At 38.8% G+C, this 57,671-nt stretch carries 51 protein-coding genes and 2 other annotated features (2 of these 53 cut by a window edge); of the genes, 33 read left to right on the plus strand and 18 right to left on the minus strand.

Annotated features, from left to right (window positions below; translation table 11 throughout):
- From ACW0TQ_RS15240 to ccpA, 6 genes are all read left to right on the plus strand, one after another.
- Positions 1-1,942, plus strand: the 3' portion of a protein-coding gene (locus ACW0TQ_RS15240) for a DNA translocase FtsK (protein WP_244882409.1). It extends 650 nt beyond the left edge of the window; 1,942 of the gene's 2,592 nt are visible here — the last part of the coding sequence; its start codon lies beyond the left edge, outside the window; its stop codon occupies positions 1,940-1,942.
- Between the two features lie 589 nt (positions 1,943-2,531).
- Positions 2,532-3,827, plus strand: coding sequence for a UDP-N-acetylmuramate--L-alanine ligase (gene murC / locus ACW0TQ_RS15245; protein WP_042535506.1), 1,296 nt, complete (start codon positions 2,532-2,534; stop codon positions 3,825-3,827).
- A gap of 647 nt (positions 3,828-4,474) precedes the next feature.
- Entirely contained in the window at positions 4,475-4,888 is a 414-nt protein-coding gene (locus ACW0TQ_RS15250; protein ID WP_042535504.1) for a DUF948 domain-containing protein, read from the plus strand.
- Between the two features lie 19 nt (positions 4,889-4,907).
- Positions 4,908-5,504, plus strand: coding sequence for a YtxH domain-containing protein (locus ACW0TQ_RS15255; RefSeq protein ID WP_042535502.1), 597 nt, complete (start codon positions 4,908-4,910; stop codon positions 5,502-5,504).
- A 357-nt stretch (positions 5,505-5,861) separates the two neighbouring features.
- Positions 5,862-6,938 (plus strand): bifunctional 3-deoxy-7-phosphoheptulonate synthase/chorismate mutase, encoded by a 1,077-nt coding sequence (locus tag ACW0TQ_RS15260; RefSeq protein ID WP_212929569.1) that lies wholly within the window; start codon positions 5,862-5,864, stop codon positions 6,936-6,938.
- A gap of 547 nt (positions 6,939-7,485) precedes the next feature.
- The gene (ccpA, locus tag ACW0TQ_RS15265; protein WP_042535498.1) at positions 7,486-8,481 is read left to right on the plus strand and encodes a catabolite control protein A; all 996 of its coding nucleotides are present in this window, start codon (positions 7,486-7,488) and stop codon (positions 8,479-8,481) included.
- A gap of 112 nt (positions 8,482-8,593) precedes the next feature.
- Here the strand turns inward: ccpA and ACW0TQ_RS15270 are convergent, their stop codons facing one another.
- The 4 genes from ACW0TQ_RS15270 to ACW0TQ_RS15285 form a co-directional block, all read right to left on the minus strand.
- Entirely contained in the window at positions 8,594-9,748 is a 1,155-nt protein-coding gene (locus ACW0TQ_RS15270; RefSeq protein ID WP_042535496.1) for an acetoin utilization protein AcuC, read from the minus strand.
- Complete coding sequence (locus ACW0TQ_RS15275; protein WP_212929567.1) at positions 9,745-10,392, minus strand: acetoin utilization AcuB family protein; 648 nt, start codon at positions 10,390-10,392, stop codon at positions 9,745-9,747. The genes ACW0TQ_RS15270 and ACW0TQ_RS15275 overlap by 4 nt, the downstream gene beginning before the upstream one ends.
- Before the next feature lie 29 nt (positions 10,393-10,421).
- The gene (locus tag ACW0TQ_RS15280; protein ID WP_042535494.1) at positions 10,422-11,054 is read right to left on the minus strand and encodes a GNAT family N-acetyltransferase; all 633 of its coding nucleotides are present in this window, start codon (positions 11,052-11,054) and stop codon (positions 10,422-10,424) included.
- Positions 11,055-11,238: 184 nt separating this feature from the next.
- Entirely contained in the window at positions 11,239-13,755 is a 2,517-nt protein-coding gene (locus ACW0TQ_RS15285; RefSeq protein WP_226895001.1) for a transglycosylase domain-containing protein, read from the minus strand.
- A 126-nt stretch (positions 13,756-13,881) separates the two neighbouring features.
- Positions 13,882-14,115 (plus strand) — a binding site (T-box leader).
- A 112-nt stretch (positions 14,116-14,227) separates the two neighbouring features.
- On the opposite strand from ACW0TQ_RS15285, the gene tyrS reads away from it, so the two are divergent.
- Complete coding sequence (tyrS, locus tag ACW0TQ_RS15290) at positions 14,228-15,505, plus strand: tyrosine--tRNA ligase (RefSeq protein ID WP_042535493.1); 1,278 nt, start codon at positions 14,228-14,230, stop codon at positions 15,503-15,505.
- A gap of 85 nt (positions 15,506-15,590) precedes the next feature.
- On the opposite strand, the gene ACW0TQ_RS15295 is transcribed toward tyrS, so the two are convergent.
- Positions 15,591-16,448 carry a DegV family protein gene (locus tag ACW0TQ_RS15295; protein ID WP_042535492.1) on the minus strand — a complete coding sequence of 286 codons (858 nt, stop codon included), beginning with the start codon at positions 16,446-16,448 and terminating at the stop codon, positions 15,591-15,593.
- Positions 16,449-16,542: 94 nt separating this feature from the next.
- Here ACW0TQ_RS15295 and ACW0TQ_RS15300 point away from each other — a divergent pair, with 94 nt between their 5' ends.
- Positions 16,543-17,385 (plus strand): YitT family protein, encoded by an 843-nt coding sequence (locus ACW0TQ_RS15300; RefSeq protein ID WP_332093798.1) that lies wholly within the window; start codon positions 16,543-16,545, stop codon positions 17,383-17,385.
- A 16-nt stretch (positions 17,386-17,401) separates the two neighbouring features.
- Positions 17,402-17,821, plus strand: coding sequence for a hypothetical protein (locus ACW0TQ_RS15305; protein WP_368901666.1), 420 nt, complete (start codon positions 17,402-17,404; stop codon positions 17,819-17,821).
- Between the two features lie 109 nt (positions 17,822-17,930).
- Here ACW0TQ_RS15305 and ACW0TQ_RS15310 read toward each other — a convergent pair whose 3' ends face one another.
- Together ACW0TQ_RS15310 and ACW0TQ_RS15315 are read right to left on the minus strand one after the other, a co-directional pair.
- Entirely contained in the window at positions 17,931-18,194 is a 264-nt protein-coding gene (locus ACW0TQ_RS15310) for a NifU N-terminal domain-containing protein (protein WP_042535487.1), read from the minus strand.
- Between the two features lie 114 nt (positions 18,195-18,308).
- Positions 18,309-19,151 (minus strand): Cof-type HAD-IIB family hydrolase, encoded by an 843-nt coding sequence (locus ACW0TQ_RS15315; protein WP_368901667.1) that lies wholly within the window; start codon positions 19,149-19,151, stop codon positions 18,309-18,311.
- Between the two features lie 153 nt (positions 19,152-19,304).
- Between ACW0TQ_RS15315 and yjfP the strand changes: the two genes are divergently transcribed.
- Positions 19,305-20,069, plus strand: a complete 765-nt coding sequence (yjfP, locus tag ACW0TQ_RS15320; protein WP_042535483.1) for an esterase — start codon at positions 19,305-19,307, stop codon at positions 20,067-20,069.
- A 62-nt stretch (positions 20,070-20,131) separates the two neighbouring features.
- Positions 20,132-20,443, plus strand: coding sequence for a metal-sulfur cluster assembly factor (locus ACW0TQ_RS15325; RefSeq protein WP_040979684.1), 312 nt, complete (start codon positions 20,132-20,134; stop codon positions 20,441-20,443).
- A 73-nt stretch (positions 20,444-20,516) separates the two neighbouring features.
- Here the strand turns inward: ACW0TQ_RS15325 and ACW0TQ_RS15330 are convergent, their stop codons facing one another.
- A complete protein-coding gene (locus tag ACW0TQ_RS15330) occupies positions 20,517-21,338 on the minus strand; it encodes an undecaprenyl-diphosphate phosphatase (protein WP_042535481.1) in 822 nt (273 codons plus the stop codon).
- 218 nt (positions 21,339-21,556) lie between these two features.
- A complete protein-coding gene (locus ACW0TQ_RS15335; RefSeq protein ID WP_084613006.1) occupies positions 21,557-21,733 on the minus strand; it encodes a DUF2929 family protein in 177 nt (58 codons plus the stop codon).
- Between the two features lie 145 nt (positions 21,734-21,878).
- Here ACW0TQ_RS15335 and ACW0TQ_RS15340 point away from each other — a divergent pair, with 145 nt between their 5' ends.
- The 6 genes from ACW0TQ_RS15340 (at position 21,879) to ACW0TQ_RS15360 (ending at position 27,612) form a co-directional block, all read left to right on the plus strand.
- Positions 21,879-22,484 carry a hypothetical protein gene (locus ACW0TQ_RS15340; protein ID WP_042535479.1) on the plus strand — a complete coding sequence of 202 codons (606 nt, stop codon included), beginning with the start codon at positions 21,879-21,881 and terminating at the stop codon, positions 22,482-22,484.
- An 18-nt stretch (positions 22,485-22,502) separates the two neighbouring features.
- Entirely contained in the window at positions 22,503-23,459 is a 957-nt protein-coding gene (locus ACW0TQ_RS15345) for a BMP family ABC transporter substrate-binding protein (RefSeq protein ID WP_256704913.1), read from the plus strand.
- A 169-nt stretch (positions 23,460-23,628) separates the two neighbouring features.
- Complete coding sequence (locus ACW0TQ_RS15350; RefSeq protein ID WP_042535475.1) at positions 23,629-24,567, plus strand: beta-ketoacyl-ACP synthase III; 939 nt, start codon at positions 23,629-23,631, stop codon at positions 24,565-24,567.
- Between the two features lie 27 nt (positions 24,568-24,594).
- Positions 24,595-25,836 (plus strand): beta-ketoacyl-ACP synthase II, encoded by a 1,242-nt coding sequence (fabF, locus tag ACW0TQ_RS15355; RefSeq protein WP_042535473.1) that lies wholly within the window; start codon positions 24,595-24,597, stop codon positions 25,834-25,836.
- 661 nt (positions 25,837-26,497) lie between these two features.
- Positions 26,498-26,704 carry a YuzI family membrane protein gene (locus ACW0TQ_RS22080; RefSeq protein ID WP_042535471.1) on the plus strand — a complete coding sequence of 69 codons (207 nt, stop codon included), beginning with the start codon at positions 26,498-26,500 and terminating at the stop codon, positions 26,702-26,704.
- Positions 26,705-26,850: 146 nt separating this feature from the next.
- Positions 26,851-27,612: a YjbA family protein gene (locus tag ACW0TQ_RS15360; protein ID WP_332093795.1), complete on the plus strand. Its 762-nt coding sequence runs from the start codon at positions 26,851-26,853 to the stop codon at positions 27,610-27,612.
- Between the two features lie 45 nt (positions 27,613-27,657).
- Here ACW0TQ_RS15360 and trpS read toward each other — a convergent pair whose 3' ends face one another.
- The gene (gene trpS / locus ACW0TQ_RS15365; protein WP_341173123.1) at positions 27,658-28,647 is read right to left on the minus strand and encodes a tryptophan--tRNA ligase; all 990 of its coding nucleotides are present in this window, start codon (positions 28,645-28,647) and stop codon (positions 27,658-27,660) included.
- A gap of 119 nt (positions 28,648-28,766) precedes the next feature.
- Positions 28,767-28,940 (minus strand) — a binding site (T-box leader).
- A gap of 211 nt (positions 28,941-29,151) precedes the next feature.
- Here trpS and ACW0TQ_RS15370 point away from each other — a divergent pair.
- Both ACW0TQ_RS15370 and ACW0TQ_RS15375 read left to right on the plus strand, forming a co-directional pair.
- Positions 29,152-30,378: a putative glycoside hydrolase gene (locus tag ACW0TQ_RS15370; protein WP_042535463.1), complete on the plus strand. Its 1,227-nt coding sequence runs from the start codon at positions 29,152-29,154 to the stop codon at positions 30,376-30,378.
- Positions 30,379-31,115: 737 nt separating this feature from the next.
- Positions 31,116-32,462 (plus strand): gluconate:H+ symporter, encoded by a 1,347-nt coding sequence (locus ACW0TQ_RS15375; RefSeq protein ID WP_042535461.1) that lies wholly within the window; start codon positions 31,116-31,118, stop codon positions 32,460-32,462.
- 254 nt (positions 32,463-32,716) lie between these two features.
- Here ACW0TQ_RS15375 and ACW0TQ_RS15380 read toward each other — a convergent pair whose 3' ends face one another.
- The gene (locus ACW0TQ_RS15380; protein ID WP_042535459.1) at positions 32,717-34,090 is read right to left on the minus strand and encodes a GntP family permease; all 1,374 of its coding nucleotides are present in this window, start codon (positions 34,088-34,090) and stop codon (positions 32,717-32,719) included.
- Positions 34,091-35,042: 952 nt separating this feature from the next.
- Between ACW0TQ_RS15380 and ACW0TQ_RS15385 the strand changes: the two genes are divergently transcribed.
- From ACW0TQ_RS15385 to ACW0TQ_RS15410, 6 genes are all read left to right on the plus strand, one after another.
- On the plus strand, positions 35,043-36,812 hold the full coding sequence (locus tag ACW0TQ_RS15385; RefSeq protein WP_455725807.1) for a sigma-54-dependent Fis family transcriptional regulator: 1,770 nt from the start codon (positions 35,043-35,045) through the stop codon (positions 36,810-36,812).
- A 241-nt stretch (positions 36,813-37,053) separates the two neighbouring features.
- Positions 37,054-38,376: a four-carbon acid sugar kinase family protein gene (locus ACW0TQ_RS15390; protein ID WP_042535455.1), complete on the plus strand. Its 1,323-nt coding sequence runs from the start codon at positions 37,054-37,056 to the stop codon at positions 38,374-38,376.
- 78 nt (positions 38,377-38,454) lie between these two features.
- Positions 38,455-39,459 (plus strand): 4-hydroxythreonine-4-phosphate dehydrogenase PdxA, encoded by a 1,005-nt coding sequence (pdxA, locus tag ACW0TQ_RS15395; protein ID WP_042535453.1) that lies wholly within the window; start codon positions 38,455-38,457, stop codon positions 39,457-39,459.
- A gap of 154 nt (positions 39,460-39,613) precedes the next feature.
- A complete protein-coding gene (locus ACW0TQ_RS15400; protein ID WP_042535451.1) occupies positions 39,614-40,864 on the plus strand; it encodes a nickel pincer cofactor-dependent isomerase, group 22 in 1,251 nt (416 codons plus the stop codon).
- A 205-nt stretch (positions 40,865-41,069) separates the two neighbouring features.
- Positions 41,070-41,909: an ATP-dependent sacrificial sulfur transferase LarE gene (larE, locus tag ACW0TQ_RS15405; RefSeq protein WP_042535449.1), complete on the plus strand. Its 840-nt coding sequence runs from the start codon at positions 41,070-41,072 to the stop codon at positions 41,907-41,909.
- Between the two features lie 391 nt (positions 41,910-42,300).
- Positions 42,301-42,897, plus strand: a complete 597-nt coding sequence (locus ACW0TQ_RS15410) for a GNAT family N-acetyltransferase (RefSeq protein ID WP_042535447.1) — start codon at positions 42,301-42,303, stop codon at positions 42,895-42,897.
- A gap of 83 nt (positions 42,898-42,980) precedes the next feature.
- Here ACW0TQ_RS15410 and ACW0TQ_RS15415 read toward each other — a convergent pair whose 3' ends face one another.
- Both ACW0TQ_RS15415 and ACW0TQ_RS15420 read right to left on the minus strand, forming a co-directional pair.
- On the minus strand, positions 42,981-44,348 hold the full coding sequence (locus ACW0TQ_RS15415) for an ammonium transporter (protein WP_042535445.1): 1,368 nt from the start codon (positions 44,346-44,348) through the stop codon (positions 42,981-42,983).
- 18 nt (positions 44,349-44,366) lie between these two features.
- The gene (locus ACW0TQ_RS15420) at positions 44,367-44,708 is read right to left on the minus strand and encodes a P-II family nitrogen regulator (RefSeq protein ID WP_042535443.1); all 342 of its coding nucleotides are present in this window, start codon (positions 44,706-44,708) and stop codon (positions 44,367-44,369) included.
- 426 nt (positions 44,709-45,134) lie between these two features.
- Between ACW0TQ_RS15420 and spxA the strand changes: the two genes are divergently transcribed.
- The 4 genes from spxA to pepF all read left to right on the plus strand — a co-directional run bounded on the left by spxA (position 45,135) and on the right by pepF (position 49,889).
- Entirely contained in the window at positions 45,135-45,530 is a 396-nt protein-coding gene (gene spxA, locus ACW0TQ_RS15425) for a transcriptional regulator SpxA (protein ID WP_040979700.1), read from the plus strand.
- Positions 45,531-45,910: 380 nt separating this feature from the next.
- Positions 45,911-46,603, plus strand: a complete 693-nt coding sequence (mecA, locus tag ACW0TQ_RS15430; RefSeq protein ID WP_042535441.1) for an adaptor protein MecA — start codon at positions 45,911-45,913, stop codon at positions 46,601-46,603.
- Positions 46,604-46,783: 180 nt separating this feature from the next.
- On the plus strand, positions 46,784-47,980 hold the full coding sequence (locus ACW0TQ_RS15435) for a competence protein CoiA family protein (RefSeq protein WP_455725808.1): 1,197 nt from the start codon (positions 46,784-46,786) through the stop codon (positions 47,978-47,980).
- A 97-nt stretch (positions 47,981-48,077) separates the two neighbouring features.
- A complete protein-coding gene (pepF, locus tag ACW0TQ_RS15440) occupies positions 48,078-49,889 on the plus strand; it encodes an oligoendopeptidase F (protein WP_042535439.1) in 1,812 nt (603 codons plus the stop codon).
- A gap of 66 nt (positions 49,890-49,955) precedes the next feature.
- Here pepF and ACW0TQ_RS15445 read toward each other — a convergent pair whose 3' ends face one another.
- From ACW0TQ_RS15445 to ACW0TQ_RS15460, 4 genes are all read right to left on the minus strand, one after another.
- The gene (locus tag ACW0TQ_RS15445) at positions 49,956-50,135 is read right to left on the minus strand and encodes a hypothetical protein (RefSeq protein WP_139089162.1); all 180 of its coding nucleotides are present in this window, start codon (positions 50,133-50,135) and stop codon (positions 49,956-49,958) included.
- Positions 50,136-50,781: 646 nt separating this feature from the next.
- Positions 50,782-51,645 carry a ClpXP adapter SpxH family protein gene (locus tag ACW0TQ_RS15450; RefSeq protein ID WP_042535437.1) on the minus strand — a complete coding sequence of 288 codons (864 nt, stop codon included), beginning with the start codon at positions 51,643-51,645 and terminating at the stop codon, positions 50,782-50,784.
- A gap of 15 nt (positions 51,646-51,660) precedes the next feature.
- A complete protein-coding gene (locus tag ACW0TQ_RS15455; RefSeq protein ID WP_042535435.1) occupies positions 51,661-52,050 on the minus strand; it encodes a globin domain-containing protein in 390 nt (129 codons plus the stop codon).
- Positions 52,051-52,193: 143 nt separating this feature from the next.
- Positions 52,194-52,763, minus strand: a complete 570-nt coding sequence (locus tag ACW0TQ_RS15460) for a CYTH domain-containing protein (protein ID WP_042535433.1) — start codon at positions 52,761-52,763, stop codon at positions 52,194-52,196.
- 265 nt (positions 52,764-53,028) lie between these two features.
- On the opposite strand from ACW0TQ_RS15460, the gene yjbM reads away from it, so the two are divergent.
- Genes yjbM through ACW0TQ_RS15475 form a run of 3 tightly spaced genes read left to right on the plus strand, consistent with a single transcriptional unit; the run spans position 53,029 to position 55,385 of the window.
- Positions 53,029-53,637, plus strand: a complete 609-nt coding sequence (gene yjbM / locus ACW0TQ_RS15465) for a GTP diphosphokinase (RefSeq protein WP_042535431.1) — start codon at positions 53,029-53,031, stop codon at positions 53,635-53,637.
- A gap of 20 nt (positions 53,638-53,657) precedes the next feature.
- Positions 53,658-54,461 carry an NAD kinase gene (locus ACW0TQ_RS15470; RefSeq protein WP_042535429.1) on the plus strand — a complete coding sequence of 268 codons (804 nt, stop codon included), beginning with the start codon at positions 53,658-53,660 and terminating at the stop codon, positions 54,459-54,461.
- Positions 54,462-55,385 (plus strand): RluA family pseudouridine synthase, encoded by a 924-nt coding sequence (locus tag ACW0TQ_RS15475; RefSeq protein ID WP_289585383.1) that lies wholly within the window; start codon positions 54,462-54,464, stop codon positions 55,383-55,385.
- On the opposite strand, the gene prpE is transcribed toward ACW0TQ_RS15475, so the two are convergent.
- Positions 55,360-56,109 (minus strand): bis(5'-nucleosyl)-tetraphosphatase PrpE, encoded by a 750-nt coding sequence (gene prpE / locus ACW0TQ_RS15480; RefSeq protein WP_193064328.1) that lies wholly within the window; start codon positions 56,107-56,109, stop codon positions 55,360-55,362. The two genes, ACW0TQ_RS15475 and prpE, sit on opposite strands and share 26 nt — an antisense overlap.
- Before the next feature lie 979 nt (positions 56,110-57,088).
- Between prpE and mgtE the strand changes: the two genes are divergently transcribed.
- On the plus strand, positions 57,089-57,671 hold the beginning of the coding sequence (gene mgtE, locus ACW0TQ_RS15485; RefSeq protein ID WP_341173114.1) for a magnesium transporter. It continues 797 nt past the right edge of the window; 583 of the gene's 1,380 nt are visible here — the first part of the coding sequence; its start codon is at positions 57,089-57,091; its stop codon lies beyond the right edge, outside the window.

Below are 57,671 nucleotides of genomic sequence, written 5' to 3' on the forward strand. Positions count from 1 at the left end.
AGATACAGGACACCACTCGGATAGAAAAGAAGCTGATATCTTTGAAACAGCGGATCCGTCAGATAAGCAGCAAGATACTTTTTCAGAAGATATGATATTAGAACAAACGCATGAAGTTCAGCAGGAAGTCAGCAGTACGGCGGAGATGCTGGAGACGGAGGAAGATGAGGTTCAAGAAACACCTCCGGAGCCGGAAGAGCCTAAAACCGAAACTGAAAATGATGTTACTTCCCAAAAAAGAAACCCGATTCATACAACAAACCAGATGCCAAGCCAGAATAAGGAAAGGTCAAGTCAGGCTTCAACTGCTTTTAATGTAATGATGACTCCGCGGGATAAGAAAAATTTGCAGGAGCAGCGAAAACGGGAGGAAACTTTTCAGCGATTGCAGCAGGCACATGAAAGACGCGAGGACGAGCTGCGCAAGGCAGAGGAAAAATTAGCCGAAACCCATGCAACGAATCAAGATTCCGAAAGCATGGCTTCGACTGTGAATATAGTACCTGCACCTGTACCTTCACGGAGCGAACCTGAACCGAGAGAGGTTCCTTTGCACTTGTTAAACGATCCAGCAGCCAAATCAACCGAAGAGGATGAAGAATGGCTGATAGAACAGCAAGATTTACTGGAAGAGACATTGAAGCATTTTCAAGTCAAAGCAAAAGTTGTAAAGGCAACACAGGGGCCGTCTGTAACACGTTTTGAGGTGCATCCTGAGATGGGCGTCAAGGTAAGCAAGATTAAAAACTTAGCTGACGATTTAAAACTAAATATGTCAGCGAAGGATATTCGTATTGAGGCACCTATTCCAGGTAAAAATACAGTAGGCATCGAGGTTCCTAATCTTCACCCGGAAATGGTGGGGATCCAGCGGATAATTGAATCGGATGATTTTAAAGATAATAAGTCTCCTTTAAGTGTGGCGCTGGGACTGACTATTGAAGGAATGCCCAAAGTAATTGATATTAATAAAATGCCGCATGGTTTGATTGCAGGAGCTACCGGTTCGGGGAAAAGTGTCTGTATCAACACCATTCTTGTCAGCTTAATTTATAATGCCAGTCATGAGGATGTGCGGATTCTGTTAATCGATCCTAAAATGGTTGAACTTGCTCCATATAATGGTATCCCGCACCTTGTTTCTCCTGTCATCACAGATGTTAAAGCTGCTACACAGAGTCTGAAATGGGCTGTGGCAGAGATGGAGGATCGCTATGATCGTTTTGTAAATGAAGGGGTCCGGGATATAAGCAGGTATAATCAAAAAATGCTGCGAGAAGGAAAAGCAGATCAAAAGATGCCGTTTATCGTGATTGTTATTGATGAATTAGCTGATTTAATGATGATGTCTCCGCAGGATGTGGAGGATGCCATCAGCAGAATTGCGCAAAAAGCAAGAGCATGCGGTATTCATCTTCTGCTTGCAACGCAGCGTCCATCTGTGGATGTTATTACAGGTCTGATCAAAGCAAATATTCCTACAAGAATTGCTTTTAGTGTATCTTCCCAAGTGGATTCACGGACAATTATTGATTCCAGCGGTGCGGAAAAGTTACTTGGAAAAGGGGATATGCTCCTGATTGAGAACGGCGCCGGGAAAAGTGTTCGTTTACAAGGACCATTTGTGTCTGATGAGGAAATTGAACGAGTAGCAAATTATGCAAAATCAATGGCTGAACCGAAATATCTGTTTGAACAGGAAGATTTATTAGAACAAGTACAGATAGATGAAGAGGAAGATGATCTCTTGGAAGATGCGATTGAATTTGTATTAAATCAAAATAGTGCAAGCACATCTTCCCTGCAAAGGCATTTTAAAATAGGATATAACCGTGCTGCGAGATTAATTGATTCTCTGGAACAGCGGGGAATTATCTCAGGGCAAAATGGCAGCCGTGCGCGAGAGGTCTTGATTACAAAAGCGCAGAGAGACAGTATGTAAACTGTCTCTCATTTTTTGGCGGTGAAAATACGGTTACTTTATAATAAACTAGCTCACACTTTGTTTGTTAAGAAAGGCTTGCCGGATGCTGTTTCTCCGCATATCAAAAATAAGGACAACTAAAAAAGTTGCTATAATTCCGGAAAGTTACTAAAATATAAAGGAAGCTTTTCAAGAGAGAAAGAAAATATAAGGCAAAAGCACATATTATTCATTATCTGTATAGAATGAGATATAGGCTCTCTATCTGTACAGAAAATGGTGCTTCTTTTTTACGTGTTAAGAAAGGATAATAGGGACTTGAGATGATTCGTCCCCACCGGCCAGCATTTGCAAAAATGCAAAAGGAAGTACATTTTTATGTAAATAAATGGGCGGACAAACGCTTTCGTTTAAAAAAATATGTTTAAAATGCTTGAATTTACTTTTAAAAGCTTTGAAATAATAAATTTTGCTTTAAAATAACTTATTTATTTGTTATAATCCATTGAATGGGATTGCGGTTATATAATATCTTGACACAGAGCCGCTGATAACAAATAAAATGACATGAAAATGAATGGATGAAAAAACGTTGGAGGTTCGTTTTATGACAACTTACCATTTTATAGGTATTAAAGGAACAGGGATGAGTGCATTAGCACAAATTCTTCATGACTCAGGTGAGAAAGTACAGGGTTCAGATATTGACAGCCGTATTTTCACACAGCTGGCATTAGAAGAAAAACATATTCCTATTCTGTCTTTTTCAAAAGATAATATTCAATCAGATTATACGATTATAGCAGGAAATGCTTTTCCTGAAGACCATGTTGAAATAAAACAAGCGAGAGAGCTTGGTTGTAAATTTTATTGGTATCATGAGTTTTTAGGCGAATGGTTGAAGCAGTATACAAGTATTGCTGTTACAGGTGCACACGGGAAAACGACAACGACAGGATTATTATCACATGTTTTGGAAAGTGCTTATCCAATCTCTTATTTAATTGGAGACGGGACAGGGCGTGGGCATGTTGACAGTAAATATTTTGCTTTTGAAGCTTGTGAATATCGCAGACACTTTTTAAGCTATGAGCCGGACTATGCGATTATGACAAATATTGATTTTGATCATCCGGATTATTTTACAAGCTTAGATGATGTAGTGGATGCTTTTCAATCTATGTCTGATCGCGTGAAAAAAGGTATTGTTGCATGCGGTGATGATGAAGAACTTCAAGGCATTCATACGAAAGTGCCGATTATTTATTATGGTTTTAATGAGACAAATGATTTCCAAGCGAAAAATGTGGTAGAGACAGAGCAGGGAACAGAATTCGATGTATATGTTCGAAGCACCTATTATGAGCATTTCTTCATTCCTACATTTGGAAATCATACGATTTTAAATTCACTAGCAGTGATAGCGATTTGTCACTACGAAGGAATTCCAGTTGAATTTATGAAGGAATTAAGCTCTTTTAAAGGGGTTAAAAGACGCTTTACAGAAAAGACAATTGATTCTCAGGTAATTGTAGATGATTATGCACATCATCCTAAGGAGATTGCAGTAACAATTGAATCAGCTCGTAAAAAGTATCCAAATAAAGAAGTGGTTGCTATTTTTCAGCCGCATACCTTTACACGTACAAAAACATTTTTACAAGAATTTGCAGATAGTTTAAACCAAGCAGATAAAGTCTATTTATGTGATATTTTTGGGTCGGCTCGAGAGCAGTCAGGTCAATTAACTATTGAGGATCTGCAAAATTTGATTCCTGAAAGTGATATTTTAGATTTAGAGCATACCAATGTGCTACAAGAATATAAAGATAGCGTGTTGATTTTCATGGGTGCAGGAGATATTCAAAAATTCCAGAAATCCTATGAAGAGACACTAGCCTAAATGAAAAAGCAGTGAAGCGGTTCACTGCTTTTTTCTATTTGCCGTGGGTGTGCAGGCAATCTCGTTTATCCTGAGAGGCTAAAGAGCTGTCTATGGAGTGCTTAGAGAATTTCCGGGGCTCCACTGGCTCTCGTTGCTAAACAGCGACACAGGGGCAGATATAAGCCATTCTTGCAGTACTATTGATGAAAGCAATGTATCTTAAATACAGTAAAGACAGCTGTTCGAAAATACCTGCTGAATGAAATTTCATTCGATGTAAGGGCGGTTAGCTGCAGCATTCTATACTGGATATAGATTGATGTTGTATTTTAACGGAAAAATAAGATACAATAAGTATATGGATTAAATCTTTTAAGGGAAAATGTAGTTTATTCTTTATCTATGCAGGGTAAGAATAAATTATGGTGCCAGCTCTCCCGGTATGGAATGGGCTAAAAGTGATACGGATAAGTATGCCGTTTACTTCACCGCAGATGTTAAAGAGCCAAATAATCGTGTTTTCCTGCAGACTGGATAAAGCAATGTTTTATCCAATACATTTTTACCGGGTTATTTGGACAACCTCTTTATGAAGTACATACTATCCCTTAAAACGTATTTAATCAATATGGATGAATCAAGAAATAAAGGAGTGATATAAGTTTATGGGAGTTATCCTCTATAGTGCACTGGCAATTGCCATAATAGCCTTGCTCATATTAATGATTTATGCGGTTATTTTAGTGTTCAACACAAAGAAAACAATGGAAGAAGTTCGGGAAACATTAGGGAAAATCAATCACCAGGTAAACGGAGTTACAGAAGATGCAAGAGAGGTTGTTCAGGATTCTAAAGGGCTGGTAGCTGATTTAACTCAAAAATCAACTCAGCTTGATGGTTTAATCCAGGGAGCAAAGGGAATAGGTGATACAGTAGAAGACTTTAATAAGTCATTACAGCAATTATCTAATATTATTTCAAAGCACTCAAAAGAGGACCAGGAAAAAGCTGCTCAAGCAGTAAAATGGGGTGCTTCCATTTTTGAGTATTGGAATAATCGGAAACACAAGTCTAATTAAATCTTAGGAGGTTATACGGATGGCAGACAATCAGATTAACACGAAGGATTTTATTATCGGAACACTTGTAGGAAGTTTTGTAGGAGCTGCGACAGCATTGTTGCTTGCACCAAAATCAGGTAAAGAACTGCGCAGTGATTTAAACGATAGTGCGGTTCAAGTGAAAAATCGTGCAACAGAATTAGCAGGAACAGCTCAGGAAAAAGGTGTGGAATGGAAAGATAAAGCTTATTCTACAACTTCCGATTTAACGAAGAAAGCAGTGGATGTAACTTCTGATTTATCCAAGACAGTTGCAGATAAATCTCAGGAGCTTACAGAAAGCGTAAAACAAAAAACGGCTGATTTGAAGGATGTCGTAGAAGATAAACTGAATGATGCTCAGGATAAAGCAGAAGATGTAAAAGATTCTGCTGGTGAGAAGCTGGATGATGCAAAAGATAAGGCTTCGGATTTAAAAGATGAGGTATCAGATAAAATAGAAGATGTAAAAAAAGAAGCTGCTGATAAAAAAGCAGAGGCAGAAGAAACTGCTTCTAAAAAAACAGCAGAAGTAAAAAAAGAAACAAAACAAGCAGTTAATGAAGTAAAAAAAGAAGCAAATAAAAAATCATAATACTTAAAAACATTGATGAGCATTTTTACTCATCAATGTTTTTTTATAATTATATCTTGTCTGTCCCGGAGAACCGCCCGTAAAAATCCCGCTGAATGAAGTTTCGTTCTATATGATTGTAGAACTCCGCTGATTTTTAAAGTGAAAATATATTGGATTTATAAAGGAGGAGGGGAGGGCTTTTGGCCCTTCTTCCAAGATATATAATATAATTAATGGTTCCATTTTTCCGTATTTTCTCTAAGAATTAAAATTTTACATTAATTAGATGGTGACAAATAGAAGAATCTTAGCTATAATGGTCTCTAATTATTCTAAATGATTAAACAGATTAAGTGACTTGAGGAGTGTGTATTAATGAGTAATGAAATGGAACAGCTAAGAGAACAAATGGACAAGGTCAATCTGGAAATACTAGAATTGATTAACAAGAGAGCAGGCATTAATCAAGAGATTGGTGAATTAAAAACCAAGCAGAGCATTAAGCGATTTGATCCAGTGCGTGAGCGTGAGATGCTGGATAAAATTAAAAGTAACAATGATGGTCCATTTCAGGATTCAACACTTGAACATATTTTTAAAGAAATTTTCAAAGCAAGTCTTGAGCTTCAAGAAGAAGATAACAGCAAGGCACTTTTAGTATCGAGAAAGAAACAGCCTGAAAATACAGTCGTTGAGCTTAAAGGGGAAAAAGTCGGCGATGGCGGAATCAGCTATGTATTTGGTCCATGTGCAGTAGAAGGATATGAGCAGGTTGCTGCAGTAGCTGCGTCTGTAAAAGAAAAAGGATTGAAATTACTTCGCGGCGGGGCATTTAAGCCGAGAACATCTCCATATGATTTCCAAGGACTTGGAATCGAAGGATTAGAAATCCTGAAAAAAGTAGCGGATGAGTATGATTTAGCTGTTATCAGTGAAATTGTAAATCCTGCAGATTTAGAACAGGCAGTTGATTATATTGATGTCGTTCAAATCGGTGCAAGAAACATGCAGAACTTTGAACTGTTAAAGGCTGCTGGAGATGCTGGAAAGCCTGTCCTGTTAAAACGCGGACTATCTGCAACCATTCAGGAATTCATAAATGCAGCAGAGTACATCATGTCCAGAGGCAACAAAAATATTATGCTGTGTGAACGTGGAATTCGTACATACGAAAAAGCAACACGTAATACACTGGATATTTCTGCAGTACCTATTTTAAAACAAGAAACTCATTTACCTGTTTTTGTAGACGTAACACATTCTACAGGCAGAAGAGATTTACTGTTGCCTACAGCTAAAGCTGCTATCGCAGTCGGAGCAGACGGCGTAATGGCAGAGGTTCATCCGGATCCGGCAGTTGCTCTTTCTGACTCTGCTCAGCAAATGGATATCCCGACATTCGATCAGTTCTTTAAAGAAATCAAAGATGTTGAAAATCGTTTAGGAAAATAATAAAGACTGTCTCAAAAATTAGTGGTATAATTTTTGGGGCAGTTTTTTTGATAGAAAAAATGCTATACAGGATCTGCGCTAAAATAAAACGTTGAAAATGTTTTCAAAGTTTCAAGTTTGGATATAATAAGATAAAGGTATATTATATTTATAGTGTGTTTATGAAAATTTTCATTTTGTTTTCATGAAAGTTTTGTAATTTTTTTCATGGTAGCGTATGATATATAAATAGATGCAGCATTAGTTCTTGTTTAAAGTGAAACATTATTCAGCAGGGCTGTATTTCCCGATTTTGACTATGCTTGAAACGGGAGTCTTGCAAAAGCTCTTTGATGGGACGAGTAATCCCGGCAATATTGACAGGTTAATGATTTTGATGAATTTTGATACAGATAGTAATAAAACTGTCTAGCGAAGGAAAAACACGAAGACTCCTATGGGAAAGCGTTGTGTTTTTCTTCAGCGGTCGCACTAACCTGACAACATTGGCAGTCCCGGTTTCAGCCAGATGCACTGCGATAAAATGAATTTTAGGAGGTAGATAAACATGACTGTTACAATTTATGATGTAGCAAGAGAAGCAAATGTTTCCATGGCGACCGTATCTCGTGTTGTCAATGGAAATCCAAATGTAAAACCAACCACACGAAAGAAAGTATTAGCAACGATTGAACAATTAGGATATCGTCCTAACGCAGTTGCACGCGGACTGGCAAGTAAGAAAACAACAACCATCGGTGCGATTATTCCGGATATATCGAATATCTTCTTTTCAGAGCTTGCCCGGGGAATTGAGGATATTGCGACAATGTACAAGTACAATATTATTTTAAGCAGCTCGGATCAAAACAAGGACAAGGAATTGGAATTGATCAATACAATGCTGGAAAAACAAGTAGACGGTATCCTGTTTATGGGCGGAAATATCACGGAGGACCATGTTCATCAGTTTCAGACAAGCTCTGTTCCAGTTGTACTGGCTTCTACGTATGATTCGACAGACACCATTCCTTCCGTCAATATTGACTATGAACTGGCTGCATATGAAGCAACAAAATCATTGATTGAGAAGACAAACAAACAGCCTGCTTTAGTAGGCAGTGAATCAGATACAAGCGTGAACATTTTAAAAACGAATGGCTATCTGCGTGCATTGAAAGAGGCTGATATAGAGCCTAAAGAAGATTATATATATAAGAGTTCTTATGCGTATTCAACAGGTATAGAAGCAATGGAGCACTTTTTAAAATTAGAGGAACGCCCAGCTTCTGTATTTGTGATGTATGATGAAATTGCTCTAGGTGTTATTCATGGCGCGCAGGATAATGGACTGCAAGTCCCTGAGGATATCGAGGTATTTGGTTTTGATAATATCCGGCTGGCAAGCATGGTACGTCCTAAACTGACTACCGTTGTCCAGCCTACCTACGATATTGGTGCAGTAGGTATGCGTCTTCTGACGAAATATATGAACGATGAGGAAGTAGACGAGAAAAATGTGGTATTGCCGCATCGTATGGAATTCAGAGATTCTACAAAATAACACACAACAAAAAAGACAAGGCAGTTTTGAATCATAAACTGCTTTGTCTTTTTCTATGGCTGATAAGAGACAGTACTGGTTTGAAAAAGAAGAAATCTAACCTCCATTACAATCAAATAATCGCAGTATACTTAAGCATATCTTCTAACAGTAATTTGTTTTTCTCTGTGATTTCAGCCCTTCTAGGAATTACCGGATAAGAATCGGCTGCGTCCTGCCAATTTGCCGGAAGGGCTACGGGAGCTTCCTTTTGCCATTTTTTCAGCCACTTTTCAGGAAGGGGACCTTTACAGCAGCTTCCTGTTTTCATCACATTCCACACCTGTCCCCACGCACGTGGCACAACACGCCACATGTCGTATCCGCCGCCGCTGACAGCAAGCCATCTTCCATCACAATACGTATCTGCAATTTCAGCGGCAAGCAAAGGGATTCTCTCATATATCTTCATGGTGCCGCACAAATGTGTTAAAGGATCAAGAAAATGGCTGTCCGCTCCATTTTGTGTCACAATAATATCTGGTTTGAAGAACGCAGCAATTTTCCGTAAAGCTGTTTCATATAATTCTAAGAAAGAATCATCCTCTGTAAAAGCATCAATAGGTAAATTAAAACTATAGCCGTGTCCGCCTTTGATTCCTCTTTCATTTACGTTTCCCGTACCTGGAAAAAGGTAACGGCCTGTTTCATGTATAGAAAAGGTGCATACATTCGGATCATCATAAAAACCAGCCTGCACGCCGTCCCCGTGATGTGCGTCTGTATCTACATAAAGCACTTTCAAATCCTCCTGTTCCCGCAAGTATTTAATAGCAATCGCGCAATCATTATAAATACAGAACCCGGAGGCTTTACGTGGAAATCCATGATGAAGTCCGCCGCCAATATTGGTTATTTTTTTATAATCTCCGTTTAATATTTTATCAATAGCAGTGAGACTGCCTCCAACTAATGCAGAAGAAGCTTGATGCATATTTGGAAAAATAGGTGTATCTTCTGTTCCTATGCCATACTCCTGTGCCCGATCTGCTATTAAATCTCCGCTGCCGGCTCTTTTAACCGCTTCAATATAGGTTGTATCATGAAAAAGAGCAATCTCTTCATCTGATGCAACCCGAGGTACAATGAAATCCTCTGCTGTTAAGGTAGCCTGCTCTTCCAGCAGTTCCTTCGTCAGTAAGGTCCTCTTGTGATTAAAAGGGTGATCTTCTGAGAATTGATAGTTTAAAAAATTAGAAGTATAAATAAAACCTGCCTGCTTCGTCATTTCTTTGGCTCCATAATATTATTTGGCCAGAGCAGGGTATAGCCGGCATCTCGAAGGTCATTGATAATAGGCATCGGATTTAACGTTTTAACACGGAAGACAAGTATTTTATAGTCAGGATCCTTATAAGGATAAAGCAATACGGAAACAATATTTACATTATGGTTGCCGAATACACTTGCCACCTTTGGCAGCTGTCCAGGCAGATCAGGTACTTTTACTTCAATAAGGGAGCTTTGTTCATGTGTTCCGGTCAATTGAATCAATTTATAGAGCATATCTTTTTCGGTTACGACACCAACCAGTTTGTTTTGGCTGACAACCGGTAAACAGGCAATCTCTTTGTCATAAAAAATATAAGCAATTTCTTCGACAAAATCCATGGGATGAATCGTTATCACCGGACTCGTCATAATGGTCTGAATCTCTTTGTTAAGAATATGAAAATCACTTGTATCCAAAAAAGTGGATGGGCTTGCATCTCTTACGTCGCGGTCAGAAACAATACCGAGCACCTGCATCGCTTCATCTACAATCGTGATATGTCTGATTTTATGCTTTTCTAACAGCTGCAATGCTTCATTGATTGTTGCATTCGGTGGAAGCGTTATCATATTCCTGTTCATTAATTCTTCAACTAGCATAGTAGAATCCCCCTTCAGTTATATCTCTGTTAATAATGATTCGGACCTAAAAAACGCAATTTATCAAATCGTTCAATGGATTTTTGCGGCACATTACTTCCTATACGGACCATCAAACAGTTAGCCGGATGAGAGTTTATCTCCGGTTCATCTGTAGGAGCTGGAAGAAGCCCTCCCGCTGCCATCATCTTTTCCATCACTTTCCGATAATCCCAGATACTTAATTGACTGTAATCAAGATCCCAATGCCAATAATATTCTGTAGAAATGACAATATAATTTTCCATGTAAGGGTCCTTCATGGATTGCCGGAGCAGTGTAGACCCGACGCCTCCGCCCCGATATTTCCGGATAATCTCAATTGCGCCTAATTCAATTAAATCCTCCATATTGAACTTGGACCATCTTTCCAATGGATCAGGATGCAGGTAAGTCACATAGCCGATAATGGTATCTGTTGTACGTGCAATGATAATTCTGGACTCTTCCAGCTCTGCGATGTCTAAAAGTGCTTCAAATTGTTTGTCAGCAGGCCGGAATGCAGTTAATTCTTCATGAAAATGATATTGTTCTAACTGGGAGCGTGAAACAGGACCTTCGATTGTCAGCAGACCTGCCTCTGTTTCTAAAAGGATTGAATCAAATTCCTTTATGTGTTTCATCCATCCACCACCTTTATGAGATACAAAATGCTCTTACCATCCATTATACAGAAAATCGCAGCATTTTTTTAGTATTTTTTGATAATTGTTAGGAAGCTTATGGTATGTAATAAAAAACTTCACTCTATAAGCGGATATCCCTTGCTTGATAGAGTGAAGTTTTATTAAAAATATATATCATTTGTTAATCGTCATCATCACCGTCATCGTCTGAGCTGGATGAGGACATACTGACTGGTATGCCAATTCTCAGCCATTTATCTGTTTCTGTTCGAGGATAGAGCATGGAAAAGTCATCCATATCATCATAACCATTTTCTCTCAGCCAGTCAGGGTTGAACATAATCCCGTTGCTTCTGCTGAATGACCTGCCGTCGTCATCTGATTCTAAAACGCGTCTGCTGCCTCTGGTTAAGCTATTGTCCTCTTCTGTCGGCACATGACGGGAATCAAATAAGTCTGTTTTAACCAGACCTACATCTTCACATAAATCGGATGGAAGCATTCCTGAAACGGCGCAGTAGCTTCTTTCTACAATGCCGTCCGGACGTTCAAACGTTGATTCCGGTGTTACCAGGACAGGGTCTACCTGCGCGGCGGCATTAATAACCTCCGCCCACAACTTCATATTCCGCTGACTGTATGTCAGATGATACTCATGATTGATGGGAGCAGGCGTTTCATAGCCAATCCAAGTTCCAAAGGTAATATTTGGATTAGTTGCTACAAACCAGGCGTCATGATAATCCTGAGATGTTCCTGTTTTTCCAGCCCAGTCGACATTTGTGTTTTGAAGCTGGGAATTCACGAAATTACCTGTCCCGTTATCAATCACATCCCGCATCATATCGACTGTCAGGTAAGCTGTTTCAGGTGAAAATACTTCTACTGGATCCGTTTCATGCTCATAAATCACATCGCCTTCAGCGTTTGTGATTCTATCAATCATATAAGCATCTGCAAACTTCCCGTTATTGCCAAAGGTGGAGAAAGCATTGACGTTTTCTTCTACTGATATACCATGGTCCATTCCGCCAATAGAAAGAGATGGCTGAACATGATCACCAGGCGTTAATGAAGTGATGCCCATCTTTTCCAAATATTCAGCAGCAGGGTCATTATTGATTATTTCCATATACACGGCGGCAGCAGGAATATTATAGGAATTGGCCAGCGCTGTACGGGCAGAGACAAGGCCATAATTTCCTCCTCCATAGTTACGCGGAGGCCATCCACCAGCAAATGTCCTAGGATAGTCTGCAATCGGTGTTCCCGGCTGAATAACGCCTTCTTCCATCGCCGGCGCATAATCAAGCAAAGGCTTGATGGTACTGCCGATAGAGCGTCTTGTATCCGTAGCGAAATTTACCTGGTGATCTTCATCAAAACCGCGTCCGCCGATAAATGAAATTATTTTGCCGGTGTTATTTTCAACCATTATCGCACCAGTCTGGATTTCCTGTGTTACTTCATATTCTTCCCCATCACTGTTTGTAGCGGTAAACGTTCTGGCATATCCATAGTCTGAATAATTGTCTGCTGCTTCTTCCATGGCGTCGTACATTTCTTTATTAATCGTCGTATGGATTTGATAGCCGCCGTCACGTAATTCTCTTTCTGTACGCTCCGCATATTCAGCTCGTAAATCGTCATCTTCTGCCAAATCTTTCTCAGTCACGCCGTCTTCTTCCATTAATAAACCTTGAATAATATCCTTGGTTCTTTTCTCTACTTCATAAGTGACATATGGATATTCGTCTGTAGAAGAAGGGATCGCATCAATAAAATCGCTGGCAATATCATAATTGGCAGCTTCTTCGAGTTCTTCATCTGAAATAAAATTCATATCATGCATGCGATTTAAAACTGTTCTCATCCGGCTGATTCCAGCTTGCAATTCTTCTTCAGACTTTCGCGCACCTTCCGCTGTAAATGGTGTGTAGGAAGAAGGACCTTGCGGAAGGCCGGCCAGATATGCAGCCTGCGGAAGTGTTAATTCAGATGCCTCTACACCGAAAATACCTTTAGATGCTGTCTGTATACCTGCAATATTACGGCCGGATGAATTTCTGCCATAAGGAATAATATTTAAATAAGCTTCGATGATTTCATCTTTTGTAAAATAATTTTCCAGCCGCATTGCTAATAATATTTCTTTGGCTTTCCGGTCAAAGGACACTTCGTCTGTTAGAATTTGATTCTTAATCAGCTGCTGTGTCAGTGTGCTTCCTCCTGTTTGGACAGAGGAATTTAGAAATTCCTGTGCCGTCGCTCTTAAGATCGCTTTTGGCACCACACCGTTATGCTCGTGAAAATACTCGTCCTCTGTTGCGATAACCGCATCAATCAATGTAGGTGAGATATCGTCAAGTGCTACTTCTTCCCGATATAAATCACTTCGGATATCTCCCAGGTAGACATCGTTAGCGAAATAAATACTGGATGTCTCAGAATAATTGTAAATATCATCTGCCATAGATGCTTCACTTCGTAATGGTTCGTCATAAACCAGGGAGGCAAAGTACCCAAGTCCGATTCCGCCGGCAAAAATCCCGCCGATGCCGATAATCACAATGACAAATAATACAATATTCCAAACAACGTCGTATGTAACTCGTGATGTCTGCTGGAGAATACCTTTTTTCCACCAGTCTTTAACAGTATTAAAAAAACGTTGCAGTTTTTCTTTCATAATAGACATTAGACCTCCTATTTCAACATTTATTATAACATAGTGAAAATACAGTTTGGTAGTAAGACGGAAAAAGGCTTGCATAGAAGAACTATTTATGCTATGAATAGTATCATGTGAATTTAATTTTTTATGAAAGAAACATGGAAGGATCGAAGTAGCAACGTGAATCCCTGTCTTAGAGAACTGACGGATGGTGCGAGTCAGTATATATTCACTTGCGAATTACAATCTGGAGTTTTTCTTTTTATTATTCGCGTCATGGAGGCTGATAATAAGAAGAACGGTGACAACCATCGTTAACAAACCTTAAGCGGCTATTTTATAATAGCAACAAGGGTGGTACCGCGAATCCAACTCGTCCCTTTCTTACCAGAGAGGAGGCGGGTTTTTTTATTTACCTTAAAAAGGATGTCCCAAAAGCGGGGAGCAGCTGGCATTGTCAGTAAAAAGAAAATACAAATAAGCAGGAGGAAATAATATGAATATTTTACAGGATTTAGAAAACAGAGGGTTAGTAAATCAAGTAACAGATCGGGATGGATTAGAAAAGCATCTTGAAAATAATCAGGTAACCTTATACTGCGGCTTTGACCCGACAGCGGACAGCTTGCATATCGGACATTTAGTCCCTTTAACGATGCTGCGCCGGTTTCAGCGGGCTGGTCATAAACCGATTGCCTTAGTCGGAGGGGGAACCGGGATGATTGGTGATCCAAGCGGCCGTTCAAGTGAACGCAGCTTGAATACCGAAGAGGTTGTTTTTGGTTTTACGGAAAGCATTCAAAAGCAAATTGCCAAAATTGTAGATATGGATGATACCTCCAGCGATAATCAAGTTGTCTCCCGCAACAACCACGATTGGCTGGGAAATATGACAATCATTGATTTCCTTCGCGGAGCAGGAAAGCATTTTGGGATTAATTACATGCTGTCTAAGGATTCGGTTGCTGCAAGACTTGCACAAGGAATTACCTTTACCGAATTCAGTTACATGATTCTGCAATCACTAGACTTTTTACGGTTATACGAAGAAGAAAATTGTACATTGCAAATTGGCGGAAGTGATCAGTGGGGGAATATCACAGCAGGGTTAGAGCTTATCCGCCGTTCCAGAGAGAACCAAGGAGAAACTGCTGAAGCATTTGGCTTAACTGTTCCTTTAATCACAACAGCAGATGGAACAAAATTCGGAAAAACCGCCGGGAATGCCGTGTGGTTAGATGCTGAAAAAACATCTCCATATGAATTTTACCAGTTTTGGATCAATGCTGATGATCGTGATGTGATTCGTTTTATCAAATACTTTACTTTCCTGTCAGATGAGGAAATTGCAGAGCTGGAAAAAGAAGTAGAAACACAGCCGGAAAAACGGGTGGCACAGCGCCGTCTGGCAGAAGAAATGACACGCAGCATCCATGACCAGGCTGCTTTGGATCAGGCGCAGCGAATTTCTGCAGCATTATTCAGCGGAGATATCAAACAATTAAAAGCAGATGAAGTAGAACAAGCGTTTAAGGATGTTCCCAATCATGATACGGGGAAAGAACCTTCCAGCTTAATCGATTTATTAGTGGATGCTTCTATCTCTTCATCGAAGCGGCAGGCAAGAGAAGATGTGAAAAATGGGGCTATCTACATTAACGGAGAACGTGTTCAGGATTTGGATTACGTGGTAGATGAAGCGGACCGTTTAGGGGATGCTTTCACGGTTATCCGCAGAGGAAAGAAAAAATATTTCTTGATTCGTTTTCAATAATAGGAAGAAAAAAATAGATTTGACGCTATGATAACGTCAAATCTATTTTTTCTCCCCATGTGCTGTATGCAGGGAAGTATATATTTTATTTGTTGTAGAAGAATAAAGCCAACGTCCCGGGGCCTGAATGTGCGCCAATCACAGATCCAACCATTTCAATAATAATATTTTCTTCTTTGACATGAAACGTATCCTGAATCATTCTGGAAAGCTCCTGTGCACGAGGTAAATCATCACCATGGCTGATTCCAATGGTTTGATTTTGGAAATTGCTGCCCCGCTTTTCCATGACCTCTATCATGCGCTTCAGCACTTTCTTCGTTCCGCGAATTTTTTCTAAAGGAATAAGCTTTCCTCCGTCGACATGCAGAAGAGGTTTGATATTCAATAAGCCGCCGACAAAGGCAGCGGTTTTACTGACACGGCCGCCGCGATATAAATACTCTAAATTGTCCACAGTAAATATATGCTCCATCTGTGCGGCGTTTTTGGCGGTTTGCTGAATGATTTCATCAAAAGAGATATCCTTTTGAGCCATTTTAGCTGCTTCCAGTACGACTAGACCGAGGCCCAGTGAAGCACATTTGGAATCAATAATGTGCAGCTTTGCTTCAGGATATTTCTCTTTAATTTCTTGTTCAACCATTTTTGCAGCTTGGCAGGTTCCGGATAATTCCGATGAAAAAGCGATATAGAGTAGAGGCTTGCCTGCTTCCGCATAAGAAGTGAAGATTTCTTTAAATTGGTTTGCTGATGCCTGCGATGTTTTTGGTGTCTGTCCTTCCCGCATTGCATCATAGATTGTCTTCGGTTTAATATCGACACTGTCCCGATAATCTTTTGATTCAAGATGAACAGTTAAAGGTATCATTTCAATACTATATTCGTTATAATAATGTTCGGATAAATCACATGCGCTGTCTGCCAGAATGGTGATTGCCATTTTAATCACATCCGTTTCTATTTAAATAAGATTTAATTATAAGTTTACGTTTAATTGAATATTTAGTCAAAAATTTAATAAAGGAGGCTGTTTTGTGTTTTATATTGAAGCTAAGAGGATAAGTATAGTAATACTTGGAGCATTATTAAATGCTGCATCTTTAAACTTCTTTCTTATCGGTGCAAATGTCTATGCCAGTGGATTTACGGGAGCGGCTCAGCTATTATCCAGTATTTTTAATGATTTCTTAGGAATCGGCCTATCCACAGGTATTTTATTAGCTCTTTTAAATATTCCAGTTTTGATTTTAGGATGGTTAAAGGTAGGAAAGGGATTTACTGTTTATAGTGTCATATCAGTATTTTTCTCCACATTATTCTTAGAAATTTTACCGCTTGTTTCTATCTCGAATGATATCATTTTAAATGCTGTATTTGGCGGTGTTATCGCAGGAGTCGGTGTTGGTATCACATTAAAAGCAGGTGCTTCTACAGGCGGTATGGATATTGTGGCAATGATATTATCCCGTCTGAAAGATAAACCCATTGGCAACTACTTTTTAATTATGAATTCCATGATTATTGTTATTGCAGGTGTTTTGTATGAACCTGAAAATGCTTTATACACTATGCTGACGCTTTATGTGACAACCCGTGTGATCGACACCATTCATACACGCTATGAAAAGGTTACCGCGTTTATTGTTACTAAGAAAACGGACGAGCTGCAGAAAGCCATCCATGATACGATGGTTCGCGGGATTACGATTTTGCCTGCAAAGGGAGCGTATACGAAAACAGATAAAAGTCTCATGTATCTTGTTGTGACAAGATATGAATTATATGATTTAGAAAGAATTATCAATGAAGTAGATCCAGAAGCATTTACAAATATTGTAGAAACTGCTGGAGTATATGGGTTCTTTAGAAAAGATTAAAAAGGTGTGTATATGTATGAAACGTTGGTATGCTGTTATTACTGTGCTCGTACTATTGGCAGGCTGTGGGAATAGAGATGGGGAAGTCATTGAGCCGAGTGCTCCGGAGGAAAATAATGAAACGACAGGCACCGTAATGTTCCAGGAAATTGACATTACAGCAGATGGAGAACAATTCCATATCGTTGGTCAGGTAAGAACAGAAGGAAATGCTTTTTTCTATCGAATTGAACAGGATGGAGAAACCATTCAAGAGGAAACAACGGTAGACTTGGAAGAAGCAGATGCAGGTTCTTTTCAAAGCTTTCAAATCATGGAGACATTCTCCGAAGATACGCTTAGTCATGAGGAGCCTCCATTCGTCGTGATGTATGGAAAAGATGAAGATGATAATGAGATTAACGCAAATTATGTACCGATAGATACAGAAGAATAAGCTGTTTTTTGCCAGTATTATTTAAAATCCCCGGATTCGCTAGACCATAAGCGGTTCCGGGGATTTATAAGATAACAAGAAAGAGGCCGGGGAGCTCCCGGCCTCTTTCTTAATAGCCGAATTTAACAAATATTTCTTCTACCTTGGGATTAATATTCTCCCAGTCAGCGTCAAAATGTTTGTTGACCGTAATAAAATTTTGATAGCCAAATACGTTATCAACATCTTCCAGTTTCATTAATTCATTTAAAATTTCATGCTCGCTAACATCACCGGGCATAACAGAAATACTGTTTGTCCCAGAAAAAATAACACTATCTGATGTGTATTTCATTGCATTTGGATTTGGTGTCGGGGAAATATGTACTGCCATATGAGTACCTCCTCATTTAATTGTTCGTAAGTTTATATTAACAGAAAATCGAAAAGAGATAAAGAAAAGGAAGGCTGCATATGTTTTATCTGCAGACTCCCTTCTTAATAACCATTACACAAGGCTGTTATTCTTATTAAGATTTAAATATTCTTCTAAAAATATGCTGATACCGTCTTCTTCATTCGTTAAGGTCTGATGTTTGGATACAGAGACAAGGTCGTCAATCGCATTTCCCATAGAAACACCGACACCGGCATAATCAATCATTTCTAAATCATTGTCCTCGTCGCCAAAAGCAATAATATTTTCACGGGCAATGTGATATTCGTCAGCAATGTGCTTAAGCCCGACTGCTTTATTCATTCCTTTTTTGATAATTTCAATGATATTCCATGGAGCGCCCCATTTACGATGTTCAATGACTTCCGCATGATAATCATTTAAATGATTTCGCAGCTCCTCTACCTGCGAAGCGTTAGGATGAATAAGAACAGAAGTCGGATCATATTTTAATTTAGATTTAATGTCGCCGATAATATATGGTGATTGCTCGGGGAAATCTTGAAAGATAGTCATAATATCTTCACTGTATTGATCTAAATAAACCTGGTCTTGCACTTCAGCTAATATATTTTTTACTTCGACTTCGTTGGAAACATCAATAATCCGATGTGCGGTAGTCAGGGGCATTGGCGTGTGAATACCTTTCCAGCTGGTATCCAGAGGATGGTGTACAAGTGCTCCATTGAAGTTTACCATCGGTGTTTTTAATTGGAGTTCCTGATAGTATTGAATACTGGCACGGCCGGGTCTTCCGGTGGCAATAACAACCACGTGGCCATCTTCTATTGCTTGAGATATCGCCTGTTTATTTCGAATACTGATTTTCTTATTATCTGTCAATAACGTACCATCTAAATCCAATGCGATTAAGTGCCTGTTTTTATTTTCCATTCTGTCACCTCTCATTTGATTTTTATGTTACCATGATTTGAAAATATGTAAAGTAAAGAAAAATTAAACAAAAGCTGCATTGTTTGCGAAAGATATTACAAAAACTTTACAATAGAGATAGTACGTTGATAAGTGAAAGGAAGCGTGTCAGAAATGATAGGAATATATCAGGAACCAATCGAGGGAATACCTTGCTTGCATGTTGTCGATCAAAAGTATGCTGGCGGGGAACGGCCGACGGTTATTTATTACCATGGTTTTACAAGCGCGAAGGAGCAAAATTTGCCGATAGCCTACATGCTTGCTGAGAAAGGATTTCGGGTGCTTCTACCGGAAGCGCTGCACCATGGGGAAAGAAACAGCGGTTTATCAGATGATAAACGGCAGCTCGCTTTTTTTGAAATCGTGTTAAAAAATATTCGTGAATTGGATATTATCCGGAAATACTTATTAGAAAATAAGCTTTTAAAAGAAAATGCATTAGGTGTAGCTGGAACCAGCATGGGAGGAATTACAACAAGTGCTGCGCTTGTCAAATATTCCTGGGTCAATGCAGCGGCTGTTATGATGGGTACCCCTAAACTGCAAGCATATGCGCACCAATTACTGCAGTATGCTGAAAAGAATGGGAAGACACCATTTACACAAGAAGATTTGGATGATTTGTTTGAACAGCTGGCTGAATTAGATTTGTCTGCCCACGTGGAATCACTTCACGAACGTCCGTTAATGTTCTGGCATGGGGAAAATGATAAAGTAGTTCCTTATGAACAATCGCACTCCTTTTACCAAACAGTCAAGCAGGCTTATAAAAAGAAAGACCATCTGCAATTTATTGGCGAAAAAGGCAGGGAGCATAAAGTTAGTGTGCCGGCAATGCACCACGCTGCAGAGTGGTTTGAGCGGCATCTGTTGTAAAATGATTTAATTACATGTTAAAGTATGATTTAATAGAAACAAGGGAAAGGAGGATGACACGTATGGATGAAGCGATGAAAGAGAATCTAATGGGTGCATTAGAAAACGTTATTGATCCGGAACTAGGTATTGATATTGTCAATCTTGGTTTAATATATGATGTAGATTTGGATGATGATGGCTTGTGTGTAGTTACGATGACATTGACTGCAATGGGATGTCCTTTATCTGCGCATATTGAGGCAGATATCAAGCATGCTTTATCAGATATTCCAGAAGTAAAAGAAACAAAAACAAATATTGTTTGGGATCCGCCTTGGGGTAAAGATAAGATGTCCCGCTATGCGAAGATTGCCTTAGGTATTCCAGATTGATAAAAGAGAGCAGAATATAAACAAAGGCATCCGTCTAAAAAGAATGGATGCCTTTGTTTATATTTGGAGATTATTATAAGAAAATCAATACAAGAATACCGACGATGACACAGTAGTATGCGAAATACTCAAGTTTTCCGTGCCGCATCACGTTCATAAACCATTTAAGTGCAAAATAGCTGGCAATGAAGGACGTAATGAATGCTACCAGATAAGGTGCCCATAGATAACTCATTGCCGGGTCACTGGCGATTTCAGGTATTTCAAGAATACCTGTACCAAGACTTACCGGAATATAGAGCAGGAAAGAAAATCGTAAAGCTGTTTCCTTTTTCATGCCGACAAGCATCGAAGCAACGATAGTTGCACCGGATCTGCTGATTCCCGGCGTGACAGCAATCGATTGAACCAAGCCGACAATGATAGCATCTTTTGTTGATAAATCTCCATCCTGTTTGCGTCCTCTGAGATTACGGATAATCCAAAGAGCAAGAGCGGTGATTAATAAAGTTATCCCGACTACATTCGTTCCACTCAGCGTTTCGCCAAGTGCATCTCCGAATAACACGCCGATAATCCCGACAGGAATGGTTGCGATGACGAGATAAACAACAAACATAAAGTCACTTTTGACCGTTTTATCTCCTTTGAATAAGAACTTCCATGTACTGACGATTAAACGTATAATATCTTTGCGGTAAATCAGCATTACAGCCAGTAGAGAAGCGAAGTTAACAAAGATTTCAAAAGAAAGCCCTCTTGCTTCAATATTAAACAGCTCTCTGACAATGATTAAGTGTCCGCTGGAGGATACCGGTATTGGTTCGGTAACTCCTTGTACGATACCAAGAACAAAATACTGGATCAGTGTCCATAAATTACTTAAAGCGTCCATGTTTTTATACCTTCCTTTATTTTTTCTTCTCTGATTGTACAGTTATTTCTTAAAATGAACAAAGCAGAACTACAATCAATTTTGTCCATTCCAATTTATTAGCCTGTCCTTATATGTAAATATGCTAAAAATGATAAGCATAGAACGTTTTCTTTAATAAAAGGCATTTTAGAAATATAGAAACCCCTTGCCGCATAGAATAAGACAAGGGGTTTTACCTACTTAGTGTCTTCTTTCAAAACCAGACCAGCTAAAGCAAAAACGAATATAGAAAAAATACCCGCTACAATCAGTGCATCACGAACAATAAATGGTGCTGCGCCCATGCTTGTCAATACATAAGAGACTGCTAAAGAAATAGCTACAGCCCAAAAAATAGTTGCTATAAAACGCATAAGTCCACCTCACTTTACTACCTTATCTAAGCGTACCATAAATACTATTTTAACATGAAAAGCTTTTTGTTGCTGTAAAGAATTTAAAAAAATCATGAAAATTAATGGTTCTTTACCTGAATATGACTATAAAGGAGTGTTTTCCTTGCGAGTATTCGTTACTCCCCACAATCATTGGATTGGCTACCATATAGTAACAGAGTTATTAGATGCGGGCTGCCAAGTCGATGGAAAGCGGGATAATCAAATCGATTCTGGACTGGAAGATTTTTTTGGAAGGAACAGTCATTTTCAAGAAACGGGTCAAGTGATAAGTCCATATGATTTGGCAATTGTCATTAATCATCATTCCGATATAACGGATTTGCCGCAGTATACTAAAAAGATATTGCATATATATACCGATGCAAACGGACATAAGATATCAAATTATGCAGACACAACAGTGATTTCCGCTCCCTATCTTATTGGGGAAGGAATGGAAATGAACGAAAATGGATTGATTGCAGACGGCAGACTGCTTTCTTTTGCAGATAAAGAATGGCAAAACAAAGCGATTTATATCAAAGATTTTTTAAATGTATTGATGCAATGGATAAAAATGACCCATTTGCCAAAATTAATAGAGATTATCTCTGTTAACGATAACTTAACAAACACAAAAGTTGAAAAAAAGCAGGTTCTGCTGGAAAATAGAGATATAGATGAAGTAATAAAAACAATACAAACATTTAATAAGCGACTTCGGTAATGAAATGGGTGTGCTAAGTTGAAATATATCTACTATCCAACAATCCTTCTGTTTTTGATTTGTACATTGTCTGCCTGCTCTTATTTTGAGACGGGTCAAATACAAAATGTCGGGTTTATAACGGATTCAGAAATAGATAATAACCCTTGGACAGAGCAAGGATATCAGGCCATGGAGGAGATTGGTGAAAAATATGATGTAGATGTTTATTATAAAGAAAATATACAAACGATGCATGATATGCAGGAAGCTGTTGACCAATTTGTTCAAGATGGTGTGAATTTGATTTACGGGCACAGTAATATTTATGGAGAATATTTTATGTCATTGGCAGAAAGTTATCCAGATGTTCATTTTGTTTACGTGAATGGAGGAGAGTCCGGAGAAAATGTAACCTCTCTTAATTTTAATGGGCATGCCATGGGATTTTTTGCTGGTATGGTTGCTGGAAATATGACAGAAAGCCAGCAGATAGGGATTATTGCGGCAAATGCTTGGCAGCCGGAAATTGAAGGATTCTTTGAAGGGGTCAATTATGTAAACAATGAGGCAGAGATAAAATTCAATTATACAAATGATTGGAATAACGTGGAACTGGCGTTGAAAAATTATAATGCCATGCAGCAAGAAGGTGCAGATGTTGTGTATCCGATTGGAGATGCTTTCAGTGAAGCTGTCTTGAAAGAGGCAGAAGAGGATAATCTTTATGGAATCGGATATATGATGGATCAAATGGAAGTTGCGCCGGATGCCGTATTAACAAGCACGATTCAACATGTTGGAGAGTTATATCAAGCAGCAGCAGACGAATTTAACCAGCAGGAGCTGGAAGGAAAAATTTATACCTATGATTTTAAAGATGGTTTTATATCACTTGGTGAATTTCAATCCGCTGTCCCCGATGAGGTAAGACTTCAAGTAGAGGAAGACATCGAAGCGTACATTGAAACAGGTTTATTGCCAAATGAATATTGAGCGGCGAAGCAGTAATTAAAAAATATAATAAATCAAAAAAGAAATTGGATAGCCTGGTTATGAAGAAGGGGTAAAATTGTAACTTGCTATCCAATTCATTTTATCTTAAAATTAGTATCAAGTCATAATGTTTGATATTAATGTTATTATAGAAGGGGAGCGCGGTTAAATGAGTATCGGTATTTTAGGGACCGGCCATTATTTGCCTACAAATGTAGTTACCAACCATGATTTGGAGAAAATCGTTGATACAAACGATGAATGGATTCGAACCAGGACCGGAATTCATGAAAGAAGGCTGGCTACAGACGATATTGATACTTCAGATATGGCATATCATGCATCCATAGAAGCGCTGAAAGATGCAAATGTGAAAGCGGAAGATATTGATTTAATTCTGGTAGCGACAGTAACACCGGATACAGCTTTTCCATCCATTGCCTGCCTGATCCAGGATAGATTAGGTGCTGTAAATGCCGCAGCAATGGATGTTGGAGCAGCCTGTGCCGGATTTATGTATGGTGTGATTACAGCAAATCAATTCATTGCAGCAGGTACGTATAAAAATGTACTCGTTGTCGGGAGTGAAAAACTGTCTAAAATTACAGACTGGACCGACCGTTCGACCTGTGTTTTATTTGGCGATGGTGCTGGAGCAGCGGTCATTGGTGAAGTATCTGAAGGGAAAGGTATCCTGTCCTTTGAACTCGGCGCAAATGGCGCTGGAGGGAAGGAACTCTATTTAAATAAAGAAGATCATATCATCATGAACGGTAGAGAGGTTTTTAAATTTGCTGTGAGGCAAATGCCGGAGTCTACCATCCATGTTGTTGAAAAAATTGGATTATCTCGTGAAGATGTGGACTATCTTGTTCCGCATCAGGCAAATATCCGGATTATGGAAGCGGCAAGAGAGCGATTAGGTATTTCCGAGGATAAAATGGCGAAATCGATTGAGCGTTTTGGAAATAATTCTTCTGCTTCGATTCCTATGGCTTTGTCTGAAGCAGTAAAAGAAGGTAAAATAAAAGATAATGATTTAATCGTATTAGTAGGATTCGGAGGAGGTTTAACCTGGGGAGCGGTTGCAATGCGCTGGGGCAGGTAAGCTTTATCTAATTAAAGGAGGATTACTATCGTGGAAAAAAGAGTTGTAATAACAGGACTAGGGGCTGTAACTCCCGTTGGTAATGATGTTTCTACGATGTGGGAAAGCATTATTAATGGGAAATCAGGTGTTGATTTTGTTACGAAAGTAGATAAAGAACAATTCACAGCGAAAGTAGCTGCCGAGATAAAAGATTTTGATCCGGCTGCTTATATGGAGAAAAAGGATGCCCGCAAAATGGATCCTTTTACACAATATGCTGTGGCAGCTGCGAAAATGGCTGTAGAGGATGCAAAATTAGAAATTACAGATGAGAATGCTGACCGTGTCGGTGTCTGGATTGGTTCTGGAATCGGGGGAATGAAAACATGGGAGGACCAGCATTCAAAGTTTTTAGAGAAAGGTGCGAAACGTGTCAGCCCGTTTTTTGTGCCAATGATGATTCCGGATATGGCTGCAGGACAAGTGTCTATTCAATTAGGAGCCAAAGGTATTAATGCTTGTACAGTAACAGCCTGCTCTTCTGGTGCAAACTCTATTGGAGATGCATTCAAAGCAATCCAACGCGGTGATGCAGATGCAATGATTACCGGCGGTACAGAAGCGCCAATCAGCAATATGGCATTTGCTGGATTTACGTCAGCAAAAGCATTAAGTACAACCGATGATCCGAAGAAAGCAAGCCGCCCATTTGATAAAGAAAGAAATGGTTTTGTTATGGGTGAAGGTTCGGGTATCCTGATTTTAGAATCACTGGAATCCGCAAAAGAACGCGGCGCACAAATTTATGCAGAAATTGTCGGTTATGGAGCAACAGGCGATGCATACCACATTACAGCACCTGCTGATAATGGGGAGGGCGCTGCCCGGGCGATGCAGCATGCAATTGCTGACGCAAAGCTGGATTCCAATGATATTGATTATGTGAATGCGCACGGGACAAGTACAGACTTGAATGATAAGTATGAGACAGAGGCGATTAAAACGGTCTTTGGTGAAAAAGCGTCCAGTTTAGCTATTTCCTCAACGAAATCAATGACTGGTCACTTATTAGGAGCTGCAGGGGCGATTGAAGCAATTATTTCCATTAAAGCAATCATTGATGGAATTGTCCCTCCAACTATTAATTATGAACATCCGGATCCGGAATGTGATTTAGATTATGTGCCAAATGAAGCCAGAAAGCAGGAAGTGAATGCAGTAGTAAGTAATTCATTAGGTTTTGGCGGACATAATGTAGCGCTAGTGTTTAAAAAATATGAAGCATAGTTAAAAGAAGCTTATCCCTTTTTTAGGGATAGGCTTTTTTCTTAAAGAATAAGAAAGTATAAAAAAATGTTGAATATATCCGCTCCAACGGGTTTCATGGGGTGAGTAATCGCAACCCCAGAAATACACTCCGCTTTCCGTGGGCTTGAGCTCAGCCTCCTCGAAAAAAAGAAGAACACTTTTTTTCTGCGGGGTCTTCCCACTGCGCATTCCCACAGGAGTCTCCGTGTATTTCTTCTGGGACTGGGACTGCGATTACTCGCCCCATCAAAACCGTCGCTAGAATTTGCGTTATTTCCTTGTGAAAAAGCAAATAAAACATAATTCCACTTAGATGGGAGCGGATGTTGTCGACTCCTGCGGGAAAAGCAACAGGTAGACCTGAGCAGGAAGCGATTTTCTTCCTACCCGCTGGGCATAAGTGCGACTATGCTTCTGTCTGCGCCTGACGGCTTGCCAATCAGCAAGTCTTCTTTAAAGGAGGCTAAGCCGTTGCCCGCGGAAAGCGACTTCCCGTAGCGGACATCTCTTCGGCAAGAACACCGATGTTTTAAAGACGAAGCAGTATTCTTGGTTTTTCTAACATCCTGTAAAAACCTTGTATTTTCCGTGGGACAAGCACATAGAATGATATAAACGGACAAGCAGGTGAGGCGATACGATGGGCTCTTTCTTTATATTTCTAGTCGGATTTGGAATGACAGTTACAGGAAGTGTTACTATCATAGCATATTTCAATTTTCTCCCCGCCGGGTTAAGCTGGGCTGACTATTTTACATTTATAGCAGGGCGGTTAGAATGTTATTTTCTTCCTTTAGGTTTATTGCTGATCCTTATTTCCCTCCGTCATTTTAGTGTAGAAAAATAAGTGATTTCGCATAAAAATATGAGAGATGGTCATAATGTATTTTAACCTTCAAGTTCAAAAGATATAGAACGTAACAAGAATATAACGCATCAAATTTTTCTTTTGAACTAAAAGATAATAAATGGCAGATAAGGTGGGGTTAGGAAATGTTATATTTACATGACGCTTGGGTAAATTGGTTTGAAGGGGAAGAGAACGGATATAATGTATGCCCCTTCCACGAATGGCGAAAATCTGATTCTGTTGAATTATTAGATCAAGTACCGCTGCTGTACATATCGAGCGAACTATTCGAATACATTGAAAATGATATTCGTGAGCTTCCAAAAGATTTACTCGATAGTATCTATAAAAGAGCAACGATACGAAAAGGACAAAAAAGAACGGTATTGGAATATGCAGCTGTAGTCACAGATGGCATGGAAATACTTGCTTTTGATACAGCGGGGTATTATATTCCAGTTAGAAAAAGCAGGCTGATACCCAGACAGGAACAATTAGTGTACAGCATGATTGAAAAAGCAGAACAAAAAACCTACGGCTTTAAAAAGGAAAGCTATCAAAAGGAATACCATATGCTATCTATGCCGCCATCTTTTATTCATGGACTGACAAGGAAAGAACGTCAGCTTAAACAGCTGTTAATGATTGGATTAGATCAGTTAAAAACAACAAATAATAAACAAGAATTAAGGTATTGGCTTACAGAATGGAATCCTAAAAAATATCCTTCTATTAAATATATGAATGAAGAGGAGGTTTGGGAGGCGCTTTATAACGGCTTAAAAGACGGCTGGAGTCGAGCGCATGAAGAACTTTGCAGGAAACTGATACGTGGGCAGGCTTTCCTGGAACGAATGTGGGAAGCTGAAATGGAGCCCGAAGAAAATACATCGAAACAAAATTAAAAAAACAAGGAAACGGTAAAAAATCGTTTCCTTGTTTTTTTAGCATTATTTTCTGACTCTGCCTAATCCCACCGCTTTTTTTGCTTTTTTTAATGTCTTTCCAGCAGTGATAGAAGCTTTTTCGGCTCCTTCATCCAGAATAAGATCCAGCTCTTCTGAGTCGATTAATTCTTTATATTTTTCTTGGATTGGTTCTAATACACTGATGACTGCATTAGCTACACCCTGTTTAAAATCTCCGTAGCCTTTATCAGCATATTTTTTCTCCAGAGCTTCAATAGATTCTCCAGTACAAACAGAATAGATGGTTAATAAATTGGAGACGCCAGGTTTATTTTCTTTATCAAATTTCACGATGCCTTCTGAATCGGTAACCGCACTTTTGATTTTCTTTTCTATTTGTTTTGGTTCATCCAGCATAGAAATGTATCCCTTTTGGTTCGTATCTGATTTGCTCATCTTTTTCGTCGGATCCTGTAAAGACATAATCCGTGCACCAACTTTTGGAATACGAATTTCTGGAATTGTAAAAATATCGTTGAAACGGTGATTAAAGCGTTGTGCTAAATTACGGGTCAGTTCCAGATGCTGCTTCTGATCATCCCCAACAGGAACGACATTTGTATTATACAGTAAAATATCGGCTGCCATAAGTGTAGGGTAAGTTAATAAAGCAGAAGAAACAGCTTCCTGTCCTTTTGATTTATCCTTATATTGTGTCATTCTTTCCAGTTCGCCAATATAGTTGATGGACTGCAAAATCCATGCCAGCTGCGTGTGGGCCGGAACTTCAGATTGGACAAACAGGGTTACCTTATTCGAGTCGATTCCTGATGCCAGATAAAGTGCAGCTAATGATTTGATATTTTTTCTTAACGCTAATCTATCTTGTGGAACAGTGATTGCATGCTCATCAACAATACAGAAATAACAATCGTATTCATCCTGTAATTCGACGAATTGTTGAAGTGCACCTAAATAATTTCCTAGGGTCAATGTGCCGCTAGGCTGAATTCCTGAAAAAATAGTTTGCAATGTCTTCACCTCATTTATTTATTTCCAAGCAGAAAAGATATCCGCTGTGTGAGCTTGAGGAATCAGGATTAAATATTGAATTATTTCCCAGGCAATAAAAAAAGCCCACTCATTCCCAAAATAGGGACGAATGAACCGCGTTGCCACCCTGATTATTCTATAAATAGAATCACTTCATTAGTAAAATAAAGCTCCAAAGCCCAATTCCACCTTCCCATGATACTTGTTTTCAGCACCACAAGCTCTCTTAAATCAGGGGGAAAGATGTACTATATCTTCTTCAATGCTTTTGCTATTAAATTAAGTTTATTATAAGTTTATTTTTAACAAATTGCAAGTAACCTATACATAAGAAAATCGACAAAATAGCCAGCGATATTTTTTTGGATGTATATTTACCTACAAAATAAAACTTTTTTCCACTTTTTACGAGTTTTCCTTTTAAAAACTTCCTTCCTTCATTTATACTAGTAATAAAATATATTCAAATGGGAGATTGATTGGATGAAAAAATGGAGGAATCTGGTAACGGCTTTTGTTGTTGCTGGTGCAGCATTGGTCGGTCTGGGGCAAGCAAATGAAGTTCATGCAGAGGATGGCGCGGATGTAGTAGCAAAATCGCATAAAGAGCGGTCTACGAGCTTAGAAGAAATAGATACTTCCCAACGGTTTAGCCGCTTTGTTATTACGTCTGATTATAATTTTACATATCCGGATGCAGTACGGGGAATCTATGTTACTGGTAATTCAGCCGGCGGAGAAAAAATGGAAAGTTTAATAGATTTAGTATCTTCCACAGATTTAAATTCAATGGTAATCGATGTGAAAGAGGATTACGGACATATCACATTTGCCCCTGAGGAAGGATCAGTGTATGAAGAAATAGGCACAACATTTATTTCTGACCCCGATGCAATGATGGAACGATTAGAGCAAGAAGAAATTTATCCAATTGCGCGTATTGTTGTTTTTAAAGATAATATTTTAGCTGAAGCCCGTCCTGATCTATCTTTTAAAGAAAATGGAGAAGTTTGGACAAACGGCAGCGGTCATGCATTTGTGAATCCTTTTGAAAAAGAAGTATGGGAATACAATGTAGAAATAGCTAAAATGGCCGCAGAAATGGGCTTTAAAGAAATACAATTTGACTATGTTCGATATCCGGAGGGCTTTGAAAATAGAGATGAGGATTTAGAATATTCCATGGGGGATTATGCAGATTTAGATATGGATAATGTTCAAAAGCGTGTCGAAGCAGTGACTGATTTTGTTGCTTATGCCCGTGAAGAACTAAGCGATTATGATGTTGATGTATCCGTAGATATTTTCGGGTATGCAGCAACGATAGAGGAAACACCGGGAATTGGCCAAAACTTCTCAAAAATCTCTGAGAATGTAGATATTATTTCATCTATGATTTATCCAAGCCATTGGGGTTCTTATTTTGGACTTTCTAATCCAGATGAAGAACCATATGCTCTTGTCGATGAATATTCCCAAGTAGAAAATGAAGTTTTGGGTGCTTTGGATGAACCGCCTGTATCTCGTCCATGGTTGCAGGATTTTAGTGCGCCATGGTTATACAGCGGACCGACATTTGAATATGGCAAAGAAGAAGTAGAAGCACAAATACAAGCATTATATGAAAATGATATTAATGAATTCCTGTTGTGGAATGCAGGTAATACCTATACGGAAAATGTAGATTATTTAATTGGAAAAGAAGACTGATGGAAAAGCTCCAGGATGAATGAAAACTGCTCGACCGAGTAAATAAGAAAAAAATCAAAAATCAAATGATATTGGAACAGCCTGACACCGGAATTTTGAACAGTGTCGGGCTGTTTTTATTTCTTCGATGAATATTCTTGCTGACTCCATTCTTTTATCTAAATCTGTGCACTGCTTCGATCTCATCACACTTTAATCACGGAGAACCGTCCGTAAAACTCCTAATGAGTGAAATTCGTTTTATGTATCCGCCACACCTGCTTATTTTCTTACACACGAAACTTGAAACTTAATCTAACAAAAAATAGAAACTGTCGCAAAAACCAACATAATAATAGTGTTTGTTCTCTTGACAATAATATACACAAAGTATAGAATGTTTTTTGTTGCCAAAAACAACAATTAAAGTAATATCTAAACTATTTCAGGCAGTGAAAAAGAAAAGTGTTGTGAATTTATATCTTTGACATCAGAAGGGGAAGGTTTCTGATTCATTCTATATTCCGGCGGTATGTGATTTTCAAATGAGGAACATAGATTAAAATAAATGGACTTTCCATTTTAATCTATTTCGTTTGTAAGCACTCTCATTCAAGGAGAAAAAACAAATTTGTATTTTTGTTGAAAGCGTATACCGCAGAAGCTTATCATGATGTCATTTATAGAGAATTAAAAATTACAACATCTTTATCATAAACAAATAGAACTGCTAAAACTTACATCAGGGGGACAGACAGATGCCATTATTAATTGTTGCACTAGGGGTACTTTTATTACTTATTTTTATTATGAAATTTAAATTAAATACATTTGTTTCATTGGTTATTGTTTCATTTATAGTAGCTTTAGCACTTGGAATGCCTATGGGAGAAGTTGTTGAATCGATTGAGAACGGATTAGGAGGAACGCTTGGCCACATCGGGTTAATCTTTGGGATGGGCGCTATGCTTGGAAGACTTATTGCTGATTCCGGCGGGGCTAATCGAATTGCGATAACGTTGATTGACAAATTTGGTGAGAAAAGAATTCAATGGGCAGTTCTATTTGCTTCATTTATCGTTGGAATCGCCTTATTCCTGGAAGTAGCCATCGTATTACTTGTTCCAATTATATTCTCGATAGCAAAAGAGTTAAAAATTTCTATCGTGAAATTAGGATTGCCGATGGTTACAGCTGCGCTGGCAACACATGCTTTCTTGCCTCCGCATCCTGGTCCGACAGCGGTAGCTTCAGAATATGGCGCAAATATTGGGTTGGTTTTAATTTATGGAATTATTGTTGCTATTCCGACCGTAATTATTGCAGGAATTTTATATCCAAAGCTTGCGCAAAAAATTGTGCCTACTGCATTTACCAGAGAAGGCAGCGAATCGTTTGGTGTCCAGAAAACGTTCAAATTAGAGGAAACGCCTGGTTTTGGAATTAGCTTATTTACAGCATTGTTTCCTGTAATATTAATGGCTTTAGGTGCGATTGTTGATATGATTCAGCCAGCTTTGGGCATTTCTGATAATTTATTTATGAATGTGATTCGTTTCATTGGTAATTCTTCAACAGCTATGACACTTTCTTTATTACTGGCAATTTATACGATGGGAATAAGAAGAAATATTCCTGTTAAAAAATTAATGGATTCCTGCTCTTCAGCGATTAACGCATTAGGAATGCTGCTGCTGATCATCGGTGGCGGCGGAGCGTTAAAGCAGGTGCTTATTGATGGAGGTGTCGGAGATTACGTTGCTGATATCTTTGCAGGTTCCATGATGTCTCCCGTCTTTTTTGCGTGGATGATTGCAGCGATTTTACGTATTTGTTTAGGTTCCGGGACAGTTGCAACATTAACTACTGCAGGGTTAGTTATTCCATCACTTGCCGGAATCCCGGACGTTAACTTGGAACTCGTTACACTTGCAACCGGTGCAGGCAGTGCCATTGCCTCTCATGTAAACGATGCTGGCTTCTGGATGGTTAAAGAATCTCTGGGGATGTCCTTAAAAGAAGCATTTGGAACATATACGGTACTTTCAACCATTGTAGCTGTATCTGGTCTAGTATGTACTTTATTATTGGATATCATCATTTAAAGAGGCAGAACTAGTCCGATAAAAGTGATGCGGAGAAGTGTGGCAGTACTGTGAAAGGTGCAGGCAACGTATGCAGCTGAATTTGGTTCTTACATTCTTCTATTTAAATTTAACACAAAAAACCAACCATTTATTGATTCTATAAATGGTTGGTTTTTTGCACTTTACGATGCCAGCAGGCAGAAAAAAATCGGGATAAGTTTGTTGAAGGGGGAGGGAAAAAATCACTTCTCCTTCCCTTCATTTTGTTATAGTTAAAGAATCATGTTGGCAATCAGAAGACAAATAAATCCTATAAACCACATGATTGTAGTTGGTACGGACCAAACCATGATTTGTTCTTTCACGTTCTTGATTCCTAACATACGGTTCACAACCCAGTAGAAACTGTCGTTAAAGTAAGAGAAAATTAAAGATCCGAGTGCTGCAGCAGACGCAGCTAGTGCCATATTAACATCCATCTGTGCCAAAATCGGTGCTGAAATGGATGCTGCTGTAATCATAGCAACTGTTCCGCTTCCTTGAACCAGACGGACCATTGTCGAAACGAAGAACGGAATCAGAATAGCTGGCAGCGGCAGTTCAGCAATTTGCTGTGCAATATAATCTCCTGTTCCACTTGTACGTAATACGTTTCCAAGCGCACCGCCGGCACCGGTAACAAGCAGAATTATACCCGCATCCTGAATTCCTCTTTCCATTTCCTCCAATGTATTTAGCCGGCCGCGGTTACCCGCCAGCGCATAGATTGCAACGATAAGACCTAGTGCAACGGCTATAATCGGCTGACCTAAGAAGATGAAAATTCCATAAACACCTTCTGTTAGCTCTAAAGCATCCAGCGTTGTGTTCAAGAAAATCAGAATAATAGGAATTAAAATGGGCAAGAATGAACGTCCAAAAGATGGAAGATCCTTTGCTCTTTCGTTAATGACTTCAACCATTTCTGGATAACCCATATGCTGATCTGGTCTAGTGAAGCCTGCTTCGGAATCATCAGGCAGCTGGTAAATTCTTTTTCCTAGCCATTTTGCATAAAGAACACCTGCAATCATAAGCGGAATCGCCAGCGTAAGGCCTAATGCAATCATAATGCCGATATCTACTCCGAAAATGCCAGCTACTCCTAACGGTCCTGGCGTAGGAGGAACTAATGTATGAGTGAGTACGAGACCAACGGCTAAGGCAACACCGATGGAGATAACAGATTTTCCTGTTTTTCTAGAAAGCGTTTTAACTAAAGGATTTAAAATAACGAAAGCAGAGTCAACAAATATTGGAATTGAAATGATATATCCTGCAATCGCCATTGCCCATTCTTCTTTTTTCTTTCCGACAAATTTAATTAATGAATAAGCGAGTGTTTCAGCAGCACCGGTAATTTCAAGGATGCGTCCCATCATGACGCCCAGGCCAATGACAATCCCGATAGATGCAAGCGTACTGCCAAAACCTTCTGAGATAGCAGCAGCAACATCGCCTGGGACCATCCCCCCAACAAGGCCTGCGATGGAAGCAGCAATGATTAGTGCTAGAAATGCGTGAATCTTTGTCTTTAAAACTAATAAAATTAGTACAATTACCCCAAGTATTAACCCGGAAACCATTTGGATACCTGATGGTTCCATAATATTTCTCCCCCTTTGTAAATGTTTACATTTGAAACAAAAATAAAAACGATGGATACCATTTCTCATAAAAGCACATTTGATTCTAGAATGTAGCAACTTTTATTCAGCATTTGTTATTTATGCAAAAAGAATGCGATTTCAATTTAAAAAAATATAATTAGAATGTGCATCACCCCTTTTGCGGACGATTGTAAGTGCTTAAATAAAACTTAAAAATAAAAGTTCATACACCTCTCCGCGTATATAAGTGAACAGCAGGATTTCTAATATATATTGAATTACCAAAATTGCAACACTTTTTTTAATTAAATAATTAAATCTTTAAAAAATAATGAGAAATGTTATTTATCGCATCACATTGTGCTGTAATGAATTCTATATTCTTCAACAGAACTTGTCAAGTAGATATTTTATATTAATTTTGTTACTTTTTTCAACATGAATATGTATGCCTTGTTTTCTGATTGGGCATTTATCACGGAGAATCGCTCGTAAAACTCCTCTGAATGAAATTTCGTGCTTTCGGTGAAAATGCAAATGAAACTGTTGAAATATGTTTTAATTGGTAGTAGCCAGAAACAATAGTTTGGCAGTGGAATCAAGAAGCTAAATCTCCGTTTAACTGGACATTTAGCGGGAGTTCGATGCAAAATAAACCAAAGGGGTTACATAAGGAACGATTGCGTGATAAAAAATTAAATAAGAAATGTGTATGAAAGGGCAGGTACGTCTATTCAAATGGATGAAAACAAGGAAATTATCTTGTCATTTATTTTTATCACGGAGAACCGCCCGTAAAACCCCCGCTGAATGAAGTTTTGTTTTATAGAGAATAAGAATTCAGATTACTTACCCGAATTTTTCTTGATACAATGGAACAAAATAAGCTCTTTTCTTAAAAAAATAAAGAAATCGATAACTTGATTTTTTCGACAGAAGGTGAAGTTGAATGATAAAAGTATTAGTAATTGTCCCGTATGAGGGACTGCTTGAAATGATGAAAGAAGTTAGCCAAGAAGTAGAGGATATTGAATTACAAGTGGAATTAGGTAACCTGTCAGAAGGTGTGGTTATTGCAAAGAATGCTGAAAATGAAGGGTATCATGTTATCGTCAGCCGCGGGGGTACAGCTTCCATGATCCAAGAGGCCGTATCGATACCGGTAATAGATATCCAAGTTTCCGGCTATGATGTGCTGCGAATTTTAACACTTGTGAAAGGATTTTCCGGTAAAGCTGCTATTGTGGGATTTTCAAATATTACCCAAGGTGCTGCTACCATATCTGAACTGCTGGATTTAGATATTAAAACATTAACAATTACGAGAGACAGCGAAGTAAAAGAAAAACTACTGGAATTAAGTAAGGATGGTTACGAGGTTGTAATTGGGGACGTTGTCACTGTGCAGACGGCTAAACAATTAGGAATGACCGGAGTATTGATTACATCGGGAAAAGAGGCAGTGATAGACGCTCTGGAAGAGACACGAAGATCCTACCGCTTATTTTCAAGATTGCAACAGAATATCGCATTTATGGAAACCATTCTTGACAGTGAAGAGCAGGCTATCGGTGTTTTTAATCAGGACAATGAAGTGATTTATGGGAATGAGCAATTTTATCATGAGTTTCATTGGTTAAAGTTAGACAATACTGATGTTAAGAAGCTTATACAGGAAACAACCTTAGCGAATGAGAAGCAAGTAAAAACGCTTTCCATCAATAATAAATTATGGGAAATAACGACATGCCCGATTCAAGACGCAACCATCTTATTTTTTAAAAATGCACATTCGCCCCAAACGATTACGAAAAGTGAACATATAGATTCCAATGTTATTGAATTACACACCTTTGTTGCCCGTACTCCAATTTTAGGGAAAAGTGATGTTATTCATCATGTAATGGATCAAATCGAGCATTTCGGAGAACTTGACGGCCCGGTCTGGGTTTCGGGAGAGCAGGGAAATGGCAAAGAACTGGTTGTCCACTCTATTTATTTGAAAAGGCAAACAGCAGATAAACCGCTGATTACCTTGCACTGTGATGTGATAACTGCAGAACAATGGAAAGACCTGATGAAGGAAAGCTTTTTTCAAAAATATGCTAACAGTATATTCTTCTTGAAAAATATTGATAAATTGAAACCTTACATGCAGAAGGAGTTATTGCAATTTCTTCAGAATGAAAATAACCGGAATCCGCAATGGCTTATTTCTTCTGGGGATAATATGGAAAAAATAATTAAAAATGGCACCTTCCATCGCGAGTTGTTTCAATTGTTAGCTCAATCTCATATTCATATACCTCCGCTGCGGGAACGCAGAGAGGATATTGAGTATTTAGTTCATGTGTTTATTTCTGATCTGCATCCGAAATATGGCAATGAAGTTGTCGGAATCCGCAAAGATGCACTGGAGCAGCTGATTGATTATGATTGGCCCGGAAATGTTGGGCAATTAAAATATGTCATTGAACAATTGTTTTTAGAATCTCAATCTTATTATATTGAGAAAACAGAAGTGGATACTGTGTTTAAGCGGGTAGAACAACAAGCAAAGCAGAATGATGTGTTATCGTATGTGGATATGAGCGGTACATTAGAAGAAATTGAGAAACAAGTCATCATAAAGGTTCTTGAAGAAGAAGGAATGAATCAATCCAGAGCAGCAAAACGCTTGGGAATCAATCGTTCTACCTTATGGCGCAAGCTGAAATAACAGCTTGCGTTTTATTTTTGACAATAAAATTACAATATGATGCTAAATACAACATGTTATTAAAAAGGAAATAAAACAAATAAAATATATTGCAAAATACAACGGATTGGTTTATCATTATGAATGAAAACGTTATTAGTGTATAAGCAACCTCCTTATAATTAAAGTAAGATAAATATCATACAAGAAAAGTTAAACAATAAAAGAAAAACGGAGATTGTTCAGAAGGGGGTAAATAGAGTTGGAACTGGCAGTGATTGCAGATGACTTAACTGGTGCAAATGATACAGGTGTTCAATTTGCAAACAGAGGGTTAAGTACGACCGTACTTTTTTCAGACACCGAATTACAATCATCGCATTTAAGTGAAGATGTCATCGTTTTAAATTCAGATAGCCGTGCACTCGATTTTCAAAAAGCATATGATATTGTTTTTAAGCTATCTACAGAATTGAACAGATTAGGGGTAACAAACGTTTTTAAGAAAATCGATTCTACAATGAGAGGGAACATCGGTCAGGAAATCGATGCAGTAATGGACGTCTTTCAATTCAAAACCTCTTTTGTAGTACCGGCCTTTCCGAAAAGCAAACGGACAACGGTGGAAGGAAAACACTATGTGAATGGGGTGCTGTTAGCAGACTCGGAAATGTCCAATGATCCTTCCTGTCCTGTAAAGCAGAGCTACCTTCCAGAATTATTGGAGGAACAGAGTAAACGGGATATCCAATTGATTTCCATTTCGGATGTGCAAAAAGGAAAAGATCATATACTGGAAAAAATGTTGAAGTTGACTGCTGCAAACTCATCTCAAATTATTGTCATTGACGCAACAACAGATGAAGAATTGAAGGCGATTGTTGAAGCGGCCGAAGCATTGAAAGAAAAATTTCTCTGGGTCGGATCGGCGGGGGTAGCCTCTCATCTTTCCAGTACAGGCGGTAACCGGAAAGAGGTATTGCAGAGCAACCAATCAGATGAACGTCCGCCAGTACTGGTTGTAGCAGGCAGTGTGAACATGATTACCGATCAGCAGATTCATGATTTGAAAAAAGGGAATAATGTAGAAGAGATTGTTATTTCTCCTGAAGCGTTCTTTGACAACGACAAACGAAAGTATGAAATAGATCGTATCGTTCAGTCTGGCCAGGCGTTATTGGCAAAAGGGGATTTAGTAATAACAACGGATCGCGGACAAGAAGCGAGAAATCGAGTAAAGCAGCTGAAGCAGGAGCTTGATTTATCAAACTTTGATGTAGGTTATACAATTGCTGAATCCATGGGAATGATTGCTTGTCAGTTGATTGAAGCGAATGATATTAGTGGTGCAGTCTTAACCGGCGGCGACATTTCAGGTGCAACCTGTAAAGCATTAAAAGGAGAAGGAATTCGGGTGATTGGAGAAGTGGAGCCCGGTATCCCTTATGGGCAGCTTTTCGGCGGATTATTCGATGGACTTCCTGTTGTAACCAAAGCAGGCGCATTTGGAACGGAACAAGCGCTATCCAAGGCCCTTGAAACAATTACAAAAGTGCAGGGACCTGTGATGAACAATAAAAAGTAACATATAACGCCAGGTGTATGGTTGGTAATTACAATATGCTTGGCAAAAAAAGATTAGGATAATTAGGAGGAATTTATTATGGCTGCGAAACAACCAACGATTGCGATTACAATGGGTGACCCTTCAGGAGTGGGGCCGGAGATTATTGTCAAATCTTTAAATGATAAACATATTTATGAAACAAGCCATCCATTTGTAGTTGGTGATGCAAAAATATTAAAAAGGGCACTGGAAGTAACAAATGTAGAGCTTAAAGTAAACAGCATTACTAAACCAGAGGAAGCAGTATATGAATATGGCATAATTGATATTATTGATTTAGATTTGGTTTCTGAAGATTTGCCATGGGGGCAGGTTTCCCCTGAAGCGGGAAATGCTGCATTCCGCTACTTGGAAAAGGCAATCAGCTATGCAAATGAAGGGGCAATTCAAGGAATTTGTACAGCTCCTTTAAACAAAGAAGCACTTCATAAAGCTGGTCATGTTTATCCTGGTCATACAGAAATTTTAGCAGAACTGACAAATACAAAAGATTTCGCAATGATGCTCTCTGCGCCAGGTTTAAGAGTGATTCACGCAACCACTCATGTTGGACTGATGGATGCCATTAAGAAAAATAATGCAGAGCGTCAATATACAGTGATCAGGCTTGCGCATGAAACATTACAAAAAGCAGGCATTGAATCTCCTCGCATCGCAGTTTGCGGCATCAATCCGCATGCTGGAGAAAACGGACTTTTCGGTAACGGGGAAGAAGAAGAAAAAATCATTCCGGCCATTGAAAAAGCGCAGGCTGAAGGAATCAATGTGCAAGGGCCGCTTCCGGCAGATACACTGTTCTTTAGAGCGAAACGCGGTGATTTTGATATCGTTGTGGCGCAGTATCATGACCAGGGACATGGCCCGATTAAAGTATTAGGTCTGGAAGCTGGCGTGAATATTACAGTTGGACTTCCAACTATCCGTACGAGTGTTGACCATGGGACGGCATTTGATATTGCCGGCAAAAATATTGCTGACGAGCTGTCATTAAAAGAAGCGCTGCGTATGGCAGTTGAATTAGCTCCAGAAAATGAATCCTAAAAAATTGAGCAAGAGGTTGTGATCAGCCTCTTGCTTCTTGGCATGAAAAGCTGGCAAGTATGAGACTGGGGGTTACGGAAGAATAAATTCCTCATTAAGACAGGGAATATTTCATCGATTTTAGATAAACGTAATTTGAAAGGAGCTGTAAACAATGTCTTTACCGAAAATGGCAAAAATTAGACAAAAATTTGAAGTGGAAAGTCTGGACGATATTACAGGAACTGTTTCAGAGCAATTCAACCATGTGAATGCGGATAAGAAAATCAAACCCGGCATGGAAATTGCAATTACTGTCGGAAGCCGCGGGATTGCTAATATTCCGCTTATTGTCAAGGGTGTAGCGGATGAAATTAAAAAAAGAGGTGCAACACCATTTATTATCCCGGCGATGGGAAGTCATGGCGGAGCTACTGCGGAAGGTCAAATCGAAGTACTTGATGGACTTGGGGTAACAGAGGTGTCAACCGGCTGCGAAATTCGTTCATCCATGGAAGTTGTAGAAGTAGGCAAAACATCAGCTGGTATTCCTGTTTATGTTGATAGGCATGCATATGAAGCGGATGGTATTATCGTGATGGGGCGTGTGAAGCCGCATACCGATTTTAAAAAGGATATTGAAAGTGGTATCTTGAAAATGGCATCGATTGGTATGGGAAAACATAAGCAGGCGTTAGCGCTTCATACACATGGCATCAGAGGAATTCGTGATATGATGCCTGAGGTTGGCAAGGTTGCGATCAGTCATTCAAATACACTGTTTGGTATAGCGATTGTAGAAAATGCGCATGAAGAAACCGCGATTATTGAAGCGATTGATCCTAATCAAATTGAAGAACGTGAAAGAGAATTATTAAAACGTGCATTTGCTTTAATGCCTAGTCTTCCGGTTGATGAGATGGATATATTAGTTGTTGATGAAATAGGCAAAAATCATAGTGGAACAGGCATGGATACAAACATTATTGGCCGTATACGGGTGCTGGGAGTAGAGGAACCTGAAAAGCCTAGTGTCAAATACGTGATTGCTTCTAAATTAAGTGAGGCCAGCCATGGGAATGCATTAGGGATTGGTCTGGCGGATTTGACAACAAAACGTTTATTTGAAGTAATTGATTTAAAAGCCATGAATGAAAACGTTGTAACAAGTACATTTTTAGACAGAGCTAAAATTCCAATCGTCCTTGATAGTGATCGGGAAGCATTAGAAGCAGCACTCCGCGCCAATTGGGGCGTCCCGTCGGAAGAGGCAAGAATCGTGCGGATTCCAAACACGCTTCATATCGGAGAGTTATTTGTATCAGAAGTGATTTTCAATGAATTGAAAGAGAATGAAAACATTGAGGTATTAGAGGATTTGCATCAAATGGAATTTGATGCAGAGGGCTATTTTCCTCCAATGTAAATAGAAAGGCAAGTTAGGTTACTTCATTTATTTTAATCATTGTGAATGGACGAGTTGGCTATGTTAAAATGAAAGTGGAAAAGAAGAAGAAATTATTTGTCGCCTATAATCAAAAAGAAGTTTATTTAAAACATTTTAATAGAAGTTTAAGATGCTGAGATGGAATCAGTAACAATAAATTGCTTGTTGGGGAGTGTATGTAAAAATGAATAATCTGCAAGAAAAAAATAAACACTTAGGCAATATTTTGAAGGGTATGGGCCGCGTAATGGTTGCCTTTTCTGGCGGAGTAGATAGTGCAGTTGTATTGAAGCGGGCGCAGGAAGAGCTTGGGGACAATGTATTAGCCGTGGTTGTAAACTCTGAGCTTTTTCGCGACTCTGAATTTGAAGCCAGTGTACAATTAGCTGAAAATCTGGGGGTCCGTGTGCATCAAACAGAAATGAAAGAACTGGAAAATCCAGATATTATAGCAAATAATCCGGAGAGCTGGTATTTCAGTAAAAAACTGCTTTACACACATCTGAATAAACTGGCTGAAGAAATGGGTTATTCGTACGTTTTAGATGGCATGATTATGGATGATGAAGCGGATTTTCGTCCGGGATTAAAAGCAAGAACAGAGGAAGGTATCCGCAGTGTGCTGCAGGAAGCAGACTTTTATAAAACAGAAGTTCGCGCACTTGCGAAGGAATTGAAGCTTCCTGTTTGGGATAAAGTGGCATCCTGCAGCCTGGCTTCTCGTTTTCCTTATGGTACGAAGCTAAACAAACAAATCGTTCAGCAAGTCGATCAAGCTGAATTGTATTTAAAAGGGCTTGGTTTTGAAGAGGTGCGTGTGCGCTATCATGATAATGTAGCGCGTATCGAAGTAGCTGGAGACAAAATATTGGAATTACTTGATGAAAAGGAAGAAATCCAAAATAAGCTGGTCAGCTTTGGGTTTGATTATGTATCCGTCGATTTGCTTGGCTACCGTACAGGAAGCATGAATGAAGTTATCGAGCAGGATCAATGGGAAACAAAACTGTCAGCGCACGCTTAAACCATCGAAATCAATCAGGAAGCAGTTTTCATCTGGAAGAGGGAACTTAAAAAAGCAGGTAAAAATCACGCAGTCCAAAAGAAAGTTATTGGACGGCTTGTTTTTACCGGGCTTTTTTCAGCGGCCTGTGAAAGATTGAAGGCTGCTCTTTTTTTATCGCGGAGAACCGCCTGTAAAACTCCCGCTGAATGAAGTTTCATTTTATAGCAATCTGAAATTAGTATGAAAAGAAGGAACCATAAACAGAGAAGTGCTTTATTTTGATTGCTTTTCTAAAATCAGCAAAACCTTGTCGTGTTAAGAAAGGAAATTATGGATTCCTGCTATCATTTCACAATTAAAATGAAATCGGTTATAATGAAACGATAATAATCGAAAAGGAGCAACCTGAATGAATTGGTATGAAAAGCTGAACGATTATTTTCCGGTAGAAGAGATGAAATCTAAAAAGCATATGGAGCTTTTACTGGCGGAAAAGGGCGATGTCTATTTTAAAGATGAGAGTCCAAAACATGTATTGATGTATGCGGAATTCGATACATTTCTTTTTATTGATTATCTCTGGGTATCATCGAATACTAGAGGGCAGGGGATTGGTCATCAGCTGATAGACAAGCTGAAAGAAAAAAATAAGGCGATTATTCTGGAAGTAGAACCGATTAATTATGATGATACCGACTCGGAAAAAAGATTAAAGTTTTATTCCCGTGAAGGTTTTCGTCATGCAAGAGCGATTGGATATAACCGCAAATCACTGGCAACGGATGAAGAAACACCGATGGAAATCTTATATTGGTCTCCTCAGGGTGATTCAGAGGAAGTTATTTATAGTCAGATGAAAAAAATGTATGAAGATATTCATACATACAAGGACAAAGAGATTTATGGAAAAAAATATCAGCCTTCAGATGAAGTATTGCGTTATAATGAAGATGAAAAATCGGATAACCTTTTAGAAGGTATGCAAAAACGGAAAGAATCGAATTAAAGGCGATTCTTTAATGAAAGCTTAAAAACACTGCAGGAGTGAAGTATTTCCTCTGCAGTGTTTTTAAGTTTAGAAAAGGATTATTAAGATTTTGTCGGGTTTTCAACAGGTGTTTTTTGGTTTAAACGTTCTGCCAGACCAATTGGTGCCTTCGGGCTTGAAGTTCCTTCTAAATAACTGTCTTTAAAATGATAGGCGCTGGAACCATGTTCTGAGAAGTCCAGTCCGGCTTTTTCTTCTGCAGCAGATACGCGAATGGGTGAGATTTTATTTAATACATAAGTGAATCCTCCAATTGTGGCAGAAACCCAAATGATTACTGCTGAAACGCCGATTGCTTGAATTCCTAACTGACTGAAACCATTTCCGTAAAATAATCCGGTATCAATCGAGAAGAATCCAATAGCTAATGTACCCCAAATTCCGCAGATGCCATGAACTGCAATTGCTCCTACAGGGTCGTCTAACCGCAGTTTTGTATCGATAAAGCGGATGGCTTCTACTAGTAAAATACCGGAAACCAGCCCGACGAGAATAGAGCCGCCTAAGGAAATTTCTGCTGCGCCGGCAGTTATACCTACTAAACCGCCTAAAACCCCATTCATGGATAAGGATGCATCCATTTTTTTAAATCGTAATTTTGTGTAGAAGGAGGAAGATACTAACGCAGCAGAGGTGGATAGCAAGGTTGTTCCGATAACATAGGGGACAAGCGATGGATCAGCCGCTAGTGTACTGCCGCCGTTGAAACCAAACCATCCTAACCATAAGATAAACACGCCGAGTGCTCCGAGAGGTAAATTATGTCCAGGGATAACATTAACTTTCTTGCCATTGTATTTTCCGATCCTTGGACCAAGAATGGAAATAACCATAAGTGCTCCAGAAGCTCCGGTTAAGTGAACAACTGTAGATCCGGCGAAATCACTAAAGCCAAGAGCTGTTAACCAGCCATCTCCCTGCCAGATCCAGTGTCCGACTACAGGGTAAATAAAAGTGGTCATGGCAATAACAATAAGGATATAGCTCCCTAATTTAATTCGTTCTGCTACTGCTCCTGACATAATTGTTGCGCATGTTGCGACAAACATAGCCTGAAATACGAAGAAACCAATATCTTCCACATCAGTTAGAAAGAAACCATTTGTTCCAATAATAGTTCCTGCGGAAGAACCGAACATAATCCCGTACCCGGCTGCGAAAAATAGAATAGCGGCAATACAGATGGTTAAAAAATTTTTCATTAAGATATTTAATGTATTTTTTGAACGGGTAAAGCCGGATTCCACCATAGCGAACCCTGCGTGCATAAAGAAAACTAAAAAGGCGCCAAGCATCACCCATACAAGATTGATGGAAAGCTCTAATGATTCTACAGTCGGTGTTTGAGCGTATGCGGGTGTTGTTATTAAAAATAATACGATAGCTAATGTAAATGATTTCTTAAACATATGATTTCCTCCTGTCTGTTAATAAATTGCTTTTGTCCCGCTTTCTCCTGTTCTTATGCGGATTACCTGCTCGATTGGGGAGATGAAAATCTTCCCGTCTCCAATTTGTCCGGTTTTACAAGCGTCGATAATATGGCCGACTATATCATCGACTCGTTCTTCGGAAACAACTAATTCCACCTTTAACTTAGATAGTAAGGTGACTTCGAACTCTGTAGAGCGATATACACCAATTTTGCCTTTTTGCTTGCCGGTCCCGGCTACTTCTGTCACGGTCAGGCCGTCAAAACCGATTGCTGACAGTTTTTCTCGTAAATCCTGAAACTTCTCTGGGCGTATAATTGCTTCCACCTTTTTCAATGAGGATTCCTCCTTTTAAAGTTATGTTAGGAAATATAACATATAAAGTTATGTTTAATATCATATTATGTATTTATTAAAATAGCAAGCTTTTTTTAGAACATTTTGACTAAAACGCTTTCAGGAAAAAAGACGTTTATCCCGTCATAATAAGTGGAATAATTTATAGTGCAGGCAGAATTATAAATTTTATATCGGGTAAATAAAATTTATGTGGTTTAAAGGTTTATTATCAATTAGATGAGGGAATCTTAAAACTATGTGAGAAGCGGTAAGAGAATTTAAATAAATGATTTTATCGCACCCCCTACCTTTTATTAGATATTTGGTGTATAATAAGTACATATGAACAGATTATACTTATTATTATTTAATAAAGTTTAGGTGGATGTTGAAAATATAAATTAGATTGAGGAGTGAAGTTTTATGGTAACACTTTATACCTCACCAAGCTGTACTTCATGTAGAAAAGCAAAAGCATGGCTGGAAGAGCATAATATTCCTTTTACAGAACGTAATATCTTTTCTGAACCTTTATCTCTTGATGAGATTAAAGAAATATTGCGTATGACTGAGGATGGAACAGATGAGATTATTTCTACAAGATCGAAGGTTTTTCAAAAGCTGAATGTTAATATTGACCAGCTGCCGATGAAAGATTTATTTAATTTAATACAGGATAATCCTGGTTTATTGCGTCGCCCTATAATTTTAGATGAAAAACGACTGCAGGTTGGTTATAACGAAGATGAGATTCGCCGTTTCTTACCGCGGACCGTTAGAACCTTCCAATTACGTGAAGCACAACGAATGGTTAATTAATAATAAATAAGTCAGTTAAGGTGCAGATGATGTCTGCGCCTTTCTTTATGGGTAAAAATGGTGAAAATCAAATAAGCTCTGATAAATGACAAAACACGTGAAATACGTTAAAATAACTAACTAAATAAAATGTATAGCTATATTCGTATTTAATAGGGATGCTCATCTGTTTTTTCAGAAAAGTGACAGGAACTGGGCGTATTCATTTCTTGTGGATTGCATTTTTGCATACAATGTGATAAATAAGGATTATGATTAGGATTACATTGATTTGGGTACATCTATTATAGAGACGTTAATTATATGCTGTCGGCTCAGGTATCCGTTTAGAATAAAGGTGCAGGAGATGATTCTATCTTAATGAGAAGGGGGAGCTTACTGTGGAGATAGAAAGAATTAATGAAAATACGATTAAATTTTATATTTCTTATGTTGATATAGAGGAATTAGGTTTTGAAAAAGAAGAAATCTGGTACAATCGGGAAAGAAGTGAGCAATTGTTCTGGCAGATGATGGATGAAGTCAACTATCGTGAGGATTTCAATCCGGAAGGACCGCTTTGGATACAAGTTCAAGCGATGGAAAAAGGTCTTGAAATTGTTGTTACGAAAGCGAAGGTCTCTAAAAATGGTGAACATTTAGAGCTGGAAACCGAGGATGGGAATATTGATTTACCAGTAGATGATCAGCTGGACAATATTTTAGAAGAGAAGTTTGGAGACAATAAAAAAGAAGACGAAGATGAAAAGAATGACGAACTGATGGAAGAGAATTTGTGGATTATTGTTGAATTTGATGAGTTTGAGAATCTGATTCAGCTTAGTCACCAGCTGCAGGATGTAAGTGATTTTGGAGAAGAGACGTTATATTCCTATAAAGATAACTACTATTTATATATGGAATTTTCTTATGATGTATTAGATGAACATCGTCAGGAAGACGTCATCAGCCAAGTGCTGGAATACGCATCAGATTCATCCCTTTCTATTCATCTTTTGGAAGAATACGGTAAGAGGTTGATGGAAAACAATGCATTTGAGCAGGTTCGTACCTATTTTCCAAAGGATGTCTGATATAAAACCTACAAGAAATCATTTGCTGCGATTTGTTGTAGGTTTTTTTGATGTTTTTTTTGCCGTTACAATGGAGCGGTGTTCAAATTCAGTCATTTGTTTGAAAAAATGCAGCAGCAGAAAAAAGCAGGAAAAGCAGAAACGCTGTCGAAATAATATATGTATAGGGGGTGATAAAGCTTGCAGCGAGCAATGAGTAATACGGGAGAGTCTATTCTGCTATTTCGTCATTCGCAAAGAGAGATTGCTATTTGGAAAGAGAACAAAAATATCTTTTATTGTCCTGTCTGTGAAGAAAGAGTGATTATCCGGTCGGGAGAAAGGGTGGTGCCCCATTTTTCCCATTTACCTCAGACAGCATGTCTTTTTTCGGGAGGAGAAGGAGCTTATCATGCAAGAGGGAAGCTGCAATTATTTCAGTGGCTGACACGATTTAATATGCGAGCAGATTTAGAAGTATATTTTCCTGAAATTTCTCAAAGGGCTGATATTTTTATTTGTATTGGCCAAAAGAAAATAGCAGTTGAGTTTCAATGTTCAAGAATCCCGCGGAAAGAAATCTTAAGCAGGATTCAGGGCTACAAATCAATCGGAATCGAATCCATGTGGATTCTCGGAGCGAAATATTTAAAACGGAAAGGAGCCTGCACTTTTCAAACAAATCATTTTTTAGATACGTTTATTCATTCTTCTCCGCAAAAGGATTATCCGCAATTGTTTTTTTACGACCCGTTTCTATCAGAAATGGCTGTTCTTCATCATTTACATCCTCTACAAACCTCTAAGCTTTTTGCTAAACAGTTTATCTACCCGCTTCATAAGCTGCATTTTAAACATCTCTTTCACAAAGAAAAGAATCCCGGCAAGTTTCCGGAGGTCTGGTTAAAAGAAGTACAACGTCTCCGTATAAAAGTGGAGGGAGCTTATGGATCTGTCTATCAGCTGCGGAGGTGGCTATACAGTAAAGGATACCTGTTTCAGCATCTTCCAAGTATCTGTTTTATACCGATTCCTTATTACGCTGCTGTGCCTGTTCCGTTTTATAAGTGGCAAACAGAGCTGTATGTCACTTGGTTAGCTGATTTAAAAGCAGGGGAGCGGACAGATATCGGCCGGGTAAAGAAAATACTTTATTCCTTCTACGGCAAAGGCACCTTCGATTTTTCCAATGCATTGAGTTATTACCTTCAGTTAATCCAACGTGCCGGATATATAGACATACAATCCTCCTCCATTCTGCGGACTAAGAAAGAAATTATTTGTTATTCTTCGCTGGAGCAGGCAGCTCAGGGAGATCAGTCCTTTTTTTATCCATTTTTTACAGAAAAAAAAGCAAAATACGAGCATGATTCGCCCTTATTTCGTTATACTAAATAAGAAGAATAAAAACAGTATGGCTTTAATACATTTACATCGGAAGAGTTGTTGGAAACAGAAAGTACTGTTGAATTGTAAAAAGGGAGGCAATAATCGTATGGCAAAAGCAGCAAAACAATTACCAAAGCGTGATGAAATACCAGAAGAGTCTACGTGGCGTTTAGAAGATATTTTTGAGACGGATGAACAATGGAAAGAAGAATTTCAAAGCTTAAAAAATGATATTTCAAAATTGGCAGCGTATAAAGGGAAATTAGGGACTTCCGCAGATACGTTATTAGAAGCATTACAGGTTCAGGATGAACTGTCAGAGCGTCTAGGTAAGTTGTATGTTTATGGTCATTTACGCACGGACCAGGATACGACGAATTCCTTTTACCAAGGGTTAAATGCGCAGGCAGAAAATCTGCTGACGACTGCATCCAGCCAATTTAGCTTTCTTGTACCGGAGATTTTAGAAATACCGGAAGAAAAGCTCAAGCAGTTTATAGAAGAGAACAAAGAACTTCAGGTTTATAAAAAAGTATTAGATGATATAAATCACAGCCGTCCGCATATATTAAGCGAGAAGGAAGAGATATTGCTTGCAGAGGCAGATGAACCGATCGGAGCCATTTCACAAACATTCGGTATGCTGAATAATGCCGATTTAACCTTCCCGTCCATCACAAATGCGGATGGGGAAGAAGTTGAGCTGACGCACGGCAGATACTCTACATTTATGGAATCATCGGACCGGAATGTGCGCGAACAAGCTTTTAATGCGATGTATGACACGTACGGTTCATTTAAAAATACATTTGCCTCTACATTAAGCGGAGAGGTGAAATCACATAATTTTAATGCGAAAGTCCGGAATTATGAAAGTGCACGTCAGGCTGCTCTAGATAATAACCATATACCTGAGGAGGTATATGATAATTTAGTTGAGGCAGTGAATGAAAAATTACCTTTATTGCATCGCTATGCCAAATTAAGAAAGAAAATTCTCGGTGTCGATGAACTGCATATGTACGATTTATATACACCGCTCGTAAAAGATGTGAAAATGCCTGTTACGTATGAAGAAGCTAAAAAATACGTCCTGGAAGGCTTAAAGCCATTAGGGAAAGAATACGCCGGTATTCTAGAGGAAGCCTTTAGCGAGCGCTGGATCGATGTAGAAGAAAATAAAGGAAAAAGAAGCGGCGCCTACTCGTCAGGGACATATGGAACAAATCCATATATTCTTTTGAACTGGCAGGATGATGTGAATAATACTTTTACGCTGGCTCATGAATTGGGACATTCTGTGCACAGCTATTATTCGAGAAAATATCAGCCGTTCCGTTATGGAAACTATTCCATCTTTGTAGCAGAAGTGGCGTCGACTACAAATGAAGCACTATTAAACGATTATTTATTAGAGCATCTGGATGACGAAAAGGAAAAGCTTTATATATTAAACCACTTTTTAGAAGGTTTCCGCGGAACCGTATTCCGCCAAACCATGTTTGCTGAATTCGAGCATGATATTCATGTGCTGGCTCAAAATGGAGAGGCGTTAACTGCTGATAAGCTGACAGAGGTGTATTATGATTTAAATAAAAAGTATTATGGAGAAGACGTTGTAAGTGATGAAAAAATTGGCTTAGAATGGGCGCGAATTCCTCACTTTTATATGAATTATTATGTATATCAATATGCTACAGGCTATTCTGCAGCAACGGCGCTGTCAAAGCAGATTTTAGATGGGGAAGAAGGCGCTGTGGACCGCTATTTAGGCTTCCTGCAATCCGGCAGCAGCGAGGACCCTATTGATGTATTGAAAAAAGCTGGCGTGGATATGACGCAGAAACAAGCTATTTTAGATGCGCTGGATGTTTTTGAAGAAAAATTGACAGAGATGGAAGCATTGCTGGAAAAATAAAATGAATCATAAAAACGGTCAGGAAGCTCGGTTTCCTGACCGTTTTAGATATAATAGATGCTATTTTCAGCGCCGGTATCCTCTTGTTTTCTGATAGGCAATGGAAGACAGCATACAATAAATGGATGCGAGTAATAAGGGGAGCGTTATATACATAGGTATCATGTTCATAAAGCCTAATAAATTAAAGAAAAAGGCGATAATCACTAAAAGTATGAATAAGAAAGGAAAATAATTACGCCGCATATGATTGGACTCCTCCTTTGATGGGGAATTGGTTTGTACTGCATTATATGTCCGAGTTATTTCTTCTAGAAGAAGAAGTTCAAAAAGTCCAATAAAAATGACACGGCGAATTTCTGCGTTGACGAGATTTTTCCGCTACTCACGTATTTTAAAGCATACGCTCCGTTCGGAAAAATCTCGTCGCCTTGAACTTCTTGGTCATTTTTATCAGACTTTTTAAACATTTGTTATTATAGGAAGTTCAAAAAGTCCAACAAAAATGACACAATGACTGCCGGAAAAGAACAGAAATGAATATTTTGTGAAAAGATGCACATAATTATTGAAAACTGAAAAGGAACTTGCTAGAATATAATTGTAAGTTGATTACAAACAAATACCCCTTTTGTTTGATCATGAAACTTTCTCCCATCCCCCCTTTGTAATTATACAAAGACGGAAAAAAAGATACACGCTGCCCCGTGTATCTTTTTTATTATCAAAAAAACCTGATCCGGTCTTTTTTTGATCGGATCAGGTTCAAAATAAAATAAATTGATAACCATGCTCAAAATAAGTGTATTTCCTAATTTGTATTAACGCATCGGTCGTTTGGCTGCCGGGAAGCCTTAACTTCTAGGAAGCTCAGACATTAATCATGATAGATTCAAAGCGTGCCGAGGTATTTCCAGCAGGATTCATTTTTTTCCGGCACTCTCTCAACGATTTGCTGAAACTGCAGCTTTTTAAGCTCTTTTTCTGTCTTATCAATGGACCAGTCATAAATAACAGATAGTTCCTTTGTGCATACTGTTTTCTGTAATTGCAGATAGTCGATTAATGATGGTTTTACAGACGGAATCGGTGTGCGCTGTAAAATTTCTTTTAACACAAATTCATAAATATCATACGGATGAAGTCCAGAAAGCTTTACACCTTCATCTTCAACTTCCTGGTTAAATAAAACAATGGTAGGTGTATAATCTACTTCCATCTCATAAGCAAGGTGTAAATCACATTGCAGTGCACGCTTAGAAGTATTTGAGAATAAATCCTTTTGAAATTCTTCGATATCTAAAGCTGCATCGGAGGCACATCTTAATAAGACATCCTCATTACAGATATTCTGTTTATCAAAAAACAGTGTCTCCTGTATTTTGCGAATAAATTGTTTAGAGGCCTTTTTGCCTTGCAGTTCCGCTGCTTTAATTGCGAGAGCTGGAACCCAAGGGTAATCAATCTCTTTATGATTGCTTGGGAAATGAGTGAAACTGGATTGTTTTGTTTGTTTGTTTTTATTTAAACCATTTGAATTTAATGCGGTCAGCTGTCCGCTGATTACATGCTTTATCGTAAAAAAACGGCCATATTCAACATATAACTTTTTTAGATAAGGCTCTAATGCCCAGCATTCAGAACATAATGGATCAATAAAAACATACATTTCAATCGGTTTTTGAACATATTTCATGTAGTTAAAAGCAGGGTCCATTTGATTAGAAGATGACAGTTCTTGTTGATTTCCATTCATTTTGAATGCTCCTTTCTAAGATTCAGGGGTATTCATCATATGATTTGCAGTCAAGGTCATTCGTTCCATCATTTCCGTATAATAAGGTTCTTCTACCTCGTGTTCTACTAGTGCAAGATTCATACAGGCCAGCCAAGCATCTCGGGCACTTGGTGTTATCGGAAACGGAAGATGCCTTCTTCTTAACATCGGATGTCCGCGTTCTTCTTCATACAATCTCGGACCGCCGAAAAACTGTGTGAGAAATAACTTCTGTTTATGAGCTGTTTCGGTTAAATCATCCGGAAAAAGCGGTATTAAGACAGGATTTTCTTTTACATATCCATAGAATGTTTCCACAATCTGCTCCATCTTTTCATAACCGCCAATTCCGCTATATACCGTTTTTATATTATTTTGTTTCATATCATTTGCTCCTTGTACTAGTATTGTAGCAATATAGATTCACTTCATCAAATAATCTGTACCGTAACAGAAGGCTAATCTCCTATTTGTTATTACAAATGGAGAATAACAATTTGTAATACAACTGCTTTTTACAGGGGGTTTCACTGTTTTTGATTAAAAAAACGTGCTATTTTAGCGGGCGTTTCCCGGAAAGGTATTTCATAGTTTCCAAGTAAGCTTTTAAATACTTTTTCTCCATGGTCCCTTGAAGCTGCTTCTAATTCCAGCTCAGCGTCCACCGCATCTAAATACATACTTTTATCTAAAACAATGAGTGTATCCTGATAAGGTCTCTCTTTTCGTAAGGTGGTCATTTTTCCTAAATAAGTCAGCGATGACACGTCGACAGACATTTCCTGCAGCTGTTTTAATACATTTGGAGCTTCTGTCGGCGAGCCGGAAGTCCATGATAGAAATGCTTCCTCTGACAGCTTGTCATGCGTCTCCAATAATCCATCCGGATGCGGTTCTTTTAATGTTAAAGTATATGTTTCGTTCTTTTTCCGTATTCGTAATGCAGAATGGTTTCCTTTTAAATCAAAGGAGGGCGTTTCAAAGTAATAATTTGTCTGCTCTATTGTCTCTGCCTGTGAAAATAAAGCTTCTGCCAGTTGATTATATTCCTGTGTTGTCAGCAGGTTTTTAAATTCAATTTCTACTTCTTGGCTCATACATAAATCTCCAGTTCTAAAATTAGATTATCTCTATTATGGCTTGTATGAAGAAGCATTGCAAAAAATAACTATGCGGGCAGATGGCTTTCGAAAAAACCCGATACTTTGGCGTGGAGATTCCTGACAGCAGGTTGTTTAAGAGCATCCTATTTAAGGCCCGGTTTGCCGAGTTTTCCTTAAAAGTCCCTCTTTCCTTTGTACTAATGCTACTCTGTGATAAAATAAAAATAATAATATTAGTTTACATATAGGGTGATGTTCGATGGACTGGGGAAAAACGTTAGCGCCATATAAACAGGCAGTGGAAGAATTAAAAGTAAAGCTAAAAGGGATTCGTGCTGAGTATGAGAGAGAATCCAGCAATTCACCGATTGAGTTTGTCACAGGAAGAGTAAAACCAATACCAAGTATTATCGAAAAGGCGCGTGAACGGCAAATTCCTCTTGAGAATTTAGACACCTTACAGGATATCGCAGGGATAAGAGTTGTTTGTCAATTTGTTGATGATATTTATCCCATCGTCGAAATGCTCAGGAAACGCAATGATTTTCAAATTATTGAAGAAAAAGATTATGTTTTTCATAAAAAAGATAGCGGGTACAGATCTTATCATATGATTATTGAATACCCCGTGGAGACGGTGACGGGAAGAATAATTGTTATAGCTGAAGTTCAAATACGTACACTTGCGATGAATTTTTGGGCGACCAATGAACATTCTTTAAATTATAAATATGAAGGGAATTTACCTTCAGAGGTTAAACTGCGTCTGCAGAAGGCTGCCGAGGCTGCATTTAAACTGGATGAAGAAATGTCTAAAATCAGAAGTGAAATCCATGAAGCTCAGCGTGTTTTTCATCGTAAATCATAGGCAAAGGATGGGAAAATGTAATGAAGTTTAAAATTGTTTCTAGAGGAGACAAGCGGTCAAATAAAATAAAGAACATGATGCGGCAATATTTGGAGTCTTTTGGACTGGAATATCACAAGGAGGAGCCTGATTTGGCTATTTCAGTTGGCGGCGACGGTACCTTTTTAGAAGCTTTTCATCGCTATAATCACCGTCTGAAAGAAACAGCGTTTATCGGGATTCACACCGGTCATTTAGGTTTTTACACGGATTGGACGCAGGAGGAAGTGGATAAGCTCTTGACTGAAATTGCGAGAACGCCATTTCAAACGGTAGAATATCCATTAATGGAAGTAATCATCCGGGACGAATTAGGGAAAAAAGAAGACAGGCATCTTGCGTTAAATGAAGCGATGATCAAAACGGCAGATGGTTCATCTGTTGTCTTAGATGTGGAGTTGAAGGGGGAGCATTTTGAGACATTCCGCGGGGATGGGATATGTATATCGACCCCTTCCGGCAGTACAGCATATAATAAAGCGCTTGGAGGAGCAATTATTCACCCGTCTCTGGAAGCTATTCAGATAACGGAGAATGCATCGATTAATAACCGTGTTTTCCGGACGATTGGCTCGCCGTTAGTTTTACCGAAGCACCATACATGCTTTCTAAAGCCGATGGTGGATAATTCCTTCTTGATTCAGATTGATCATTTCACAAAGAATTATCATGAAGTAAAATCGATTCAATGCCGTGTGGCCAATGAAAAAATCCGTTTTGCGCGATTTAGACAATTTCCTTTCTGGCATCGTGTACGGGATTCCTTTGTTACTGAGGTGGATTAAGTGACTGCAGCGATACAAAAAAGCTGGGTAATTCCGGAGGATAGTGCTCAGCTGACGATAAAGGAATTTTTACAGAAAAAGCAGGGCTTTTCAAGAAGACTGCTGACTGCTATGAAACAAGAGGGCGGAAAATTTTTAATCAACGAAAAGAAGAGCTATATAACCGAAGCACTCAGGAAAAATGATACGTTAACCGTCATTTTTCCTGATGAAGTGTCAGGCGGTATTGAAGCAACAGAAATGAATTTGGCAATTATTTATGAGGATGAAGATCATTTAGTATTAAATAAACCGGCTGGTCAGGCTTGTCTTCCAGCAATGAATGACCGCCGTGATTCATTAGCAAACGGGATTCAGGCCTATTATAATGCATCAGATCATCCGGCAACGGTGCATATCGTAACAAGATTAGACAGAGATACGTCTGGTCTTGTTTTAGTTGCGAAAAACCGGTATGCGCATGCGCTGTTATCCGAAGCGCAGAAAAAGAATCAAATCCATCGTACGTACGAAGCGATTATTACTGGAGAAATGACTCCTTCAGCCGGAACGGTACATGCGCCAATCGCCCGCAAGAAAACATCTATTATAGAACGTGAAGTGAACTGGGAGGATGGAAAGGAAGCAACGACACATTACCAGACTGTATCCAAACTTTCTGGAGCCTCTCTTTTGCGAATTCAATTGGAAACAGGGAGAACGCATCAAATTCGTGTTCATTTCAGCCATTTGGGGCATCCTCTTCTGGGTGATGACCTGTATGGAGGAAGCACAGATGCCCTCGAGCGTCAAGCGCTGCATTGTACAGCAATTGAATGGGAGAATCCTTTTGAACATAAGAAAATGCAATTCCACTGTATGCTTTCCTCAGATATGGCTGCATGTAAAAAAAGCTTGTCTATGGATTATCCGGGAAATCTGTAAACCGCTCAGGCTGAAAGGATTGGTTGGATGGCACGGAAATGATTGTCTGCTCGGGAAATTGAAAAGCAGTCAGTTTATTTCCGAACACACAACCTGTATCTATATTGATTGTCCGGTTGATTTGACGCGGTTCTATAACAGGTGTATGCCCGTAAACAATCCATGGCTCTCCCCGGTAATGCTTTGCCCAGTCCCGCCGGATTGGTTTTCCCTGATGGTCTGTTTGGCCAGTGACATCTCCATAAAGGACAAATGATTTTGTGTGCCCGTCTTTCTGTCCAATTAAATGTTCCTTTATTCCTGCGTGAGCAACAACTAATTTCATGTCTTCAAAATGTAAATACAAAGGAGCTTTCTCATAAAGCGTCATAAACTTTTCCTGAATGTCCATTTGTTGAGATTCATTTAAGCTTTTCCATTCAGCAACCGTCGTTTCTAAACCATGCTTTTCCTGTACCCGGTTTCCTAAAAAAAAACGGTATAATTTATTGCAATGATTTCCCGGGACATAATAAGCTATTTTTTGTTCCATAACTAACTGATAGACCAGCCGTATAACAGCGATGGAATCTGGTCCGCGGTCTGTGATGTCTCCTATAAATACGATTTTGTTGCCGTGAGGATGAGAATAGATGCCATTATTCTGATGATATTTCAGCTTGTCCAGCAAGTCTAAAAGCTCGTCCAAGCATCCATGTATATCGCCGATAATATCTAATTTCATCGTCAAACCTCCTTGTACATATAAGTTCATTTCATTAAAATATAGGCTCATCTTACAGTATAACTTAATTTTCTTTGAAGTATGTGATGGTGAATGAAATCTTTTTTACCGGTCCATTATGTACTGGATTTTTTCCATTTTTGAAGCGTATTTTTTTCCGTGCTTTTTTGAACACGCATGTAAATTAAAATAATAGATATAGTAATCTTCCTGTACACGTGAACTTCAAATTGGAAAAAGTTAATGTTTCCCTAACACAAAATAATATATTGAAGGAAATTTACTTGACAACAAGAAAAAACACATATAAAGTGAGTGCTGGGTAAAAAAGTTGCCTTCAGGAAAATAAATAGCATCGTAACCTTTTTAAGTGTATAGCCAGCAAAGAAAAAGCTGATTATCTATATAAATTGAAATTAATAGCTACCGCTACAACGGGTTTCATGGGGTGAGTAATCGCAACCCCAGAAAAACACTCCGCTTTCCGTGGGCCCCGAGCTCATCTCCTTTAAAGAAGACTTGCTGATTGGCAAGCCGTCAGGCGCAGACAGAAGCAAAGTCGCACTTATGCCCCGCGGGTAGAAAAAAAGAAGTTCGCTTTTTTTCTGCGGGGTCTTCCCTCCGCGCTTTCCCACGACGGACAGGACGTCCTAGTGTCGGTCGTTGGTCACAGGACGTGACCGTTCTTAGCCGACCAGGAGTCTCCGTGTTTTTCTTCCGGGACAGGGACTGCGGTTACTCGCCCCACCGAAAACCATTGCGATTACTCGCCCCATCAAAAACCGTCGCTAGTTACTGTTTTCAATCATTATTTCGTCATTTTTATAAGAAAAATAAAGTGTAATTTCTTACTTCAATTTATATAGTGAGATAAAGTTCTTGTTTGCTGCTATAAGACTTGCTATTTGTTTCGCATCTTGTAAAATAGGGAAGGATGTGTAAGAATAAGAAAATCAGTGAAAAGAAAGGGGGAATTGCTATGAAAAAGGATCAATATGATGTTCAATATAAAGAACAGTTTCAAGAACATATTGATAAAGTTCAAGAAGCATTGGAAATGGAAAAAATGGAGGAGTTTCGGACAGAGTTTCTGGAAAACCATCCATATGATCAGGCTGTATTTTTCCAGCAGCAGGATGAAGAAAGAAGGTCACAGATATACACGTATTTATCTCCTGAAGAAATGTCAGAGATATTAATCAATATTGATTTGGATGATGTCGTTGAGTTTTTTGAGGAGATGGATCCGAGATATGCTGCGATGATTTTTGCTGAAATGCCTGTCGATGATGCAGTCGATATTTTGAATGAGCTGGATAAAGAAAAAGTGGTCAGTTATTTAACAATCATGGATAAGGAATCTGCTAACGATATTAAACAGCTGCTTCATTATGAAGAAAAAACCGCTGGTAGTATTATGACAACAGAATATGTCGTCCTCTTTGAAAATCAAACGGTTGCGGAGACGATGAATCAGTTAAAAAAAGAAGCTCCAGACGCTGAGACGATTTATTACTTGTTTGTTCTCGATGATGATAAACATTTAGTCGGTGTCTTATCAA

This window comes from Oceanobacillus sp. M60 (assembly GCF_053839645.1).

What these genes read in the sequence shown, in the direction of transcription:
- murC (WP_042535506.1), top strand. Translation starts at nt 2,532, where the DNA reads ATGACAACTTACCATTTTATAGGTATTAAAGGAACAGGGATGAGTGCA.
- ACW0TQ_RS15250 (WP_042535504.1), top strand. Translation starts at nt 4,475, where the DNA reads ATGGGAGTTATCCTCTATAGTGCACTGGCAATTGCCATAATAGCCTTG.
- ACW0TQ_RS15255 (WP_042535502.1), top strand. Translation starts at nt 4,908, where the DNA reads ATGGCAGACAATCAGATTAACACGAAGGATTTTATTATCGGAACACTT.
- ACW0TQ_RS15260 (WP_212929569.1), top strand. Translation starts at nt 5,862, where the DNA reads ATGAGTAATGAAATGGAACAGCTAAGAGAACAAATGGACAAGGTCAAT.
- ccpA (WP_042535498.1), top strand. Translation starts at nt 7,486, where the DNA reads ATGACTGTTACAATTTATGATGTAGCAAGAGAAGCAAATGTTTCCATG.
- ACW0TQ_RS15270 (WP_042535496.1), bottom strand. Translation starts at nt 9,748, where the DNA reads ATGACGAAGCAGGCAGGTTTTATTTATACTTCTAATTTTTTAAACTAT.
- ACW0TQ_RS15275 (WP_212929567.1), bottom strand. Translation starts at nt 10,392, where the DNA reads ATGCTAGTTGAAGAATTAATGAACAGGAATATGATAACGCTTCCACCG.
- ACW0TQ_RS15280 (WP_042535494.1), bottom strand. Translation starts at nt 11,054, where the DNA reads ATGAAACACATAAAGGAATTTGATTCAATCCTTTTAGAAACAGAGGCA.
- ACW0TQ_RS15285 (WP_226895001.1), bottom strand. Translation starts at nt 13,755, where the DNA reads ATGTCTATTATGAAAGAAAAACTGCAACGTTTTTTTAATACTGTTAAA.
- tyrS (WP_042535493.1), top strand. Translation starts at nt 14,228, where the DNA reads ATGAATATTTTACAGGATTTAGAAAACAGAGGGTTAGTAAATCAAGTA.
- ACW0TQ_RS15295 (WP_042535492.1), bottom strand. Translation starts at nt 16,448, where the DNA reads ATGGCAATCACCATTCTGGCAGACAGCGCATGTGATTTATCCGAACAT.
- ACW0TQ_RS15305 (WP_368901666.1), top strand. Translation starts at nt 17,402, where the DNA reads ATGAAACGTTGGTATGCTGTTATTACTGTGCTCGTACTATTGGCAGGC.
- ACW0TQ_RS15310 (WP_042535487.1), bottom strand. Translation starts at nt 18,194, where the DNA reads ATGGCAGTACATATTTCCCCGACACCAAATCCAAATGCAATGAAATAC.
- ACW0TQ_RS15315 (WP_368901667.1), bottom strand. Translation starts at nt 19,151, where the DNA reads ATGGAAAATAAAAACAGGCACTTAATCGCATTGGATTTAGATGGTACG.
- yjfP (WP_042535483.1), top strand. Translation starts at nt 19,305, where the DNA reads ATGATAGGAATATATCAGGAACCAATCGAGGGAATACCTTGCTTGCAT.
- ACW0TQ_RS15325 (WP_040979684.1), top strand. Translation starts at nt 20,132, where the DNA reads ATGGATGAAGCGATGAAAGAGAATCTAATGGGTGCATTAGAAAACGTT.
- ACW0TQ_RS15330 (WP_042535481.1), bottom strand. Translation starts at nt 21,338, where the DNA reads ATGGACGCTTTAAGTAATTTATGGACACTGATCCAGTATTTTGTTCTT.
- ACW0TQ_RS15335 (WP_084613006.1), bottom strand. Translation starts at nt 21,733, where the DNA reads ATGCGTTTTATAGCAACTATTTTTTGGGCTGTAGCTATTTCTTTAGCA.
- ACW0TQ_RS15350 (WP_042535475.1), top strand. Translation starts at nt 23,629, where the DNA reads ATGAGTATCGGTATTTTAGGGACCGGCCATTATTTGCCTACAAATGTA.
- ACW0TQ_RS22080 (WP_042535471.1), top strand. Translation starts at nt 26,498, where the DNA reads ATGGGCTCTTTCTTTATATTTCTAGTCGGATTTGGAATGACAGTTACA.
- ACW0TQ_RS15360 (WP_332093795.1), top strand. Translation starts at nt 26,851, where the DNA reads ATGTTATATTTACATGACGCTTGGGTAAATTGGTTTGAAGGGGAAGAG.
- ACW0TQ_RS15370 (WP_042535463.1), top strand. Translation starts at nt 29,152, where the DNA reads ATGAAAAAATGGAGGAATCTGGTAACGGCTTTTGTTGTTGCTGGTGCA.
- ACW0TQ_RS15375 (WP_042535461.1), top strand. Translation starts at nt 31,116, where the DNA reads ATGCCATTATTAATTGTTGCACTAGGGGTACTTTTATTACTTATTTTT.
- ACW0TQ_RS15380 (WP_042535459.1), bottom strand. Translation starts at nt 34,090, where the DNA reads ATGGAACCATCAGGTATCCAAATGGTTTCCGGGTTAATACTTGGGGTA.
- ACW0TQ_RS15385 (WP_455725807.1), top strand. Translation starts at nt 35,043, where the DNA reads ATGATAAAAGTATTAGTAATTGTCCCGTATGAGGGACTGCTTGAAATG.
- pdxA (WP_042535453.1), top strand. Translation starts at nt 38,455, where the DNA reads ATGGCTGCGAAACAACCAACGATTGCGATTACAATGGGTGACCCTTCA.
- ACW0TQ_RS15400 (WP_042535451.1), top strand. Translation starts at nt 39,614, where the DNA reads ATGTCTTTACCGAAAATGGCAAAAATTAGACAAAAATTTGAAGTGGAA.
- larE (WP_042535449.1), top strand. Translation starts at nt 41,070, where the DNA reads ATGAATAATCTGCAAGAAAAAAATAAACACTTAGGCAATATTTTGAAG.
- ACW0TQ_RS15410 (WP_042535447.1), top strand. Translation starts at nt 42,301, where the DNA reads ATGAATTGGTATGAAAAGCTGAACGATTATTTTCCGGTAGAAGAGATG.
- ACW0TQ_RS15415 (WP_042535445.1), bottom strand. Translation starts at nt 44,348, where the DNA reads ATGTTTAAGAAATCATTTACATTAGCTATCGTATTATTTTTAATAACA.
- spxA (WP_040979700.1), top strand. Translation starts at nt 45,135, where the DNA reads ATGGTAACACTTTATACCTCACCAAGCTGTACTTCATGTAGAAAAGCA.
- pepF (WP_042535439.1), top strand. Translation starts at nt 48,078, where the DNA reads ATGGCAAAAGCAGCAAAACAATTACCAAAGCGTGATGAAATACCAGAA.
- ACW0TQ_RS15445 (WP_139089162.1), bottom strand. Translation starts at nt 50,135, where the DNA reads ATGCGGCGTAATTATTTTCCTTTCTTATTCATACTTTTAGTGATTATC.
- ACW0TQ_RS15450 (WP_042535437.1), bottom strand. Translation starts at nt 51,645, where the DNA reads ATGAATGGAAATCAACAAGAACTGTCATCTTCTAATCAAATGGACCCT.
- ACW0TQ_RS15455 (WP_042535435.1), bottom strand. Translation starts at nt 52,050, where the DNA reads ATGAAACAAAATAATATAAAAACGGTATATAGCGGAATTGGCGGTTAT.
- ACW0TQ_RS15460 (WP_042535433.1), bottom strand. Translation starts at nt 52,763, where the DNA reads ATGAGCCAAGAAGTAGAAATTGAATTTAAAAACCTGCTGACAACACAG.
- yjbM (WP_042535431.1), top strand. Translation starts at nt 53,029, where the DNA reads ATGGACTGGGGAAAAACGTTAGCGCCATATAAACAGGCAGTGGAAGAA.
- ACW0TQ_RS15470 (WP_042535429.1), top strand. Translation starts at nt 53,658, where the DNA reads ATGAAGTTTAAAATTGTTTCTAGAGGAGACAAGCGGTCAAATAAAATA.
- prpE (WP_193064328.1), bottom strand. Translation starts at nt 56,109, where the DNA reads ATGAAATTAGATATTATCGGCGATATACATGGATGCTTGGACGAGCTT.